The following is a 57671-nucleotide window of genomic DNA, read 5'->3' on the forward strand; positions in this document are numbered from 1 at the left end:
GCGGCTCTCCATCGAAGCGGGTGAGCTGAATACCCCACGTAATGACGGTGACGGGGCCACCCACCCAAAAGCCGACGAGGCGGAATATTCCAATGCCCGTCAACCCTGATAATGCCGCCCCAAGCGCGAGGACGCCGATGAAAAACATGGACCACTCCGCCATGGTGGTCCGCTCAAAACGAGGACTGCGGTAGCGGGCGTAACCAGCGGTCAAAACGACGAAAATGGCGCACGCAAATGCAGCAAATACTCCAGCGGCAATGAACATTTCTTCTTCAACCAACATGCGCGAGACGATGGAGGTACCCATAAGGCTGCCGGCCCAAGCCGGACCAGGCGGGGGAAGGTGGCGGAATTTATCAGTCACTACCTAGACTCTAGTTTCATCCAGAGCTTCTTACTTGGACTGAGCCGCTTTTTGCCCGGTGAAAACCCTCATGTGCGCGCTGGGGAGCGGCCACCGTCAAAGTGGGCGGCGGGTATGACGAAACTCTCGGGCACACTTACCTGTGCCAATGCAAGCAAAAAGAAAGCAGCCACCTAAGCATTGGTTAGGTGGCTGCCTCGTAACTGAAGCTAGCTAAGAACTAGCAGCGACGCCTTAGCAGTCGAAGTAGAGCTCGAACTCCTGCGGGGTGGGACGCAGGCGCGCTGGGTTGATCTCGTTTTCGTACTTGTAGTTGATGTAGGTCTCGAGGAGGTCCTCGGTAAAGACATCACCCTCGGTCAGGAAGTCCATGTCTTCCTTCAGCGCCTCCAGGGAAGCCTCCAGGGAGGTTGGTGCCTGCGGGATGGACTCGGCCTCTGCTGGCGGCAGCTCATAGAGGTCCTTATCCACTGGGGCGTGCGGCTCGATGCGGTTCTTCACGCCATCCACACCGGCCATCATCATGGCGGCAAAGGCCAGGTATGGGTTGCTGGATGGGTCCGGTGCGCGGAACTCGATGCGCTTAGCCTTCGGGTTGGAACCAGTAATCGGGATGCGGATCGCGGCCGAACGGTTGCGCTGGGAGTACACCAGGTTGATCGGCGCCTCGAAGCCAGGAACCAAGCGGTGGTAGGAATTCAGCGTTGGGTTGGTAAAGGCGAGCACGGCGCCGGCGTGGTGCAGGATACCGCCGATGAAGTAGCGGGCGATATCGGAAAGCCCTGCGTAGCCAGCCTCATCGTGGAAGAGTGGCTCGCCGTCCTTCCACAGGGACATGTGGGCGTGCATGCCGGAACCATTATCGCCAGCCAGCGGCTTAGGCATGAAGGTCGCGGCCTTGCCCCACTCCTGGGCGGTGCGCTTGACCACGTACTTGAAGGTCTGAATGTCATCGCCGGCGTGCAGCAAGGAGTTGAAGCGGTAGTTGATCTCGTTTTGAGCCGCGCCCACCTCGTGGTGGAAGCGCTCGATCTGGAAGCCGACCTCTTGCAGGTTGGCCACGATGTCATCGCGGACCTCGCTGTGCTTATCGTACGGCGGGGTGGGGAAGTAGCCACCCTTCACGCGGGTCTTGTATCCGGTATTGGGAGTGCCGTCCAGGTTGGTCTCGTTATCGCGGTTCCACCAGCCTTCATTGGAGTCCACCTCATAGAAACCGTGCTGCATATCGGTGCCATAGCGCACGGAATCGAAGAGGTAGAACTCGGCCTCGGCGCCGAAGTTACAGGTATCGGCGATGCCCGTGGACTGCAAGTATTCCTCGGCCTTGCGGGCAATATTGCGCGAGTCACGGGTAAAAGGCTCAAAGGTAAAGGGATCGTGGACGAAGAACTTGATATTCAGGGTCTTCGCCGAACGGAAGGGATCGATATGCGCGGTGGCCGGATCCGGCAGCAGCGTCATATCGGATTCTTCGATGGTGGTAAAACCACGAATCGAAGAACCATCAAAGGCCAAGCCATTTTCGGCATCTTCTTCAGTAAATTCGCTGGCAGGGATGGAAAAGTGGTGCTCGGTGCCGGGGACGTCCGTAAAGCGGACATCCACGAACTTTACGTCCTCATCCTGAATAAATTGGACGATGTCCTGCACTGTCTCGAAAGACAAGATTGCCTCCTGTTTGTTGGCCGATGAATTATCTGCCTATAGCCTACTAGTTTTATCCACCCGGCATGGCCATTGGCCTCGTTTCACTTCTGGGTGAGGGGCAACTAAATTGGTGAGCATGGCAGACAAGCGCACGTGGCTCGATGGGCCCAATATTCCGGGCGAATATGACGATGCAGGAACCCCCGGCCGGTGGCCAGGTGAAAACTTGGGCTTGCCGGAATCTGGGCCTGGGTCCATGGCGTCGGTAGGCCGCCGCGCAGGCGCCGTAGCCATTGACTGGATCATTTGCATGCTGCTGGCCAATCTCATCCACATGTTCACCACGCAGCTCGGAGGCGTATCCTTTTTAGGCTACGCGCTCTGGGCGTTAATGGGCATCGTGTGCGGCTGGCTATTCGCACGCACCCCGGGCATGCTCATCCTCGGCATGGGCGTGGCCCGCCTAGATGTGCCTGGCGCGCAGGTGGGCCTGTGGCGCGCGGCAGTGCGCACGTTGCTTACCGGCGTCATCTTTCCCGCCGCCATGGTGGACGCGGACGGCCGCGGCATGCACGACCGCGCAACTGGCACCATCGTTATTAACTCTTAGCGGCGCGCGGGGATAAGTCCCGCGCACCGTAAAATTACGAAAACCACGACAGTCCCTGCAACCTTTCCCAATCGGGTGGTTGCAGGGACTGTTTCTGCTTAAGAGCAAGGCGAGAGCCGAAAGCCTAGCCGGGGTGAGTGGCTAAAGCAGTATTTAGCCCTTGCCTTTGCGCTGTTGCGCGCGGCGCATGCGGCGGTTCATACCGGACATGTTCTGCGCCTGTTGCGGCATTGGGCCCTTAGGCATGCCGGGCATTGTTCCCGGCATGGAGTCCATGGCCTCAATGCGGCGGATATTTTCGTAGGTAGCGTTCTTATTGTAGTTGCGCGGCAGCTTCATGAGGTGGTTGCGCAGCTTGGAAACCGGCACCTCGTCCTCGCCGGTGCCGACGTAGACCTCATAGACCGGCACGCCGCCGGCAATCTTGTCCACGCGTTTCTTTAGCTGGTTAAGGGAGGGGCGAAGGCGGTTCTTATTGCCCTCGCACACGAAGATGACGCCCGCATTACCGATGACCCTGTGGATAAGGTCCTGCTGGCGGGTAGCGGCGATGCCAGATTTTACGGACCATACGATGCCGACGGTATTGCGCAGCTGCTGCTCCAAGGCCCAACCGGCGGCGCCGGGTTGGTCTTCGACGCGCTTGTACATATCGCGTTCTAGGCGGCGGGTAAAAAGGAACATCGCCAAAAGCGCGCCCAAGCCCAGGCCGATAATCAGCATGAACCATTGACCGTTAAAGAGCGTACCAATGAGGAAGAACAAAAGGCCGACGCCGAGGAAGGCGGCCAGCATGATAGGGATGAGCGCCTTATCCTGCTTGCGTTGCAAATTGAAGGCCTGCCACAACTGTGACCAGGTTTGCTTACGCTTTTGGCGCTTGGCCGCGCGTTCTTGCTTCTTGGCAGCTTTCATGGCTGCTTTGTCATCTTTCGCCATAGTTCCTACTTTAAGGGTCAGGTGACAAAAATGTTAAACGGCCCCCGCAGATGGCGAGGGCCGAGTAAGAATATTCCGGGATTTTAGCGCACGGTTGCCGCGACCGAATTAGCATTGGCCGGAGTCTTGGCCATGCGGGTGGTTACCGGGGTTTCTTCCGAAGGACCGTACTTATCCAGCAAGGTGGATGCCTCTTGAGCGGTAGCGCCCTGGGAGGTCTCCTTAAGGTGCTTGAGGTTCTCCGGCAGCTCCAGGCCGCGCTTTTCCATGGCCTGCACGTACAGGCGGCCGGCGCGGTAGGAAGAGCGAACCAGCGGGCCGGACATGACGCCGCCGAAGCCCAGTTCCTTAGCCAGCTTGGAGTGAGCCACGAATTCCTCCGGGCGCACCCAGCGCTCGATGGGGTGGAAGCGCGGGCCGGGGCGCAGGTACTGGGTGATGGTGATGATGTCGCAGCCAGCCTCGCGCAGGTCGCGCAATGCTTCCTCGACCTCGTCCTCGGTCTCGCCCATGCCCAAAATCAGGTTGGACTTGGTAATAAGGCCGTAGTCGTGGGCCTGGCGGATAACATCGAGGGAGCGCTCGTAGCGGAAGGCCGGGCGGATGCGCTTGAAGATGCGCGGCACGGTCTCCAGGTTGTGGGCGAAGACCTCGGGCTGCGCCTCGAAGACCTCTTCGAGCAGGTCCGGCTTGCCAGAGAAATCTGGGGTGAGGTTCTCTACGCCGGTGTGCGGGTTGAGCTCGTGGATCTTGCGCACGATCTCCGCATACAGCCATGCGCCCTCATCCGGGAGGTCATCGCGGGTCACACCGGTAATGGTGGTGTAGTTGAGGTCCATTTCCTGGATGTTTTCGGCCACGCGGCGCGGCTCGTCGCGGTCGAGCGGCTCCGGCTTGCCGGTAGCGATATCGCAGAAGTCGCAACGGCGCGTGCACTTATCGCCGCCGATGAGGAAGGTTGCCTCGCGGGATTCCCAGCATTCGTGGATATTCGGACACCCGGCTTCTTGGCAGACGGTGTGCAGGGAAGCGCCGGCCACGCGGGATTTCATGTCCTCGTAGCCCGGTCCGGTGCGAACCTGGTTGCGGATCCACCGCGGCTTTTGTTCGATGGGCGACTCCGCATTTTTCTTCTCAATGCGGAGCATCTTGCGTCCTTCAGGCTTTACAGTCACAAATACTCACTTTATCGATCAAAGATGGTGATGGCTAATAGCTCTTCTTGGTATAAGGCGCGCGGGCGCACAACTATTCCACGCTAGCCCCAAACTAGGGCCATGGGGGCTTAAGCCTGCGCTTGCCGACGCCGCTTTCGCGCCTTCTCATTCGCAAGCTTTGTGGGATCGGGTGCGGAACCGAAACTGTGATCGGCAACGATGAGGCGGCCCGAGAGGGCATCATCAAGCGCCTGCAAGAGTGGCTGTGCGGCCTCTTCCATCGTGACCTCGCGGCCGAGTTCCAGCGAGAGCGTGGTGATATCTGCATCATCGATGCCACAGGCCACGATGTGATCGTAATACTCCAGCGTATTGCTGCAGTTGAGTGCCAAGCCGTGCATGGTAACCCCGCGGGTGATGCGGATTCCCAGCGCGGCGATCTTGCGATCGCGCTGCGAGGCTGAAGGATCTTTTGCCTGGGTGGTAGAAGGCACCCACACCCCGGAGCGGCCGTCGATGCGACCTGCGGTCGTCACGCCCAACTCCCGTACGGCCTGGATGGTGGCCTCCTCGAGGCGGCGGACATAATCGACGACATCGACAGGCTCTGCCAGCTTGATGATGGGGTAGAGCACCAACTGCCCTTCGCCGTGCCAGGTAATGCGCCCACCGCGGTCCACGGTGATGACCGGCAGATCGTTATCCGGCATGTCCTCAGGCTGCGTGCGCTTGCCCGCGGTGTAGATATTGGGGTGTTCGACTACTAAGACCACATCGTCCTGCGTGCCCTGCGCGCGCGCAGCCGCCACTTCCGCCTGATAATCCCACGCCTCTTGGTAATCCATGCGGCCCAAATGGCGTATTTCAAGGGGGTTGTCCGAGGCGCGAATGGAGCGTTCAGCGGGAAAGAAAGGATCGCGTGGTGCAGTCATAATCTCTAGTGTCGTCTTCTTTGGTAGGGAAAAGCAAAGCGAGGAAAAGTAAAGCGGGAGAATGCCATAGCATCCTCCCGCCAATTTTATGCTCGAGGGGGTCTCGAATTAGACGCCTTTAGTCGAGGCCGTTCGCGGAGGCGTATTCCTCTGCCTCCATGAGCTCGCCTGCTTCATCCACCTCGACTTCGATGAGCCAGCCTTCGCCGAAGGGGTCGTTGTTGATGACGGCGTAGTCATCGTGTACGGCATCGTTGACGGCCTTCACGGTGCCGGTGACCGGGGAAAACAGGTCGGATACGGACTTGGTGGATTCGACCTCGCCACAAGAATCACCGGCGGTGACGGTATCGCCTACCTCTGGCAGTTCTGCAAAGACGACCTCGCCCAGGCGGTCTGCGGCAACGGAGGTGATGCCGATGCGAACGGTCTTGCCTTCTACGGCGTCCTTGGCGGCGTTAATCCATTCGTGGTCTTCGGAGTAGGAAAAGTCTTGGGGCAGGTTAGACATGGTATGTAGTCCTTTCGGGCTGAGATTTTAGGGTGTGTGGGTGGCTTACTTGTCGCGCTTGTAGAACGGCAACGCGGTTACCTCAAAAGGATAACGTTTGCCGCGGATTTCTACCTCCACCGCGGTGCCCGGTTCGAGCTCCGCGCTGGTATCAAGCAGCGCAATGGCCACTGGGTGGCCAAGCGTGGGGGAGGGCTGACCCGAGGTGACGGTGCCGACCTTGGTGTCATTGAGGTAGACCTCGGCGCCGGCACGCGCCGCGCGGCGCTGATCCGAGGTGAGCCCGGAGATAACGACCTGTGGGCCTTCCTCGGCACGCTTGCGGATGACGTCTGCGCCCACGAAGTCAGCTTCTTTCTTGGCAAAGGCGCGCGACATGCCCGCCTCTACCGGGGTGATATCGCGGGAGAGCTCGTTGCCGTAGAGCGGCATGCCAGCCTCCAAGCGCAGGGAATCGCGCGCGGCTAGGCCGCACGGCTTGATGTCATATTCCGCGCCCGCCTTGAGCAATTCTTCCCACAACTGCGGGGCATCGGAGTTGTAGACGATGAGCTCGAAGCCATCCTCGCCGGTATAACCGGTGCGTGCGATGATGGCGAAGGTGCGTGCCACCTTGCCCATCGTGGCGGCGTAGTAGCCCAGTTCGTAGACGGCTTCTTGCTTATTGTCCTCTACCAGCGGGACGAGGATTTCGGCGGCCTTGGGGCCCTGCACGGCGATCATGGCAACGTCGCGGGACTCGTTCTTGAGCTCTACGTCGAAGCCCTCGGAGCGCTTATTGAGCTCATCCCAGACGGTATCGGCATTGCCGGCGTTGGGCACGACGAGGAACTTGTCATCCTCGAAGCGATAGGAAATCAGGTCATCGATGATGCCGCCGTCTTCAGCGGTGATCATGGAGTACTTGGCCTTGCCCACCTTCAGCGAATCTAGGTTAGAGATGAAGGAGTAGGACAAGAACTTGCCGGCGTCGGGTCCATTGACCCAGATTTCACCCATGTGGGAGAGATCAAACAGGCCTGCGCTGTTGCGAACGGCGCGGTGTTCTTCCAGCTCGCTGTTGTACTTCAGCGGCATATTCCACGGCCCAAAGGCCGTGAAGGTAGCGCCGAGTTCCTCGTGCTTGGCATTGAGCGGGGAGGTTAGAAGTTCGGTCATTGTTACTCCTCGGAATCGTCGATCTCGAATGCTTCTGGCGGCGGGCAGCTGCACACCAGGTTGCGGTCGCCGTAGGCCTCATCGAGGCGGCGAACCGGTGGGAAATACTTGTAGCTATGCAATAGGGATTTGACCGGCCACGCGGCCTTGTCGCGGCCGAAGGAGTACTCCCAGTTATCGGTAGCCACCGACTCAGCCGTAAACGGTGCGTGGTGGATAACGGAGTCCTCGTAGGCCACCTCACCGTCGATGATCTCCTGGATTTCGGCGCGGATGGTGCGCATGGCTTCGATGAAGCGATCCAGCTCGCCCTTGTCCTCAGACTCGGTGGGCTCAATCATCAAGGTGCCGGCCACAGGGAAGGCCAGGGTGGGGGCGTGGAAGCCGAAGTCAATGAGGCGCTTGGCCACATCGGCGGCGGTGACCCCGGAGGCATCGGTAAGCTCGCGCAAATCGATGATGCACTCGTGTGCCACCAAGCCCTCGTTGCCGGTGTAGAGGACGGGGAAGTATTCGTTGAGCGAGGCCGCCAGGTAGTTAGCGCCCAATACTGCGTGGCCGGATGCGGCGGCGAGGCCCTCGGCACCGGTCATGGCCAGGTAAGCCCAGGAAATGGGCAGGACGCCGGCGGAGCCGTACTTGCTGCCGGTAATGGGAACGCCCTGGCCAACAGGGGTTTCCGCGGTGGCATCAAGCTCAGGGGATGCGGCATCGCTGGGTAGGAAAGGGATGAGGTGTTCTGCCACAGCCACCGGGCCAACGCCCGGGCCGCCGCCACCGTGCGGAATGGTGAAGGTCTTGTGCAGGTTGAGGTGGGAGACGTCGCCGCCGAAATCGCCTGGGCGTGCCCAGCCGGTCAGCGCGTTCATGTTGGCGCCATCGATGTAGACTTGGCCGCCGACCGCGTGCACCTTATCGCACACATCGCGCACCTCGGGGTCGAAGACGCCGTGGGTGGAGGGGTAGGTAACCATGATGCCGGCGATGTGGTTGCCGTGCTTTTCGATCTTTTCTTCCAAGTCCGCGACGTCAATGGAGCCGTCCTCGGCGGTCTTGACCACGGCGACGCGCAGGTTAGCCAGGGTGGCAGAAGCGGCGTTGGTGCCGTGCGCGGAGGCCGGGATGAGCACGACATCGCGCTCATTATCGCCATTGGCCACGTGGTAGCGGCGAATGGCCAGTAGACCCGCCAACTCGCCCTGGGAGCCGGCATTCGGCTGGATGGAGACCTTGGCATAGCCGGTAAGCTCGGCGAGCCAGCCTTCGATCTCTTCCACCAACGCGCGCCAGCCCGCCGTGGTTTCTTCTGGGGCATACGGGTGGATGCCCGCGAATTCTGGCCAGGAGATGGGCTCCATGGCCGCGGTGGGGTTGAGCTTCATGGTGCACGAGCCCAGCGGAATCATGGAGCGGTCCAGCGCCAAGTCCTTGTCCGCGAGCTTGCGCAGGTAGCGCAGCATCTGGGTCTCAGAATGGATGGAGTGGAAAATCTCGTGCTCTAGCGGTTCCTCGGCACGCTGCAGGTTCTCCGGCAGGTCAAAGTTTGCTTCAGCCGGGGTGGCGCCGAAGGCCTCTGCCAAGTGTGCGACATCGCGCTGCGTAGCGGATTCACCGAAGGATACGGATACCTTGTCGGTTCCGATTGCGCGCACCAAGTAGCCCGCATCCTGCAGATCGGCCTTGATCTTCTGGGCGTCAACACCGCAGACGGTGACGGTATCGAAGAAGTGCTGCGATGTAATCTCCAAACCAGCATCCACGATGGACTGGGCGAAGGAGGAGGACAAGCTGTGCACGCGCTCGGCGATGTCCTTGAGTCCCTTCGGCCCATGGTAGACGGCATACATCGAGGCCACATTGGCCAAAAGTGCCTGGGCAGTACAAATATTGGAGGTCGCGCGCTCGCGGCGGATGTGCTGCTCGCGGGTTTGTAGCGCCAAGCGGTAGGCCGGGCGGCCATCTGCATCCTTGGAGACACCGACGATGCGGCCCGGCATCTGGCGCTTGAGCTTATCCGTTACCGCCATGTAGGCAGCGTGCGGGCCACCGAAGAAGAGGGGTACACCAAAGCGCTGGGACGAGCCCAAAACGATATCGGCGCCCAAGTTTCCGGGGCCTTCTAGGAGCAGCAGGGACAGCGGGTCAGTGACTACGGAGGCCAGCGCGCCGCGGGTGTGCAGCTCTTCAATCACAGCAGAAGGATCGAAAATCTCGCCTTCGGTGCCGGTGTAAGCGATGACGGCACCGATGAGGTCTTCGCCCACCAAGCCCTCGCGCAGGTCGACGATCTCTACCTCGAGGTCAATCGCGCGGGCGCGTTCAGCGGCAACGGTGAGCACCTGTGGGTGGAGGCGGGAGTCCAGCACGACGCGGCGGCCCTTCTTCACCGCGCGAGACATCAAACCGACCGCCTCTGCGGTAGCGGAAGCCTCATCCAACAAGGAAGCGTTCGCGATGGGCAGACCTGTCAGAGACTCGATCATGGTCTGAAAGTTGAGCAAGGCTTCCAAGCGGCCCTGGGAAATTTCAGGCTGGTAGGGGGTGTACGCGGTATACCAGCCGGCATCCTCAAGTAGGCCGCGGCGGATGACGGCGGGGGTCAGGGTGTCCGAATAGCCCTGGCCATAGAAGGGCTTCAGCACAGTGTTTTGATTGGCGAACTCCCGCAAAGCGGCCTGTGCCCCGTCTTCAGAAAGTGCTTCTGGCAGGTGGGGAAGTTCCGTAGCGCGGATCTTGGGCGGGATGGCGGCATCGACAAGCGCCTGCACGCTGTCGTAGCCCACCGTGCCGAGCATGGCGGCCTGCTCGGAAGAATCCGGCCCTAGGTGGCGGGAGATGAAATCCATCTGTGAGGTCTCCTTCATCGGGTGCAATGGTCTTAACCGCCCCTAAGTATATGTTTAATAACCGGTAAAAACAGCGCCCTTGAGAAACTTTTATGCAGTAACTCTCCGATGAAAATATGTTGTAGCCTGCTTACCTCCCAATTAGTGAAATATGTCTTGTAGTGCCGGGATAAAATTCGTCTGATATCTGTGGCGGAGGTTCACGCGCTACACCCCCGCGCGGTACCCCAGGCATGACAAAACCTCCCGCCCCTTCGAGTAGAAGGAACGGGAGGTATGCCAGTTAGCTAACTGCTTTTAGATATCGAGGTCAGCCTCGAAGTCTGCAGTCTCCAGGCGGTCCTTGATGGTGGTGATGAAGCGGCCTGCATCCGCACCATCGATGACCTGGTGGTCATAGGTGAAGGGCAGGAAGCACATTTGGCGGATGGCGATGGCATCCTGGCCATTCTCGTTGACCACCACAGCGCGCTTCTGGATAGCCGCGGTACCCAGGATTCCGGCCTGTGGCGGAACCAGGATCGGGGTATCGAGCAGGGCGCCCTCGGAACCGATATTGGTCACGGTGAAGGTGGCACCGGTCAGGTCATTTGGCTTCAGCTTGTTATTGCGGGCCTTATCAGCCAGCTCTGCAATTTGCTGCGCGATTTCCGGCAAGGACAGGTTCTGTGCCTTGTGGATGACCGGGGTGAGCAGACCCTTCGGGGTGTCTACGGCGATGGCGACGTTGACATCCTCGTGGTAGGTCATCTCCTTGGTTTCTGGGTCATAGGAGGCGTTCACGTTCGGGTGGGAGACCAAAGCCTCCGTGGTGGCCTTCACGATGAACGGCAGGAAGGACAGGTTGGCGCCATACTTATCAATGAACGCCTGCTTGCTCTTCTTGCGCATGTCCCAAATAGGAGTCATATCGACTTCCTGTACGTGGGTAAGCTGTGCGGAAATCTGCAGCGCTTCCACCATCTTGGTAGCGGTGATTTCGCGGATGCGGTTGACCTTCTTGGTGGTACCGATAAGCTCCTGCTTTTCCGGATCCACGGACTTGGTGGACCAGCGTGCGCGTGGGGAGTCAGCAGTCTTCTTATCTTCGCCTGCCGATGCCTTCGCATCGCCCTCACCAGCAGCTGCAAGGACGTCCTGCTTGCGGATGCGTCCGCCCACACCGGTGCCTTCAATGGAGCTGAGGTCTACGCCGTGCTTATCAGCCAGCTTGCGCACCAACGGGGTCACGTATGGAACGTTATCGCCGTTGTTGACCTTGGTGGAGGTGTTCAGGGAAGAATCCTGCTTCGGCTCTTCCTTCTTCTCCTCCTTGGCAGGCTGGGCCTTGTCTTCCTTCTTCTCGTCAGACTTAGGCTCTTCCTTCTTTTCCTCGGACTTGTCGTCGTCGGAGTCGGAGTCGTCAGAGTCGTCGGAGGATGGTGCGGCGTTTTCGTCGCCGACGCGGGCGATGGCTTCGCCGACCTCGATGGTGTCGTCTTCTTCGGCGAGGATTTCTACCAGGGTGCCGGCGACGGGGGAAGGAATTTCGGTGTCGACCTTGTCGGTGGAGACCTCGAGCAGTGGTTCGTCTACCTCGACGGTGTCGCCGACGGACTTGAGCCACTGGGTAATGGTGCCTTCGGTGACGGATTCGCCGAGTTCAGGCATCTCCACATCGGTGGCTTCGCCGGAGGACTTGGCAGAGGAGTCAGACTTGGACTCTTCCTTGTCTTCGGACTTGGTTTCTTCCTTGTCTTCGGACTTGGTTTCTTCCTTGTCTTCGGACTTGTCGTCGTCGGAGTCGGAGTCGTCGGAGGATGGTGCGGCGTTTTCGTCGCCGACGCGGGCGATGGCTTCGCCGACCTCGATGGTGTCGTCTTCTTCGGCGAGGATTTCTACCAGGGTGCCGGCGACGGGGGAAGGAATTTCGGTGTCGACCTTGTCGGTGGAGACCTCGAGCAGTGGTTCGTCTACCTCGACGGTGTCGCCGACGGACTTGAGCCACTGGGTAATGGTGCCTTCGGTGACGGATTCGCCGAGTTCAGGCATCTCCACATCGGTGGTCTCACCAGAAGCCTGGGAGCTAGAGCCAGACTTCTTCTCGTCCTTTTCTTCCTTCTCCTCGGACTTGGATTCTTCCTTGTCCTCAGACTTATCGTCATCGGAGTCATCAGAATCATCGGAAGAGGAGCCAGCCTCGTCTTCATCACCGATGAGCGCGATCACCTCGCCGACCTCGATGGTGTCGTCTTCTTCGGCCTTGATTTCTAGGATGGTGCCGGCCACGGGAGAAGGGATTTCGGTGTCGACCTTGTCGGTGGAGACCTCGAGCAAAGGCTCGTCCACCTCGACGGTGTCGCCGACGGACTTAAGCCACTGGGTAATGGTGCCTTCGGTTACGGACTCGCCCAGCTCGGGCATCTCAACGGAGTTCGCCATGAGTTTTAAGACTCCTCGAAAAGTTGGAAGTATTCTATCGCTACCGCACAATCTTACAGCGTGATGCCCGTCATCGTGCAGTAGTGGGGTTAGTAATACCCTCCATGCGGGTAAACTAGTGGGTTATGTTCAACCTCTTCCGCCGCAATAAGTCCCGATCGCCACTGCGACCGCCCCGCGGTCCGGGAGAAACTATTCGCCCAGAAGATGAACAAGAGCTCAAAATGTGGGCGGCCGATAAGGCATTTGTCGAGGCATTTATCGAGCCTGAGACCGTGGTCAATGAAATGTCCGTGGTCGTGGTGGATGAAAATGGTGAGTTTATTCGCCGGCGCATCGGCGGGCCGAAGGGGATTGACGCGGTAGGAAAACTATTGCAATGCGACGTTTTTGATGTCGAAGAAACCGGGTACCCCCAACGCATGCGCGAGCGCATGGAACGCCAACGTATCTTGCGTAAAAGGGAAGAACAGCGCCTTCGCCGCGCCCGCTTTGAACGCGGGGAGAACCCTGATTCGGGGCAAGACTTAAGTTAATTGGCCTAGATAATGGTGGCGCCGGCCTTTCCTAGCTTTGCCAGGGCGGCATCCCCGCGGTCCGGATCCACAGGGGAGCAGTACTCGCTTAAGACGCGGACGGAAAAACCTTCCTTTAAAGCATCCGCTGCGGTTGCTTGCACGCAGTGATCCGTGGCAATGCCGACGATGTCTACTGCGTCGATCGCGTGCTCGCGCAGCCAATCTGCGAGCAAAACGCCGTTCGCTGCGCCCTCGAAACCGGAGTATGCCGCGGTGTATTCGCCCTTGCGGAAATATGCTTGCGCAGGCCCGATGGCCTCGTGCATCTGGGCCCCATAGGAATCAGCAACGCAGTGCACCGGCCAAGAATCGACAAAATCCGGGTCCTCCGCAAAGTGGGAACCCGGATCGATGTGCCAGTCCTGCGTGGCAACGACGGTGTCATACTCGGTCTGCAAAGAAGCGATCTTCTCCGCAACCTCGTTGCCGCGATCGGTGCCGAGCGCGCCGCCTGGGCAAAAATCGTGTTGGACATCAACGATGATTAAAGCAGTGTTCATAACTCCGCTATTTTATGCCCAGTCGGCGGCGCGGGGTATTACTTTGATTCAGCAATCTCGCGCAGGGCAGCGATGACGGTGCGGGTAGGAACGCCCGTACCCATCTTTGGCGTGTAGCCATAGGCACCGGTGGTATTGAAGGAAGGCCCAGCGACATCGATATGTGCCCATTCGATGCCCTCGCCTACGAAGTGCTTCAGATAAGTACCGGCGTATTCCATGCCGCCTTCGCGCTTGGCGTTGATATTGCGGATATCTGCGCTGGCGGATTTCACGGATTCATCGTGCTCTTCCAATAGCGGCATGGCCCATGCGTTTTCGCCTACCTCGCGGCCGATGCTGGCCATGCGGTCGCGGAAGTCCTCCGAACCCATGACGCCGGCGGTGCGCCCGCCCAAGGCGACCATCTGGGCGCCGGTCAGCGTGGCGGTTTCGATGAGGAAGTCGGGCTTATCCTCGCTGGCGCGCGCGATGGCATCGGCAAGCACCAAGCGGCCCTCTGCATCGGTGTTGAGTACCTCAGAGGTAATGCCGCCGTAGTGGGTGATGACATCGCCCGGGCGGGTAGCATTATCGCCTGGCATGTTTTCCGCCAGCGGCAGGGTAGCGGTGATCTTCACTGGCAGGTTGAGCTTTGCCGCGGCGATGATGGAGGCGGCCATAGCAGCGGAACCGCCCATATCGGAAATCATGTCCCACATGCCAGAGCCTGGCTTCAAGGAAATGCCGCCGGTATCGAAGGTGATGCCCTTGCCCACGAGCGCCACGTGCTTCTTTGCCTTCTTTGGGCTCCAGCTCAGGCGCACCAAGCGCGGTGGGCGAGCGGAACCGCGACCAACCGCAGTGATGCCGCCAAAACCCTGCTTCTTCAATGCCTTTTCATCCAAGATTTCTACATCGAGGCCTACCTCTTCAGCTTGGGCGGAGAGGAAGTCTGCATAAGACTCTGGGTACAGCAGGTTCGACGGGGTATTGACCAGATCGCGGGCAATGAGCACGGATTCTGCGGTGATCTTCGCTGCCTCGAGCTCCTCGCGCGCGGACTTTTCTGCCACCACGGTAAAAGCGGCGGGCTGCTCGGAATCCTTGCCGGGCTTAGAGCGCAGCCCCTTGAACTTGTAGCCGCCCAAGATGAGGCCTTCTACAGTGGGCGCGATTCCAAAATCCCCCAGGGACGTGGCTACCTCTTCCAGCTTGGAAATCGAGCGTGCGGCGCTGCCGGCGGCGCGGCGCAAGGTTTCTGCATCGAGGTCCTCTGCATCGCCGAGGCCGACGGCAATGACGGAATCTGCCTCCGCCTTCTTGGGGGCGGGTATGCGGGTGACCTCGTTGGCCTTACCGGTTGCCCCCACGGCAATGAGAGACTCGTACGCTTCCCGCAGCTCGGCTGACTTGAGCAGCGAGGTTCCTGGAAGCTCAATGCCATCTTCGCCTTCGAATGCCGCGATAAGTAGGGCCTGCGTGTTCTTCGGAGCCTTCTTTTCTAGCGTAAGTTCCGGAAATTCCCCACGTGCGGGTACAGCGTGCTGAGACATAATATCCTCCTTTTTAATTGGTACTAATGAAACTTTCGCCCATAATACCGCGCTAAAGTGAACATATTCCTACCCGGCTATAGATAAAAGGAGTAGATTGTGGGCATGCTTGATTACACGATTACCCGTACGAATCAGCCAACGGCGGCAGCAGATTTAGATAAAATCCTGGCCAATCCAGGCTTCGGCCAGTACTTTACGGACCACATGGTTACCATTGATTGGTCCACGGACAAGGGCTGGCATGATGCACAGGTCCGTCCCTACGGTCCGCTTACGATGGACCCGGCGAGCAACGTCTTCCACTACGGCCAGGCCGTATTCGAGGGCATTAAGGCCTACCGCCAGCCCGATGACTCCATCGTGACCTTCCGCCCCGATCAAAACGCGCAACGCTTTATTAATTCGGCGCAGCGCTTGGCGATGCCCGAGCTACCGCAAGAAGAGTTCATCGAGGCGCTGCGCCAACTGGTGGACATCGATAAGAGCTGGGTTCCAGAGGCCGGCGGGGAAGCATCGCTCTACCTGCGCCCCTTTATGATTTCTACCGAGGTATCGCTGGGCGTTCACCCGGCTAATGCGTATCGTTTCATTCTCTTGGCCTCGCCCGCCGGTGCGTATTTTAGCGGCGGCATTAAGCCTGTTTCGGTGTGGTTATCTACCGATTATGTCCGCTCCGCGCCGGGCGGAACCGGTGCCGCGAAATTCGCCGGCAATTACGCTGGCTCCTTGTTGGCGCAGGCCCAGGCCGAAGAAAAGGGTTGTGACCAGGTGGTGTGGCTGGATGCCATCGAACGCCGGTATATCGAAGAGATGGGCGGGATGAACCTCATGTTCGTCTACGGCACCGGCGACGACGCCGAGATCGTCACCCCGGCGCTATCCGGTTCCCTGCTTCCCGGTATTACCCGCCAATCCCTGCTGCAGGTCGCTGAAGACATGGGGTACAAGGTTACCGAGCGGCGCATTACCGCCGAAGAATGGCAGCGAGATGTGGAATCAGGGAAGATGGCCGAGGCCTTTGCCTGCGGTACCGCCGCCGTCATCACGCCTGTGGGGCGCATCCTTGGTGAGGATACCGATTTCAGCGTTAACAATAACGAGGCCGGCGAGGTCTCCATGGCTTTGCGCGAGCGCCTGACCGGTATCCAGCGCGGTGCTGTGGAGGATGCCCACGGCTGGTTGCACAATTTGGTCTAGCACGCCACGGTGAAACGCTGCGCGAGGAGGACCTGCGCCGCGCAGTTAGGCCTCTGCCTGCGCGGCGTCCGCGGTAATTTCTACGCCCAACAATAAAAGGGGTAGGGCAGACAAGGCGCCGAGCGCCGGTACTGGCTCCATTTGCAGATCCAATAGGGGCTTCAGCCGCAGCTTCTTTAAGGCCAACCCGTGAGCTGGCTGCGGCGTGATATTGGTGGCAAGGATCCAGTCGTGGATCCGCGTGTCTGCGGCGGCGCATACGGTGGCGGTGGCGGTTAAGGGGGCATCGACAAGCAGGGGCGTGCGCCGCCTAGCCGCCTGGGACATAAAGCCCACCAGCGCGGCCAATACGGGGGAGCCGCAGGCCTTAATGAGCTCCCGCCCAGTCAGATCGCGCATCCGAAACATGGAATCGCGAATGGCCGCAACCTCGGCCTTCCAAGCCTCGACGCTCGGCTGCTTGCCGACGACCACCACCGGTTCCTCCTGCGCCAAGACACCCATGACGGCCGCGGCAACCTGCGTGCTGTCGATGCCGCCCGGAATAAGCAGATCCGCACCACCATCGATTTCCGCATCCGCCGCCTGCACGCCTAGGTCATAGGCCGAGGAGCAATCCGTCACCGTGACGGATTTAATGCTGGCCTCAACCCGCCGTGCGGCGGTCTCCGTGGCCTGTGGGATCTCCTCACCATCCTCGGTGAAGATGATGGCCCGCACCCGCTGTGGCTCGGAGGCGGGGGAGCGATCCTGGCAGGCGGCTAGCCACTGTGCGGCATCGCTTAGCCGGCCGTAGGGATAAAGCTGCGAGGAATCAGCCATCAGCGTGTTTCCTTAAACGTCGGCCCCGCGCTCTACGCGCGGGCGAGGAATGCGCCACTTGCGGGGCTGGCTGGCGCGGGAAAATGCGTAGAATCCCAGGCCAAAGCCGGTGGCGGTGGTTCCGGGGAACTTCTTGCGGACAGCATTATTAGCACGGCGGCCCAGCCAGATGCCGTCGATGGCGAAGATGAGGATAACCACCATCGCAATCGCATTGATGAGGCCGGCGATGCTTGGAGCCGCATAGGTCACAAAGACCACGACGATAAGGGCAAGCGCCATCGGCATTACCCATTCCGAAAGCGTACGGCGGGCATCGATCCAATCTCGCACGTAGGCGCGCTCTTCACCCTGGTCGCGGGCTGGGAGGAAGCGCGGATCGCCTTCAGCCATGCGCTCTTGGCTTTCGCGGTTGCGCTGGTTGCGCTCCTTGCGCTCTTGCTTTTTATATTCTTTCCACTCGTCCTTGCTCATGGACTTTTTGAGTTCCTTGCGGCGCTTATAGCGCTGCGCATCGGATACCCCATGTGGATCGCGCTTTACGCCGCGCGCGATTTCTTGTTCCTGGCGCTTTGGCGTGGGACGACCTTTCGGAGGGGTATACCCCTTGCGGTGGGTTTCTTCCTGAACTTCTTCCTGCGCGGGAGCGGGTTCAGGGGAGGTCTTGTCATCTTTTTGCCACGGAAGTTTCACGCTGATCAGACTACAAGGTTTCGGCCCCAAGAGGGGAATAGGCCCGCCCACGGCGTTGTTATTACTATGGGCTACCTTTTCCCTCCTCGTAGATGCGGGTAGGGTAGTGGCTACGCAACCAAGACACATTTGAGGAGAAGTGATGACCGCTCCAGTTTCCGAAACCGGCGTCATTCTGACCGAGGCCGCAGCCGCAAAGGCAAAGGGCCTGCTTGATCAGGAAGGCCGCGACGATCTCTCCCTGCGCATCGCAGTGCAGCCCGGCGGCTGCGCTGGCCTGCGCTACCAGCTCTACTTCGATGACCGCAGCCTTGATGGCGACAAGGTCGACGAGGTGGGTGGAATCAAGCTCGTCGTGGACAAGATGTCCGTGCCGTACCTTACCGGTGCCAAGATCGACTTCGCTGACACCATCGAGTCCCAGGGATTTACCATCGATAACCCGAATGCCACCGGCTCCTGCGCGTGTGGCGATTCCTTCAACTAAACAGAAGGATAAAGAAAGAGGGTGAGTGCTTCTCGGCGCTCACCCTCTTTTTATGTCTTTAAAGCTCGGTGTGGAACTTTACCCAGCCCAGGTTAAAGCTTGACCGGGTAGTCGCGCTGTTCAATCTGCGGGTCGATGCGCTTTTCCACAAAGATGCCGTGCCAGATCATAAAGGAAAGCACCGTCCACAGGCGGCGGGAGTGATCGGAGACGCCATCGCGGTGCTCCTTGAGCATCTCCAGAACTTCCTTCTTGTTGAAGATGTCCTCGGTCTGGGAATCGTTGATGGTGTCTTGCGCCCAGCCGTAGAGCTCGTCGCCGGCGAGCCAGTGGCGCATGGGAACCGGAAAGCCCAGCTTCTTGCGGTTGAGCACGTGCGCGGGGACGATCTGTTCCATGGCCTTGCGCAGCGCATACTTGGTGGTGCCGTGGGAGATTTTCAGGTTATGCGGGATGGATTCTGCGACCTTGAATACTTCCTTATCTAGGAATGGCACGCGCAGCTCCAAGGAGTTGGCCATGTTGATCTTATCAGCCTTGACTAGGATGTCACCGCGCATCCAGGTAAATAGGTCAAGGTGCTGCATGCGGGCTACTGGGTCAAAGTCTTCCGACTGCGCATAGATGGGCGCGGTGACCTCGCGGTGATCCCCCTCGCGCTTGGCCCATGGGATAACGCGCTGCATCTGCTCAAAGTTAAAGGAGCGTGCGTTGCCGTAGTAGCGCTCCTCCATGGTCATGGAGCCGCGGTTGAGCAAGGACTTGCCCTTCATGCCTTCCGGCAGCACGCGGGAAAGCTTGCCCAATCCCTGGCGCAGCGGAGAAGGGATTTTCTCGAATGGCGCGAGCGACAGTGGCTCCTTATAGATGGTGTAGCCGCCGAAAAGCTCATCGGCACCCTCACCGGACAGGACCACCTTGACGTGCTTGCGGGCCTCTTGGGCCACGAAGTACAGCGGCACGAGGGAAGGATCGGCGACCGGGTTATCCAGGTACCACATAATCTTTGGGATCGACTCGGCGTATTCTTCCGGCGAGACGATCTTCACGATGTGCTCTACGCCGATGGCTGCCGCCGATTCTGCGGCCACGTCCACCTCGGAATAGCCTTCGCGCTCGAAACCAGTGGTGAAGGTCAGCAGATCTGGGTTGTGTCGCTTGGCCAGGGTAGCGATGGCGGTGGAGTCGATGCCGCCAGAGAGGAAGGAACCAACGGTGACATCGGCACGCATGTGCTTGGCGACGGAATCCTCCAGCGCTTCTGCAATGCGGTCAAAAAGCTGCTGCTTTTCGCCTTCAGGCACCTGCTGGACCGGGAAACGTGGCTTGAAGTAGCGCTCGGATACGACGTCCTCGCCCGGCTTCAAGGTGACCGTACAGCCGGATTCCACGCGGCGGATATTGGCGTGCAACGATTCCGGTTCCGGTACGTATTGTAGGTCTACGTAGTGCTCAATGGCGCGTCGGTCAAGGCTGAGATCTAGACCAATGTCCTCAGCCATGTCTAGGATGCACTTCATCTCGGAGGCGAAGACCGTGCCAGCGTCCGTGGTGGCAAAGTAAAGCGGCTTGATGCCGAACTGGTCGCGCGCGGCAAACATTGTCTTGGTCTTGGTATCCCAAATGACGATGCCAAACATGCCACGGAGGTGCTCAACGACGTCCTTGCCCCAGTGGTGGTAGCCCACCGCAATGGGCTCGCCGTCGCCTTCCGTATAGAAGGTGTAGCCCAAAGCCTTAAGTTCTTCGCGGAGCTCAACGTAGTTGTAGATCTCGCCGTTAAACGTAAGGGCATATCGTTCAGGCTCGTCCTCCGGGCCCCAGCGCAGGGGCTGGTGGGAATGTTCCAAGTCGATAATGGACAGGCGGTTAAAGCCGAAGGCGGCGTCGCCATCATGCCAAGTGCCGGCTGCGTCCGGTCCGCGGTGGTGCATGCAAGGAAGTGACCGCTCCAGCGCGTCGACATATTTGTCCACGTTACCGGTGGCCGCGAGCATGCCAAGAAGTCCGCACATGTAAAGATAGCTCCTTTTAATTAAGCGACTAGTGCTCGTTGTCCTACTTTACGGTGCGCGGGGTGGAAACCAGAAAGCGCCACGGTTTGGAAGAAGCTGTAGAAAAGCTTAAATTAAGCTTCCCCGTAAGGGTGCGAACTTTCGGATGATGGCTGGAACAGCACCCTGTGAGTTAAGGCACATGGTGAAGGCGCAGACAGGGGGTGCGGTTGGAACATTGTGCAGGTGGGGCGGTAACCTACTGAATCGTGGATATAAATTGAGCGCCCTGGGTCTCCTTTAAAGCTTCAAAAAGGCTGGGAACCAAGCATTTATCCATTATTCTGATTGGGTAAGGGTGCTCTGTGAGTATTCGAGAAGTTTGTGTGGACAGAAAGGCAGAACACACGTGGGACAGCGTAATAAGCGCACCTTCGCCCGTAAGGCGGGCGTAGCTGGCGCACTTGCCCTAGGCGGTCTCGCCCTGGCTGGTTGTGACGTTCAGGCGCCAACTGCTGTAGAGAACCTCCTGGGATTCGGTTGGCCAAAGGGTGTGACCCCTGAGGCTGAGGCAATGTACAACTTCTGGATCTGGGTCTGGGTAGCAGCTTGGATTGTCGGCTTCGTTATGTGGGGCCTCTTCCTTACTGCAATCTTCCGCTGGAGCGCGAAGAAGGCCAAGCGAGATGGCAAGGGTGAATTCCCGCGCCAAACGCAGTACAACGTGCCATTGGAGATGGTGCTGACCATCGTTCCGATCTTGATCATTATGACCTTGTTCTTCTTCACGGTGCAGACCCAGCAGAAGGTCACCGCATTGGATAAGGATCCAAAGGTTACCGTTGACGTCACGGCATTCCAGTGGAACTGGAAGTTCGGCTACGCCGAGAACCACGTCAATGGTGAGAACTACAACGGTGCGGACGAAGCGCGTCAGGCTGAAGCGGAAAAGACCGCCCATGACCCTGAGGGTGTGGACAACCCCAACCCAATTCACGGTAAGTCCAAGGGCGACCTTTCCTACCTCAACTACAACAAGATTGAGACCGTAGGCTCCACCGAAGAGGTTCCGGTTCTGGTGCTTCCTTCCGATACCGCCATCGAGTTCCGTCTGGCTTCCGCTGACGTTTCTCACGCGTTCTGGGTACCGGAGTTCTTGTTCAAGCGCGACGTGTACGCACACCCTGAGGCCAACGCCCAGGAGCGCAGCTTCCAGATCGAATCGATTGATAAGCAAGGCGCCTTTGTTGGCCGCTGTGCTGAGATGTGCGGTACCTACCACTCCATGATGAACTTCGAGATTCGCGTTGTGTCCCCAGAGGACTTCAATGCTTACATGGACTTCCGTGAGAAGAACCCGAATGCCACCAACGCTGAGGCGTTGAAGGAAATTGGCCAGGATCCGTACGCAGTTACCACCCACCCGTTCTCCGGCGAGCGTGACACCGCCGATGGTGACAACTCCGTCAAGACCGCGGCATAAGAGATAAGGACATTACACAATGCGTGCAACATCGAAAGTCTTTTACTCAATCGCGACTTACCTTTTCGTCTCGCTGATTGTTTATATCTTTGGCGTCACCCTCGTGAAGGATGATGGTTACCTCTACGGCGCCGAGTGGGTTGGCATCGTGGGTATGTTCCTCTCCGTCGTGCTCTGCCTTATGCTGGGCGGCTACCTTCACTTCACCGATAACCGCAGCGACGTTCTACCGGAAGACTGGGAAGAAGCAGAGACCGAAGACTCCGCTGGTATCTTGGGCTTCTTCTCGCCGAGCTCCATCTGGCCACTGGCCATGGCTGGTTCCATCGGTTTCTTGGGCCTAGGCGTCATCTTCCTTTACTACTGGCTCATCGCCTTGGGCGCTGTCTGCTTGATTGCAGCTTGCGCCGGCCTGTCCCTGCAGTATGGCCTGCCTAAGGAAAAGCACTAGTACTTAGCTAGTCGCAACCACTGCCAAAACTTCTCAGCCCTCCTCACCACGCCGTGGTGAGGAGGGCTTTGGCGATCCGCGTCGTAAATCAAATAGAAAAGTTCCCGAGGTTCCACAATTTCTTTATGGGAGGGGGAGAGGGGCTGCGCCCAGGCTTTAAGTGGGCAGCAAAAGCGCATCGTAGCACGTAAACCGCAATTTCTGCGGGGGTCAACCGAAAGTTGCAAAAGAGCGATTTTCCCCGGAAACCGCCGTGTGATTTATCTCTCTAAGAAATTTGCTGAAACCGGTTGCGGAAGAGGGTCGAATCAACGTGAGCGAGGTAGTTGAAACGGTGGGCATCGTGGCCATAGATGAAGTTTAAGGGCGTCACCTGCGTTGATGTCCCGTCGTAAAAGAATGCAAAAAGTTCCCGCGTTATTAATCTTGATAGGCCTCAAGATATTCCTTATCGGTAGCTGGCAATTTAGTGAAAACCGAATAGAGGAAGCGGGGGGAATTGAAGTGACTTTAGCGTCCAGAACAGCCATAATTACCACTGTGACGAGCGTAGTTTCTAACCAAGGTATGACAGCACCACGTGTTGCCTCGCTGAACCGACCCAATATGGTCAGCGTGGGCACCATCGTGTTCCTGTCTCAGGAATTGATGTTCTTTGCCGGACTGTTCGCGATGTGGTTCACCTCGCGAGCGAACGGCCAGGAAGGCGATTGGGCAGAGCACACTGCCCATATCAACCTGCCAATGGGCTTTCTCATTACTGCAGTGTTGATTTCTTCCTCCGTGACCTCGCAGTTCGGCGTGTTTGCCGCAGAAAGGGGTGACGTTTACAAGCTTCGACTCTGGTACACCATCACGCTGGTATTGGGTGTTGTCTTCCTGGGCATCATGGCGTTTGAGTGGGCTGAGTTGATTCACGCAGGCGTGACGGTACAGTCCAGCGTCTTTGGTTCGGTGTTCTACATCATCACCGGCTTCCACGCTGCGCACGTAACCGCCGGTTTGATTTCCTTTGCAATCATCCTGGCGCGTATCGCTAAGTCTAAATTCACGCCGGCACAGGCTACCGCCGCGATGGCAGTGTCCTACTACTGGCACTTCGTTGACGTTGTGTGGATCGGTGTGTTCACCGTTATCTACTTGATTCAGTAGTGTCGGCGACCCTCTCCCCAAAACAGTCCTCCCGTGTTCGAGTTATCTAAAGGAAAATGATGGATAACAATTCGCAGTCCGCGGCAGTGGAGCAGACCACTGCCTCGGCTAAGAAGACCCGCCGTCGCCGCAAGGCGAAGCGCACCCTTGCAGGTGGCTTTGCTTTGGCCATCGGTTTGACCGGCGCTGGCGTCTTGGCCTCTGCCTTGACGCCTGACGCTCAGGTCGCTACGGCGGAAAAAGATGATCAAGCCCTCGTGCAAGAGGGTAAGGACATCTACGGCACCGCTTGTATCACTTGCCACGGTGCCAATCTGCAAGGCATCGAAGGCCGTGGCCCCTCTCTCGTAGGTATCGGCGCCGGCTCTGTGTACTTCCAGGTTCACTCCGGCCGTATGCCGATGATGTCCAACGACGCACAGGCAGAGCGCAAGGCTCCTCGTTACACCGAACAGCAGACCTTGGCGCTGGCCGCTTATGTTGCTGCTAACGGCGGCGGCGCAGACATTGTCTACAACGACGATGGAAGCATCGCCCAAGAATCCCTTCGCGGCGCCAACTACAACGGCCAGATTCAGGCCGAAGACGTTGCCAAGGGCTCTGAGCTTTTCCGCATGAACTGCGCATCCTGCCACAACTTCACCGGTCAGGGTGGCGCGCTGTCCTCCGGTAAGTACGCCCCGGAGCTGGCACCTGCTAACGAGCAGGAAATCTACCAGGCAATGTTGACTGGTCCGCAGAACATGCCAAAGTTCTCTGACCGTCAGCTGACTGCAGATGAAAAGAAGGACATCATCGCCTACTTGAAGTCTGCAGAAGAGACTCCGTCTCCTGCCGGTTGGGACCTTGGCGGTCTCGGCCCAGTGGCTGAAGGCCTGGCAATGTGGATTATTGGTATCAGCGCACTGTGCGCCGCTGCTATGTGGATTGGATCGCGCTCATGAGCAATGTGAAAAAGAATTACACTGACGCAGAGCTCGATAAGATGAGCAATGATGAACTTGCTGCACTTGGTACCGAGCTCGATGATGTCACCGTAGCGTTCCGCAAGGAGCGTTTCCCGGTTGAAGGTGACCCCGCGGAAAAGCGTGCGGGTCGCAATGTCGCCATTTGGCTGGCACTCTCCGTTATCGGCGGATTGGCTTTCTTGGGCGTCTACCTCTTCTGGCCTTGGCAGTACAAGCAGCTAGGGGAGGACGGCCTCGTCTGGCACACTCTCTACACCCCGCTGCTTGGTATTACCGCTGCATTGTCCATTTTCGGACTCGGCTTTGCCATCGTTCAGTACGTGAAGAAGATCCTGCCGGAAGAAATCTCCGTGCAGCGTCGCCACGATGGTCCTTCCGAAGAAGTTGACCGCCGTACTCTTACCGCTCTCTTGAACGATTCTTGGAAGACCTCCACTCTCGGCCGCCGCAAGACCATCCAAGGTCTGCTCGGTGGTGCAGGCGTTCTCTTCGGCTTGACTGTTATCGCCCCGCTTGCCGGCGCAATCCGCAATCCATGGAAGGTTCGCCACGAGGTGAACTACGCCGGTGACGGCACGCTGTGGACCTCCGGCTGGACGATGCACGAGAAAGGCGTAAAGCTTTACCTCGCTCGTGACACCGGCACCATCGCTGAGAAGCACTCCGGCGAGTCCGGCGAACACTACACCACCGAAGGCGTTACCCGCCTAGTGCGCGTTCGCCCCGAGGACTTGGCTGCCGGCGGTATGGAAACCGTCTTCCCGCTCGCGGAAGAAGACGTCAACGATGGTGACCAGTACGACGCTAAGCGCGACGTATACGAGCACCACATGCACTCCATCCACGGCAACCGCAACGCTGTGATGTTGATTCGTCTGCGCCACTCCGATGCGCAGAAGGCGATCGAGCGTGAGGGGCAGGAAAACTTCCACCACGGCGATTACTACGCCTACTCCAAGATTTGTACTCACATTGGTTGCCCAACGTCGTTGTACGAGGCACAGACCAACCGAATCCTGTGCCCCTGCCACCAGTCGCAGTTCGACGCATTGCACTACGGTAAGCCGGTCTTCGGCCCGGCCGCCCGTGCTCTGCCACAGCTGCCCATCACGGTGGACGATGAGGGCTACCTTGTTGCAGAAGGCAACTTCATTGAGCCTGTCGGTCCGGCATTCTGGGAGCGTAAGTCATAATGAGCAATAAACTCGCCCAAATGGGCAACAACATGGACGAGCGCTACAGCGCCGCCGGCGTGCTAAGGACGCAGCTGAACAAGGTCTTTCCGACCCACTGGTCCTTCATGCTCGGTGAGATGGCGCTGTACAGCTTCATCATTCTTCTACTAACCGGTACATACCTGGCGCTATTCTTTGACCCTTCCATTACGAAGGTCATCTACGACGGCACCTACGCACCGCTGAACGGCGTTGAGATGTCGCGCGCCTACGCAACGGCCCTTGATATTTCCTTCGAGGTACGTGGCGGACTCTTCGTTCGCCAGATGCACCACTGGGCTGCACTGCTGTTCATGATGTCGATGGTTGCGCACATGCTGCGTATCTTCTTCACCGGTGCTTTCCGTCGTCCGCGCGAAGCCAACTGGATTATTGGTTGCACCCTTATCCTGCTGGGCATGATCGAGGGCTTCCTCGGTTACTCCCTGCCGGATGACCTGCTTTCCGGTGTCGGTCTGCGCATTATGTCCGCCATCATCTTGGGGCTGCCGATTATCGGCACCTGGTTGCACTGGGCCATCTTCAACGGCGACTTCCCGTCCGACTTGATGCTGGACCGCTTCTACATCCTCCACGTTCTGGTCATCCCAGGCATCATCTTGGGCCTTATCGCAGCCCACTTGATCATGGTCTGGTTCCAGAAGCACACCCAGTTCCCTGGACCGGGTCGCGCAGAAAACAACGTTGTCGGTGTCCGCATTATGCCGGTCTTTGCAACTAAGGCAATTGGTATGGGCATGATGGTCGCTGGTGTGCTGGCTCTGATGTCCGGTTTGCTAACCATCAACGCTATCTGGTTGCTGGGTCCGTACAACCCCTCCCAGGTGTCTGCAGGTTCCCAGCCCGATATCTACATGCTCTGGACAGACGGTGTGGCTCGTGTCATGCCGGCTTGGGAGCTGTACTTGGGCAATTACACGATTCCTTCCGCTTTCTGGGTCGCGTTGTTGTGTGGCCTGATGGTCGTACTGCTAATCACCTACCCGTTCTTGGAGAAGAAGTTCACTGGTGACGATGCGCACCACAACCTTCTGCAGCGTCCGCGTGACGTTCCTACCCGTTCCGCAATTGGTGCTGCAGCAATCGTGTTCTTCTTGTTGGTCACCTTGTCCGGTGGTAACGACCACGTTGCGCACTTCTTCCAGATTTCGCTGAATGCGATGACTTGGGTGGGACGTATCGGCTTGATTATCTTGCCGCCGATTGCCTACTTCATGACCTACCGCATCTGTGTTGGTCTGCAGCGTTCTGACCGTGAGGTGCTCGAACACGGTATCGCTACTGGTGTTATCAAGCAGCTGCCTAATGGTGCCTTTATTGAAGTCCACCAGCCGCTTGGCCCGGTTGACGAGGACGGCCATGCAGTACCGCTTGAGTACGCAGGCGCTCAGGTGCCAAAGCAACTTAACCACCTTGGTTACGCGGACTCCGAGATTCAGGGCACCTTCAGCCCGGATGATCCGGAACTCATGCGTCGCGTTCACGAGATTCACGAGGAGAACCACGAAGAGGAAGCGGAGATGTTCCGCCGCCTCAATGAGGCTAATCGTCGTGATGACGAGGAAAACGGCCGCATCTAATCTTCCCTTGGGGTAGCTCGATACACGCTCACTAGATAAGCCCGCTGTCGCCAGAAATTAGGCGGCCAGCGGGCTTATTTGTTTTGAATCTATTGTTTGATGTGGGCGGTCCTGCTGTCTTAGTTCTTTACCGCAGGCCCTTCTTCAGGAGGCTGGTGCGTATGGATTGGAAGAGGTAACTTCGCGCACTGATTTCTAAGGAGGCTGCGAGAAGTTCGCCGGTTAAGCGATCTCAGTAATGAAAATATATAGTCTCAGCTCTTGCTGAAGGCCTGCAGACGTTTCCCCGCGAAAGCTTGCGTAAAAGCTGGCTACTTCGCGCCTAATGCGCATGGTTGATGATCTCGAGAGCAAACTAAAGAACTGCCTGGCGAGCCAACTGGATTCGTCAGGCAGTATTCAAAAGCATCGGTGCGATTGGCGTCTGAATCCGATGCTTTTGTTGGGGAGTAGTGCTGGCCTATATCCGATACAACGGGGGCCTTTTCTACTTTGTTAGCGAGTCGATGAGAGTAACCCCAACGATCAATGGGCTACATCAATCTCGTAGTCCAAATATTGCTTTATGAGAAGGCAACAAGCAACAACTGATTCTCCGGAGTACCGTTTAGAAGAGCTGGAAAGAACTGTCGCAAACTTTCCAGTCTCCATCTTCCTTCTTCAACTGAATTTCACTGGTATTGAAATAGTCTGCAAATTCTTCGTTATCTGAAGTCACATAGGCTTCATCGTCGGACGAGGACTCAGACTCTTCTAGATCTTTGACCGCATCGTCCTTCTTGTCCCTTAGCTCTTCGAGCTCGTCTTCACTTGGAACATCTGAGGGATTCATGCTTTGGACTGTTGCAACAACTTCATCTGGGGATACTGTGTTCCGCTGCCCTTTACAGAGATAATCTGTCTGGAATTCATTAGCTTGGTCTACCCAGTCGTGTGCCGATTCTTCGGCCTTTTTGCTGTCGCCAGATTGGTGTTGCTGAGCAGCTTCCAACAGGCTTGTGTGAACTTCCAATTGCTCGTCGGCGGCATTCTTTAGAGCCTTTTCTGACCCTCCAGAGGACCCGCAGCCAGTGATTGCAAGTGAAGTGGCCAGTAAGACGCCTCCTAGAGTAAGCGATTTACGCATTCTCTTCTCCATTCTTTTAAGTAAATTGTGTAGCAATCCATGACTCCCCAGTCACGGTAATGTAGTAGTTGCGAAGTTTCAGCTGAATTTCAGTTTGGGGACAGCTAATTTTCAGCTTAACAAACCTAAGCCCTGGGTACTTCCGCATTGTGGGATAGTTGATGCATCGTTTACGGCGACCAATGCGGTTGTAGAACCGGGCACTTGGGATCGCGTGTACCCATAACTGCCGTCGCGCAGGTGCCATTAGCGTAGCTAAGATGACTGACGCCATTGCTGCATACATGTACGGGGGCGACAGGGAATTTTGCTGGGGTTGACGCCAATTAGTTCGTTATAAGCGAAGATAAAGCTGCAAATTTTTGGGGATAGTAGGAGAACTCATGCGGCACGGTGGGGCGGGGAGACAAGTTTTTTATTGAGCTTAAGAAAACCGCTTTTCCGCAGAACCTCGCGGCATAGAGGGGGTGTTCCGATGTTGCACGTTGGAGGGCGGGGTATAGACGGGCAACAACTGGTCTTGAGTCGCGGGAGGGGGCTGGAGCATAGTTTATGCTCCGCATATTCCAGGCAAAGTCAGCCAGTCGCCGGCTGCGGTTAGGGAGATTGCCGAATGAAGAGGCACTGTTAAAGAATTGGGTTGGTGACACGGAAGGGACCACTCCTAAGGATATGTGAGGAAAGTCACGTTTAGAATTTTGCGCGCTTTTAACCTTGACTCCAAATGTCGCCTTGATGGCCTTAACGTGTGCGACTTTCGGCCATTTCTGCAGTGTATAGCCGCTAAAATTCAGTAATAGCTTTATTGAATGTTCGATATGAAGCCTTTGTCTCGGCTTGGTCAAAATAAGGTAACGAACGTGTAACGAAGCCGGATCCGGGATCGTGAATGGACATTGATTGTGATGATTTCGTAACCTATTCGAGACATTGAGTTACCGCCCGAAAAGGTGCTCAATACGAAATGAAAATTTAAAGCGTCGCATCTGGCTCCTCCTAGTGAGGGGCCGAGTGGAGGAAGGCCTAAAGGAACGGTCCTCCAATGAACACTAGGCCCCAGGGTCAGAGCTTTTCGATATGGAAAGTAGACGCGTAGGAAGATTTGGAGTTTTTCTCGTGGCAAAGCACCGTCGTCAGGGCACTGTAAATACCCGTCGTATCGCATCTACTGCAGCCATCGCTGCAACCGCAGCTGTCGCCGCCCCAGGCGTCGCTCAGGCTGCCGAGGTCGTTGTTCCTAATACCGACTACCGTTTCGAGGTTGCCGGTCTGGAAAACGTCCCGAACATTGACCAGGTCCCAAACATTGACAAGTACGTCCCCTCCTTGGGTCAGGTTTCCAACCAAGGTGGCGACAACTTCGTCGCTGCTGCAGAGCAGCAGGCTGCTCCGGCGCCGTCTACCGTTGGTCAGAAGGCTCTGGAAGCTGCACGCTCCGTCCTCGGCTCGCCGTACGTTTACGGCGCTGCTGGCCCTAACGCTTTCGACTGCTCCGGCTTGACCAGCTGGGCATACTCCCAGGCTGGCGTTCAGATTCCGCGTACCTCCCAGGCTCAGGCCGCTGGCGGCACCCCTGTTTCCTTGGACCAGCTCCAGCCTGGTGACATCATTTCCTACTACGGTGGCGCTTCCCACGTCGGTATCTACACCGGCAACGGCACCATCATCGACGCGCTGAACTCCGGCACCCCTGTGCAGGAGCGCGACTTGAACTACATGCCGATTAACAACGCTGTGCGTTTCTAATTGGCAGTGAGATGACATGCCCTTCCCTTTGCGTAAAAGGGAAGGGTTTTGTTGTGCAACGGCGGCTAAAACCCGCTATAGTAAATTCGATTTTTGAAAACTTTGAGTTGAAGGTCTTCTCGTGTCTAAACGTGTGCTCCCAGCTGCTGCATTAACCGCAGTCCTCGCCGTCACTTCTCTTTCTGGCCTCCCGCAGGTTATCGCGCAAGAGGCGGAACCGAACCAAGAATCTACCTCTGAAAACATAGACGATCTGGTGGATCGCGTCGGAGAGGTCGCTCGTAAGGTCTCGGCCAAGAATGAGGAAGTCAAAGAGCTAGAAGATAAGCTTGCGGCTAAGGAAGGAGAGGTCGCTCAGGCGGAGCAAGACGCTGCTGAGGCCCAAGAACGCGTACACGACGCGCAGGGAGATGTCTCTACGCAGCAAGGCCGCGTGGACGATTTGGCACAGTCTCGTTACCGGGGAGACTCCCGTTCTGCTGTCTCAGGTGCTCTGGCCGCAGAAGACCCAGCAGACGCCGTAGAGCGCATGGGGTACTTGGGCGCGCTTTCACGCAAGGCGCAACGTACCCTCGATGCCAAGGCGGATGCCGCCTCAACGGCTGAAGCGGTTCAGCAAGAAGCCGCTGACGCTGCGAAAAAGGTGCGCGAGGAAAAGAAGGACCTCGAAAAGCAGCGCGATGAGCTGGTAAAGCAAAAGGACGCGTTGGAGGAGCAGCAGGCCGACATCGAAGCTCAGGTGGATGCGCTGAGCGATGAGCAGCGGGAGGCCTGGGAAGGACAATTCGGTGGCACGGATAAGCCGGATTTCGACTTGGGAGAGATCGCCGATGGCGCTAGCTCTGCGGCTCTGTCCAAGTTGGGCTCGCCCTACGGCTGGGGTTCTGCCGGCCCGAACCAGTTCGACTGCTCTGGCCTGATGTATTGGGCATACCAGCAGATTGGAAAGACCATTCCGCGCACCTCGCAGGCACAAATTTCCGGTGGTACGTCCGTGCCGGTTGACCAGCTGCAGCCTGGCGATATCGTGGGCTACTACCCAGGAGTTACCCACGTTGGTATGTACATTGGCAACGGCCAGGTAGTACACGCCTCGACCTACGGCGTGCCGGTGCAGGTCGTACCGCTTAACTCGATGCCTATTTCGGGGACTGCACGATTCTAAGTGGCCCGCATACTGCTGGTAACGAATGACTTTCCTCCCAAAGTCGGAGGAATCCAGTCCTACCTGCGGGACTACCTAGAAGCGCTCGACCCAGACGATGTCGTAGTATTCGCTTCAACCCAAGAGCCGCCCGAGGACTATGACGCCTCGGTCGCCTATAAAGTCATTCGGTGGCCACACCGCGTGATGCTGCCCACCCCGGCAACCACACGCCGCATGCAGGAGATTATCCGGCAAGAATCCATTGACATTGTGTGGTTTGGTGCGGCAGCACCGCTGGCGCTCATGGGCAAGGCCGCGCGCCAAGCAGGGGCGCGCCGCGTGGTGGCAACGACGCATGGCCACGAGGTGGGCTGGTCTATGGTCCCGCTGGCCCGGCAGTGCCTGCGGTTGATAGGAAATAACGCCGACGTCATTACATATATCTCGAGTTACACTCTGCGGCGCCTGCGCGGGCCTTTTGGCCCACACCCAGAGTGGGCTCATTTGCCTTCTGGGGTCAGCCTTGGAACGCTTTCTCCCGTAACCCCTGCCCAGCGCGCAGCAGCGAAGGCGGAGTTCGGGGTGAGCGGGCCTACCATCGTCTGCATTTCCCGGTTAGTCCCGCGCAAGGGCCAAGACCAATTATTGCGGGCAATGCCGCAGGTCAGAGAAGAATTTCCCGATGCGCAGCTGATGTTGATTGGGCGCGGGCGTTATCACGATGCTTTACAAGAATTGGCGGAGATGTATTGCCCCGATGCGGTGATTCAGCCGGCCCCCAGCATTGAAACCGCGCTTCATGCTGCGGATATTTTTGCCATGCCAGCTCGCACCCGCGGCAGAGGCTTGGACGTGGAGGGCCTGGGAATTGTCTACTTAGAGGCACAAGCATGCGGGGTCCCGGTTGTTGCAGGTGATTCTGGGGGAGCACCGGAGACTGTTACGGAGGAGACGGGGATCGTCGTCAAGGGCGCGTCCGTTGATGAGCTCGTGGATGCTTTGAAAGCGCTCTTGCGCTCGCCAGAAATGCGTACTCGTATGGGGCAGGCGGGTCGCAGGCACGTCGAAAAGCACTGGAGCTGGGAGATCATGGGGCAACGGCTGAGAAAGCTTATGGCTTGATGTGACCCTGGCCCGGTTGTCGGTATATTCTGATATCCATGCTTGAAAACAACTCCGCCGATCTTACTATCGGCTTCGATGTCGGTGGCACCAATGTGCGCGGTGGAGTAATTACTCGAGACGGGGAAATCCTCGCGAGTCGCACTATGCCAACCTCGGGGGACCCGCGCCAACTTGATGATGACTTGGTGGCAATCGTCGAGGAGCTGCGCGCCGAATATCCCGTGGGCGCGGTGGGCCTTGCCGTTGCAGGATTTTTGGATCCAGAGTGTGAGACCGTCCGCTTCGCCCCGCACCTACCGTGGCGGAATGCGCCCGTCCGGAAAAATCTCGCGGAGCGCTTGGGGCTGCACGTCCGGCTGGAGCATGATGCCAATTCCGCAGCTTGGGGAGAATGGCGTTTTGGCGCGGGGCGTGGCGCGAAGGATTGGGTATTTTTTGCGGTCGGCACCGGCATCGGCGCTACCTTGATGACCCAAGACACCATCTATCGCGGCGCGTTTGGAACGGCTCCGGAATTTGGCCATATCGTTGTGGTGCCGAATGGCAGGCAGTGCTCGTGTGGCAAACGGGGCTGCTTGGAGCGCTATGCCTCTGGCACGGCCCTGCCGGATACCGCGCGCGAACTGCGGTCAGACTATGAGACCTCCTTGCCGCCGTATCCCACCGGTGAGCAGGTTGCACGCGCGGCGCGTGGGGGAGACCCACTCGGTATTGCGGTAATGGAGAACTTTGGGCAGTGGTTGGGTCAAGGCCTATCCATCGTGGCTGATGTGCTCGATCCAGAGCTCATTGTAATTGGCGGCGGGGTGTCCCAAGACGCAGATATGTACTTAGAGGAAGCCACCGCGGCCATGAGCCGGGATATCGTCGGTGCTGGGCATCGTCCCCTTGCTCGCGTTGCAACCGCGGAATTGGGCTCGGCAGCAGGTATGATTGGCGTAGCTGACCTGGCCCGCCGCGGCCACTAGAATGAGCGAAGGACGAGCTGGAGATGAAAAACAAATGGTACTGGGCGTTTAAGCACATCTTTTTCGGTCCCGCCCTGCGTGTATGGAACCGCCCTTGGTCAGAAGGGATGGAAAAAATCCCTGCTGAGGGACCCGCGATTTTGGTGTCTAACCATCAAGCGGTGATGGATTCCTTCTTCTTCCCCCTGCTGTGCCCGCGCCAAATTACTTTTTTGGCCAAGTCGGAGTATTTCACCACCCCCGGGCTCGTGGGCGGCATGCAGAAATGGTTCTTTAGCTCCGTCGGGCAAGTTCCCATCGAGCGGGATCATGAATCAGCCAGCCAGGCCATGCTCGAGACCGCGCGGAAAATTTTGGGGCGCGGTGATCTCTTTGGTATCTACCCAGAGGGCACGCGGTCCCCTGATGGACGTGTGTACAAGGGGCGTACCGGGATGGGGCGTATTGCCATGGAGACCAATCAGCCGGTGTATCCCATCGCCATGATCAATTCCCGCAAGGCTAACCCGATCGGCTCGTGGATTGTCCGTCCCGCCAAGGTGGGAGTGCGCGTGGGAGACCCCATTTACCCGCACGATTGGGCGCGCGAACACGGCATGGATCCGCAGCAGCACGAGACCATTCGCGCGTTCACGGACATGGTCATGGGGACATTAGCCGAGCTCTCCGGCAATCCCTATGTGGATGTCTATGCGGCTGATGTAAAGGAATCATTAAAGGCCGGCCACGGGTACCCCGCCGGTGCGGAGATTAAAGGGAGGTAATTGCAATTCCTCAGGCCCGCTTAGCGTGGCCGGATACCGCAAAAGGAATTTCTATCATCGGCGTGGTGCTCCTGCACATCACGCTGAAGGTGCCAGAGGCCGAACAAACGTGGCTAGCAACTCTCAATACCTTTCTCGACCCCCTGCGCCTTCCTCTGTTCTTTCTGGTCTCCGGCTACTTCTCTTATAAAGTCTTTCGTTATAGTTTCGCGGAGTTATTTACCCGCCGGCTCTGGTTTTTCCTCATCCCTTATTTGGTGTGGATGTCCGTGGAGCATATGACCAAACAGCTGGAATACCAGTGGGTTTTCGGTGACTCCTCCATGGGTATGACCGAGATGGTGCAAAATCTTTTGCTTGGTCATACGATGGCATGGTTTATCCACGCGCTCATTTTGTTCAATATATTTTTGTGGTGTGTGCGTGCCTTACCGGCGTGGGCAGGAATTGGACTGAGCTTTACTCCCGTGCTTTTTATTCCGTGGCAGGAACAATTTCAGTTTATTGGCAAAGCCATTATGTTCCTTCCCATCTTTGTAGGCGCCGCCTATCTTCGCGAGCCAATCACGCGTTTCGCCACTGCTGCAGAAGAGGTGTTCCACGGCTCGTGGAGCATGCGTAGTGTTGGAGCTTATGCCTCTGCCATCGGCGCTTATTGTGCAGGCCTGGCCCTGCGCCATGTGTGGGACGGCAACGATGCTGATGTTGCTTTTAACTGGCCCCTGCTGGGCGCGGACTTTTTGGGTTGGGGAGATATCAACCTATTAGTGCGCCTCGTGGAACAGACTCTGGAGGTGCCTGCGGGCATTATTGGGGCCGTGCTCATTAGCCATATTCCGTGGATTGCAGAAGGCGTGAAGTTCGTCGGACGGCACACGCTACCTATTTATCTGTCGCACCCTATTGGCTTGACCGTAGGCTATGGGTACTACATGGCGCATCACGATTATGTCGTGTCCTTGGCTGGAGCGTGGCCGCTGGAAAACACGTGGTTCTGGATCGGTATGTGCTTTATCTTTACGGCCATTTCTTCGCTGGCGCTGTGGGCACTGGGGAAGGTCCCTATCCTTGGCTGGACACTGGTTCCGCCGCGGATCGATCGGCGCCGCCCCGCCGTAGAGCCAATGGTAGCGAACAAACAACCAACAACACGGTAATAATGACGTAGTCATTGCCAACGATGTGCTGCCACCACGTCCAATCTAGTTCCTGGTCCTCGGTATGCGGAACTTGCCAGTGTCCGCGGGCAAATAGCGATAGCCAAGTGAGCGCGGCGAGGAACCAGCGGCGGCTCGCAACCAAGTAGACGCCTGCTAATACCAGCCAGGTGAAGTGGTGCGACCACGATACGGGGGAGCACAGTAGCGAAACGGATGCCGCCAGCAGCATGAGCACGACTTGATTGCCGTGGGAAAGGCGCTTCATGGCAAACCACACAATTGCGATGACGACGATCACGCCAATGAGCCACAGAGTTTCTGCGTTATCGGGGCTTAAGCGGGTAAACAGCCCGCGCAGGGACTGGTTGGCGCTATAGGCTAGGCCGCCGATGCGCTCGGAATCGCGCAAGGTGGAGGTCCAATACTCAATCGAGCTATGTGGATTGGCAACAAAGGCTATGAGGCCGGCGGCCACGAAGGAACCCAGGGTAGTAAAGAAGGCCTTCCATTCGCGGCGGACGAAGAATACGGCCAAAAAGACGGCGGGGGTTAGCTTGATGGCAATGGCGATGCCGGTCAGAACGCCGCGAGCCTTTTTCACCCAAAGCAAATCGATGACCACGAGTGCGGTTAGCAGGATGTTGATCTGGCCGAAGCTAAAAGTCTGTGTAATCGGCTCGGCCAGCATGGCGGCAAAAAGCGCCCAGGCCGTCCATTCCTGGCAGTTGAGGGAGCGCAATACCAGCGCAATGCAGACCCACAATGCGACTGCGGAGAGGATCGTGATCATCACGGCGGCAGTGGTAAGGGGGATCCACTGCAGCGGGGCGAAGAGCAGGGCCGCAAATGGTGGGTAGGTAAATGGCAGGGAAAAGTTGCGGTCGGTGCCTACGAAATAGTCGCGGTCATAAAGATCGCTGCCGAAGCCGGCACCACCTTCGCGGTAAACATCGAGGTCAATGTGGTAAAAGGCGCGAAAATCGCCGGAGAATAAGGCAGGAATATCGATAATCCACCACAGCGCCGCAAGCGCGGACAGGATTAAGGGGAGGGCGGTGGTCCACAGGGCTTTATTATCGGTTCTGCTCACCCGCAAAACTTTACAGTGGCGCGATCGCGGGGCCAATTTCCCGCGCCCATCGCTGCAGCGCTAGGCTTGGGAGACGTGCGTTACTTCTATGACACCGAATTTATCGAGGATGGCAAGACCATTGAATTGGTCTCCATCGGCATCGTCGGTGAAAACGGAAGTGAATATTATGCCGTATCGACGGATTTTGACCCGTCAAAGGCCAATTCATGGGTTAAGGAAAACGTGTTGGCCAAGCTGCCCAGCCCCCAGGATTCCGCATGGAAGCCGGCGCGCACCATTCGCACGGAAATCCTGGAGTTTCTCACGCGCAGTTCTACGCCTATTGAATTGTGGGCTTGGGTCGGTGCGTATGACCACGTGGTTTTGGCGCAGTTGTGGGGAGATATGGCGAGCTTGCCCAAGCGGCTGCCGCGCTATACCCGCGAGCTGAAGCAGCTATGGGAGTTCGCCGGCCGCCCCAGCTTGCCGGCCGTGCCTAGGGGCAATCACGATGCGCTTGTCGATGCCCGCCATAACCTCGCCAAATTCCGCGCCTGCACCGAGGTCTTGCCCTTGTCCAAGGGCAATAGAATCAATTTCTAGCATTTAACTACCAATCTACAGGCAGCAGATGGTTAAATGGAAGAGTGAGTTGGACAGTAGATATTCCGCAAAGTGTTCTGCCTGATCTTCCACCTTTGCCAGAGGGCATTGAGGAGGTCTTCCAGGACGTCATCAAGCGTGACGCAAAGCAACAGCCCAGTTGGGATCCCACCCAAGCCGATAACGTGCGCAAGATTCTCGAGTCGGTGCCGCCCATCGTGGTTGCCCCGGAGATTGAGAAGCTTAAGCGGCAGCTTGCCGATGTCGCACTAGGCAACGCCTTCCTCCTGCAAGGCGGCGATTGTGCCGAAACCTTTGAATCGAATACCGAACCGCATATTCGTGGCAACGTCAAGACCTTGCTGCAGATGGCCGTCGTTTTGACCTATGGCGCTTCCGTTCCAGTGGTGAAGTTAGGACGCATTGCTGGGCAGTATGCGAAGCCGCGTTCTTCTGATACGGACGCGAATGGCTTGTTGAATTACCGCGGGGACATTGTCAATGGCGTGGAACCCACCGATGAGGATCGCCGTCACGACCCGGCCCGCATGATCCGCGCCTACGCTAACTCTTCTGCGGCGATGAACTTGGTGCGCTCCCTGACCTCCTCTGGTACCGCTGATCTCTACCGCCTGCACGAATGGAACCGCGAGTTCGTCCGTAAATCGCGCGCCGGTGCCCGCTACCAAGACTTGGCCCGCGAGATCGAAAATGGCTTGAAGTTCATGAACGCCTGCGGCGTGCAGGACTCCACCTTGCACTCGGCGGAAATTTACTGTTCGCACGAGGCGCTGCTGAAGGATTACGAGCGTTCCATGCTGCGCTTAGGCCAGGACGATAATGGAGACACCAAGCTCTATGACCTGTCCGCGCACCAAGTGTGGATTGGTGAGCGCACTCGTGGCCTGGATGACTTCCACGTCAACTTTGCCGCCATGATCGGCAACCCCGTGGGCATCAAGCTCGGACCTGGTGCCACGCCTGAGCAGGCCGTGGAATATGCCGAAAAGCTGGATCCCAACCGCGAGCCCGGCCGCTTGACCATCATCTCCCGCATGGGGCACGACAAGGTCCGCAGTGTTTTGCCACCCATCATCAAGGCCGTCGAAGACTCCGGGCACACCGTGGTGTGGCAGTCCGACCCCATGCACGGCAATACCTTTACCTCGTCCAACGGGTACAAGACCCGCCACTTCGACAAGATCGTCGACGAGGTGCAGGGCTTCTTCGAGGTACACCGCGATTTGGGCACCCACCCGGGCGGCGTGCACCTCGAGTTCACCGGCGAAGATGTCACGGAATGCCTCGGCGGCGCCGAGGACATCACCGACCTGGATCTGCCGGGCCGCTACGAATCCGCCGTGGATCCGCGCCTGAACACGCAACAGTCCCTAGAGCTCTCCTTCCTCATCGCGGAGATGCTGCGGAACTAGTTCCCTCTAGACCCAGAGGGAAGGGGTTCCTTCGTAATAGGAGGAACCAAACCACCACCCGCTGATAGCGACCGCACCGGTTGCCACCACCACTGCGAGGAGAAAGACCAGCAGTGAGGCTGGATGGCGATTGGTTAGTGGCCGCTCAGCGGGTTCTTCTTCTGCCGCCTGCGCCGGGGGCTGCGCTGCTGCCGCGCCCACGCCCGCAGCCGGCGCTGGGGCGGGGACAGGCGCCGGGGCCGGCCCCGGGTAATCGTCCACGGGCGCCTTGGGTACGTCGAGGCGCGTTTCAAAGTCCGGCTGCTGCGGATCCGGCTCGGGAGGAATGACCTCGGTGGGCCCGCCGTCCAAGTGCTCGGTGGCGCCCTGCGGGATGGTCCGCGTGGGCTCAAATACATCCGTGGCGCCGATGCCGGAATAGTCAGTGGGCGTTTGCGCGGTGCGCGCAGCAGCGGCATTGCGGGGGACCGGGATGGTGACCGTGGGCAGATCCAATTCCCGGCAAATATCCTCGAGGGCATCTAAAAATTCCCCGGCATCGGCAAAGCGCTCGCGGGGATCGCGGGCAGTGGCGGTGGCCACGAGGGCATCAACAAGCTTGGGTACGTCCTCACCCCGTGTGGATGGGGCGGGAACATCCGCGTATAGGCGTGCGGTAGCGTGCGCGATCGGGGTATCCCCGGAGAAGGGCACGGTTCCAGTCAGGAGTTCAAAAAGTACAATTCCTGCGGAGTACACGTCGGTGGCGGGGGTTATGTCCTCACCGGTGACCTGTTCCGGCGCCAAATACGAGACGGTGCCGACGATCATATTCGAGGTCGCCTGCGCATTCCTCGCACGCACCAAGCCGAAATCGCCCAATTTCACCCGGTGATGAGAGGTAATGAGCACGTTATCCGGCTTAATATCGCGGTGGATAAGCCCCGTCGAGTGCACCTCGGTCAATCCTTGGAGCACGCTGCGCAGCGTCGATAATGCGGCGGGGACGGTAAGCGGGCCGCCTTCGGCAAGCAGCTCGCGCAAGGTGCCGCCATCGATAAGCTCCATGATGAGGTAGATGGGCTCGCCATCGGCGGAAAAATCATGAATGGCCACGAGGTTGGGGTGCTGCAATCGCGCCATCGCGCGGGCCTCGCGGGAAAAGCGCTTGATAAAAACTGGGTCATCGTCATAACGCTCATCCATGACCTTTGCGGCCACTTGGCGGCCCAAACGCATATCCACGCAGCGATAGACGGTAGACATACCGCCGCGGGCGATGGGGCGATCGATGCGGTAACGGTCTTCCAACACGTCACCAATTTCCAACCTAGTCATACCTCCCAGTATGGCCGATCCCCTAGGCAGCGTTAAAGTAGGTGGCGTGACTAATGCAGAAAATTCCCTGAATTCCTTATTGGCCGGCGAAGAGCTGCTCAGCATGCAGCAGGTGGCAGACAAGCTGGGTCTTCCCATTACGCGCGCTTATGACCTGCTCCAGGACCGCAAATTCATTGTTTGGGACTCACCCGAAGGCAAGCGCGTGCCGCTCGCATTTTTCAATGATAAGGGGAGCATCGCCAAGCATGTCACGGCCGTTATTACCGTGCTTTCCGATGGCGGCTATGACGACGAAGAAATCCTGCGCCACCTTTTTACCGCAGATGTCTCCTTGCCAGGCCGGCCTATCGATGCCCTGCACGGACACCTTGCGCGCGAAGTTATTCGGCGGGCACAGGCGTCTGCTTTTTAGCCCTGCGCCTAGGGCGTTGAGGGCCTTTGGGACCAACGCCATCGAACATCCACTGCGTTGCGGACCAAGACAATACGATGACGCCAATGACCCAGAACCAGTTATAGAGCTGGTGGTTGCCGTCGCCGGAAAAGCTCAAGCTAATAAATAGCGCTACGCCAGAAGTAAACTTCAGCAGCCACAGCGGCGGGCGGAAGGTGCCCATAAGCGTGAAGATGGAGGCGTAGTACCACGGCAGAGTCACCGAGTTGAAGACGAAGGCAACCTGGTAGGCCGCCGCGGTGCCCATAATCGCATCGCGGGCCGTATGCCGGCTTAGCCACCATACGATGACCAATCCGATGAGCATGCATACCATCGCGATCGTGCGCAGAACCCCCAAAATGGCGTTATAAGAGGCGTCAGGGTCAAAAATGTGGACCGCTGGGACGATGATGTCCGCGGCCAATGTCGGGCCCGCCAAGGGGTTAATCACCTTGGAGTTTCCGCTTACTTGGGAAAGCCAGCCCCAAGAGGTGCCAGAGGCCCAGGTAATAAGCGCCACTGAGGCGATGATTTCCACGGCCGCGATGACACCTGAGCAGAAGAAGACCACCGCCGTGCGCACCGCGGTAGAACCCTTGGGCGCGTAGCGGTGCAGCATGAGCCAAACGATGAAGGGGGCGGCAAAGATCGCGGTAGCCTTCATCGCCACCGCCGTGCCGACTAACAGCAGCGCGGCGTGGAAGCGCTGGTGCAGCGCGGCCAAAAGCCCCAAGGACACCAAGCCAACCATGAGGGATTCATTGTGCATGCCACCGATAAGATGCAAGATGATGAGCGGGTTGGCAACGCCGATCCACAGCGCGACCGCCGGATCCGCGCCGAGCTTTCGGGCGATGCGTGGTACCGTCCACGCAATGAGGACAAAGCCTGACAGGGAAAGCAGCTTATAGATGATGATCCCGGCGGTGACGTTATCGCCCACGACAGTGGTGATGATCTTGCCAATCCACAGGTGCAGCGGCCCGTACGGGGTGGTGGTATTGCGCCAATCTTGTGAGACTTCTAGCAGGAAAGGCCCCGGGTTGACGGCGGCGCCCTCGGTATACGGGTCGAACCCATCGCGGACCATGGCGCCCTGCATGAGGTAGGAATACACGTCCCGCGAAGCCACGGGGCCTGCGAAAAGCAGCGGGGTCACCCATGCGATAAGGATGCGTTGTAACTCGCGCACTCCTCCCTCCGGGCTCGGGTTCTTAAGCTGCCGGCGAATAATCATGCGCCCGGCAAGCACCCAGGCGGCGGCGAGGAGGAAGATGCCCACCCAATACAGCACCAACCCGAGGTTGCGCCCGTGACCATACGACAAAAAGCCGATATTGAGCGCTTCGAGCACGCCGCCGCGATTGCGAGTCGAGCCGCCGGAAAAGGACGAGAAAAGGAGCACGCACGAGGCCACGAGGCCCAGCGGGAGCGCGCGGGGGACTGGCAGGGAATAGGTTTTGGCCACAATAATCCCTACTTTTGGCGCGTCGTTGCCTGAATTGCTAGGTGCTCTAGCGTTTCCGTGATCTGCGGGTCCACGTTCGCCGCACGCAAATGAGCCAACCCGGATTCCGTCAACGCGGTAATGCGGCGCTCAATCTCATCGGGGGCGCCGGAATCCGCAATGATTTGGGATAGGCGCAGCAAGTCCTGCGGATCCGAAGTGCGGCCAATGAATTTCCGCAGGGTAGCGGCGGCGCTGGGATCGCGTTCATCGGCGCGCTGGAGCGCTAGGGCGAGAAGCTCCGTGCGCTTGCCTTCCCGCAGATCGTCGCCGGCGGGCTTGCCAGTGATCGCAGGATCCCCAAAGACCCCAAGTTGGTCATCGCGCAGCTGATAGGCAATGCCGATATCGTGCCCATAACCGCGGAAAGCCGAGATTAACTCTTCGCTCGCACCCGCGATGGCAGCGCCCAAATGCAGGGGCCGCTCGATGGTATAAGCTGCGGTTTTATAGCGATTGACGGAATTGCTCAGCGTTACCGATTCGGAACCGGCTGCCTCGAGGGAAATATCGAGCAATTGGCCACCCAAAACCTCGGTGCGCATTCCCCGCCAGGGCTTGCGCGCACGCTGCAAAGCCTCCGAGCTAAGCCCAGAATCCTGAAACATATCCTCGGCATAGACCAGCGCAAAATCACCCACCAAGATGGCGACGGACGTGCCAAAGAACTCCGGATCCCCTAAGAAATCGGATTCACGGTGGAGGCGCTCTGCTTCCCGATGCACCGTCGGTTTCCCGCGCCGGGTATTCGACGCGTCAATGATGTCATCGTGAATAAGTGCGCAAGCTTGGATGAACTCCAGCGAGGACGCCGCGCGCAGCATGGCCTCAGGGGATTCCGAACCGCGGCCTGCGGCGAGGTAACCCGCCCACGCATACATGGGGCGCACCCTTTTTCCGCCGTCGAGGACGAACGATTCCAAGACGCTCATGGCGGAACTGACCGGGGCGCCAATCTCTGCCACGTGATCCCGGCGCTGGTCCAAGAAGATGGCTAATTTTTCGCGCACCGCGCCGGGGATATCCGCAAGCTCAGGAATATTCGTCATAGTCACATCTCCACACGATACCGCCTAGCGCCAAGAAGAAATAACGCAGGTTTATAGTGGCAGGCTCACTCCCAAAATGGCGAAAGGCCGGGGATCTGCGGGGTAGCGATGGTGGCGCACGACATCAAAGAAACCCACGGAGCGGTAGAGGCGAAAAGCCCCGTTGGCTTCCTGTGGCGCTTCCGGCGTTGACAATAAGCCGTAGTGGGCAGGGATATTCCATAGCAAACCTTTTAGTAGCTGCCTACCTAAACCGTGTCCTTGAAAAGACGGCAACACGTGTACTTCAGCCACCTCAAAGTAGCTGCGCAGCATGCGCCATTCGGACTCCGTTGGGCCGCCATTGCGGCGCAGGGCGCGGCGCAGTTCGGAATCCCACCAGCTATCCGGGGACCCCAAAAATCCATATGCCACACCCACGACGCCGTTGTCATGCGTGGCGATAAGCGCTGTAAACCCTGGGCGCATGGAATCCGTCCGCCAATGGTCAACACTGCGCGAAAACGTGACCGGGTCATAGCCCATTGCCTCGATGTAGATCTCCACGAGCTGAGGAGACAACATTGAGAACTCTTGCGGGGTTAAGCGGCGGATTTCGAAACTCACAGTATCTATCACACCAGATACGTGCGGCTACCGGCGGACGAGGGTGGGGTGGGGTTATTCAGTCGAACAAGGAAAAAGTTCGAACAATGTTCGATATACGTGGGGTTATGGCTGGTGAAACTCTTGATTAATTCGAACAGGTGAACTATAATAGAAGCTAGATGTCCGGTTGGCTACTTAAAGTAAACGGCAATCGAACACGGTTAGTTATTTGCGCAGTACAGGAGAAAAACAATGGCACAGATTATTTCCGCAACGCAGTCCCGCTCTATCGGTCGCTTCGCTGGCAAGCAGGGCGCGAAGCGGGCTCACTTTCTTTTTCAGGCCCGCGAGCTATTAGATCAGGCGAGAAGCTACGCGGCGGATGGCCGCTTTGATCAGGCGCTGGAGGTGGCCTATCAGTCTGCATTGCGTACGGCTGGCGCACGGGTAGCGGTATCGGTGGTCTCTCGCCGCCGGCGCCTGCCAACGAGTGCGTGGGACCGTTTGGCTCTAGTTGGGGCCGAAGAAAAGCAGTGGGCGGAGGCTTTTAAGTCCTATTCTCGCACTCGCGCCCGGGTGGCATCTGGCTTGGATGCAACTCCGGACGAGGAGTATGTCTACGGATTAATGCAGCAGGCAGCGCAATTTTTAGATGAGAGCGAAACAGAGACGATCCTGGGTTCTTTTGCGGCATAACTGCGGCATAATCACTGTTGAGGGGAATAACTACCTTTTGGGGAACATACTGGTTACTCTGGACGTTAGTATTGGTAGAAGATATATCGGCCGAAGCCCAGTCCCTAGTTGGAGGAATAGTGTCTCTTTCTGAACAGGAGCAACGCACGCTCCGTGAAATAGAGGAATCGTTATTAGCGGACGATCCTAAATTTGGCGCTTCTGTGTCTGAATCTACCTCGATCGGCGGTTCCGGCGGCGCAGTTACCCTGCGTGGAATTGCGCTCATCGTGGTTGGTCTGTGCATGCTCGTCGGCGGCGTGGCTTTGGCGCAGCAAAGTTTGTGGTTTATTGCGCTGTCCATTGCAGGATTCCTTGTTATGTTCGCCGCTGGCGTATGGATGCTTCGTGGTGACCAACCCGCTAGCGCGGGAAAGAAAAAGTCTTCCAATGGACGGTCAAAGAAGGCAGCGTCGTCTCGCAGCAATGGAGTAGGCAGCAAGCTGGAAGAAAACTTCCGTCGGCGCTTTGAGGAGAGTTAACCGCGGACTCTTCATTTCCCCAGTCACCAGGAAGGGTGGCTGGGGATTTTTTATGGCTCACCAAAATTTCCCACTTTGTCCCACCTTTTCACCAAAACTGCGGTGCGGTGGGGGATTGTGGGTACTGGAGGGTGAATACCTGTGCAATAAGCAGGTAATGCGCTGTAAGTGGTCTATGGGGTGAAGTAACTTTGATGGTGTAGGTGGGATTAAAGGGGTGGATCTCCGGGGCTGTCAAGGCGGTCCGCGGGAATTCTGCCCACCGTAAAAACACCCCTTTAACTGCATATACTTTTTGAGTTGTTAAGAATATGGCGTTTTAAGTGGGGCATGTGGGGGAAAGTGGGGTAGAGTGGGGCGCAGCGGAGGAATGGGGTTGAAAAACTCACTTCTGCCGTGAGGGAATCCGGAGTTGTCGAGTGAGGAAGGTGGACGCCGGGATGTTTCTCGGAACCTACACTCCGAAACTTGATGACAAAGGGCGCTTAACGCTTCCTGCAAAATTTCGCGATGAACTCGCAGGTGGCCTGATGGTCACCAAGGGGCAAGACCATTCTTTGGCCGTGTACCCACGCGAGGAGTTCGCCGAACGCGCACGGAAGGCTGCGGCGGTTTCTCGAACCAATCCGGAAGCACGCGCTTTCATTCGTAACTTGGCGGCAAGCGCGGACGAACAGCGGCCCGACGGGCATGGTCGTATCACCTTGTCCGCAGGCCACCGTGAGTACGCGGGTTTGTCCAAAGAGTGCGTGGTGGTTGGCTCGGTAGATTTCCTCGAAATTTGGGATGCAGCCGCGTGGGCTGAGTATCAATCGCAAACTGAAGATGCTTATTCGGCAGCAGATGCCGATGACGTACTTGCGGGCTTGCTGTAAAAGCCCGCATCTCGAGTGCGTGTAAGGACTCTGTCCGAGGCGGATGATTCTGGTGTACTTCCCCGATATCAGAAACCTGCCTCGGACAGGGCCCTATATGCACTCGTCGTGCTTTCCACGATAGGAAGTCCTGCACAGCGGAAATAAGAAAGGGGGACGCGGGGAGACATGGCTACAACTGACCTTAATTACGATGTGGCGGATAACCACGGCCATGTGCCGGTCATGCGCGAGCGCATGGCAGAGCTCCTGCGCCCCGGGGTAGAGGCTGCGGGTTCGCAGGCTGTGCTTGTCGATGCCACCTTGGGTGCCGGCGGCCACAGCGAGTACTTCCTCCAGACCTTTCCGCAGGCGCGCGTTATCGGTGTGGACCGCGATGAGCAGGCGTTGCGCAATGCTTCGGCCAGGCTAGAGCCTTACGGCCCGCGTTTTTGTGCGGTCAATGCTCGCTTCGATGAGCTCGGCACCGCCATCGCCCAGGGCGAGGGCGAAATCTTTGATGCTGCCCGCGCCCACGGAATCGCGGGGGCCCTCTTTGATTTGGGCGTTTCTTCCATGCAGCTGGATCAGGCAGAGCGCGGCTTTGCCTATAAGACGGATGCGCCGCTGGATATGCGGATGGATCCCAGCCACGGGCTTACCGCCGCTGACGTACTCAATACGTATTCGCACGGAGACTTAGCACGGATTCTCAAGACCTATGGCGACGAGCGCTTCGCGGGCAAGATTGCCTCCGCAGTACTCAAGGAGCGCGAGAAGGAACCATTTAGCACCTCAGGCCGCTTGGTTGAGCTTCTTTACTCGACCATTCCGGCGGCAACGCGCCGCACGGGCGGGCATCCGGCAAAGCGCACGTTCCAAGCGCTGCGGGTAGAGGTAAACCGCGAGCTGGAGGCCATTGAAAATGTGCTCCCCGTGATTACCAGTGCGCTTTCTATTGGGGCGCGCGCGGTCTTTATGAGCTACCAGTCCTTAGAAGACCGCCTTGTGAAGGCAGCATTCAAGGATCTTTCTACGTCCACCACGCCAGCCGGCTTGCCGATGGACCTGCCGGGCACCGCACCGGAATTCGCCACGGTTACCCGTGGGGCCGAAAAGGCATCGCAGGCGGAAGTAGAAGAAAATTCCCGCGCCGCGTCGGTGCGCGTGCGCGCCCTAGAACGGCTCGAAGGCACGCCAGAATTTTTACCCCCGGGAGGCAAGAAATGAGCACCATCCCACGCCGAAACCAGCACTTAACGGATAGCCGCGACAGAGAGGCCACTCGCAGCATGGGCGCCAGCCGAGACTTCACCACCGGAATCGACACGGGAGCGCCGACCGCAGTGCGCGAGCGCACCTCCACTAGGGCCGCCGGCAAAACGGCGCGCCGCACGGCCCCTAGCCGTACCCGGGTTCCACACCGTGGAGCAAACCGGCTTGGTTCGAAGCAGGTCGTCAGTTTCCGCGGACGGCGGCTGCAACAGCAGACGAAGCAGAATAATGCTTTTGCCCGCGTTGCCGTCTTGGCCGTTACCTTGCTCATTGGCGGGGTCGTGCTGGCCATGTGGCTTTCTGGTTTGTCCACCTCACAGACGTTTAAAATCCAGCAGCTGACGGTGCAGGAATCGCAGTTGGATAACCAGATTGAATCGCTGAACCGTGATGCAGAAAACTTGAGCTCCTCTGCGGATATTGCCCGCCGCGCGGATGAATTGGGCATGGCCGTGCCCAAGCAACCCGGCGTGACTGAGGTAGGCGGGGATGGCGAGATCGTCGCCAAGCGCGAAGGCACTCCGGATACGGAAAAGCTTATCGATGTCAACGGTGAACCCATCCGCCCGGGCCAAGCCTCAAGTGACCCGAAGGATACGGAGGGAATGTCTGATTCCCTCAACGCCGTGCCGCGCGGGCAGCAGCAAAATGCCCGCGGCAACGACACGGACGAGGAGCGGGATGAGCACCGCGGCAGCGATGACGACGATAACAACGATAACGCTAGCGATACTCGCCCCAACCTTCCCGCCCGCGCGCCGTACACCAGCCAGGACGATTAAACGGACAGAATAAGTGGTGAAATTCTCTGTGCTCGCGCGTGGTAGCGCGGGCACTGCCCATCTTGTAGGGCACAATCGATACACGCAACAACCTGTGGCGGCGAAGGGAAGGTGACTGAGCACCGTGACTGCACCGAATAATGGTGGCAACCGTGGATACCGTCCGCGGCCGCGCCGCGCTGCTAGCTCTGTTGTGCCCCAAAAAGCGATCATGCGCCAGCGCCTGCGCATCATTTTGACCTGCGTTGTCGTCGCCACCGTCGCTTTGGGCGGCCGCCTTGCGTGGGTGCAATTGGTCTGGGGCCCAGACCTTGCGGCGAAGGCTGTTACCCAGCGCGAACGCGTCTACATCGATCCGGCCCGCAGGGGAGAGGTCCTAGACCGGGATGGCCAGCGATTGGCCTATACAATGAAGTCTCGTTCCTTGACTGTCTCTCCCACGCGCCTGCGCGATGAGCTCAAAGAGCAGGCGAAAATGGAAGCCACGTCCGAGGGAAAACTCGAGGACATGGATGACAGCAAAAAAGATGAGTACCTCACCAACCAAATGGAGGACAAGCTCAAGGAGATGGCTGAGGGCATCCCGAAGATGATTGAGGATTCGGGTGCCTCTGCCTCCAAGGTGGATGCGGGCGATATTAAAAACAAGCTCAAGGCCGATACGCAGTACGAGGTCCTAGTCCGCAATGTGGACCCGGATGTCGCCGTAGAGATTTCCAATAAGTACCACGGCGTCGCGGCTGACCGGCAAGATATCCGCCAGTACCCGAATGGGGCGATTGCAGAAAATGTCGTGGGCAAGGTCTCGATGGATGGCCACGGCCAATTTGGCTTTGAGGCCGCCCGCGATACCGAGCTGACCGGTATCGATGGGCAGTCAACGGAGGATGTCTCCGCCGATGGGCAGGTCATCCCCGGCACGCTGCGCGACGTCGTGGATGCCGTTGATGGCCGCGATGTCACCCTCACCCTGGATTTGGATCTGCAGACTTACGTCCAGCAAAAGCTGGAAAAGGCCAAGGCCAATTCGCAGGCGGAAGGTGCCGAGGCAGTAGTGCTTGATGCCGCGACGGGCCAGGTGCTCGCCATGGCCAATACCGATACGGTGGATCCGAATAAGAATATCGAAGACCAGCTCAAAGAGGGCAAGGACTTCGAGAACCGCAGCATTTCCCACCCCTATGAGCCCGGTTCCGTTGCTAAGATAGTGACGGCGGCAGCGGCGTTGCAGGAGGGCATCACCACTCCGGATGAAGTGCACCAAGTGCCGGGCTCCATCGATATGGCTGGCGTGACCGTCAATGATGCCTGGAATCACGGCACCGAGCCGTATACCACCACCGGCATCTTTGGTAAGTCCTCCAACGTGGGTACCTTGATGATCGCGGATAAACTCGGACCGGAGAAATATGCGGAGTACCTGAAGAAGTTTGGCTTGGGCGCTAACACGGGCATTGAGCTGCCGAATGAATCCGCCGGCACAGTGCCAGATCAAGAGCAGTGGTCGGGCGGCACCTTTGCCAATCTGCCTATTGGCCAGGGCCAGGCGTGGACGACGTTGCAGATGGCGAGCGTGTACCAAGCATTGGCCAACGGCGGCGAGCGCATCGAACCGCGCATCATCGACGAGATCAAAGATCCCGATGGCGAGACGGAAAAGCTGCCCGAGCCGAAGAAGACCCAGGTAGTGTACAAGGAAACCGCTAAGACCGCGGTGGATATGTTCCGCGCCGTCTTCCAAGACGACGATGCCGGCGTGCAAAACGGCACGGCCGCGAATGCGCAATTGGATGGCTACCAGCTCTCCGGCAAGACCGGTACCGCGCAGAAGGTGGACCCGAATTCAGGGGCGTATTCTAATTCCGCGTACTGGATTACCTTCGCGGGCATTGCGCCTGCCGATGACCCACGTTTCGTCGTCGCAGTCATGCTCGATGAGCCCAAGTCCGGCGTGGAAGACAATGGCGGCGGCGGCCAGTCCGCAGCCCCCATCTTCCGGGATATTTCTTCCTGGCTGCTCAATCGCGACAATATTCCCACCTCGACACCAGCGCCGCGGATGACCCTGCGGGAACAATAGGAGCGTGAAATGTCTGTTTCCTTAGAAAAACTTGCGCAGCTTTCGCACGGACGCGTCATCGGTGATGGCACCGTTGAGGTCAGCGCGTGCGGCTTGGATTCCGCTAGCCTTCCCGAGGGCGCGTTATTTGCGGCCCTTCCCGGCACGCGCGTGCACGGTGCGCAGTTCGTCGGGGATACCAAGGCAGGCGCGGTGCTTACCGATGCCGCCGGGCTCGACCACCTCCGTCAGGCTAACGAGGCCCGCCCGATTATCGTCGTGGACGATATCCGCGCCGTCCTAGGTCCCATCGCGGCAGAAATTTATGGGCACCCCACCCGCGATCTCACGGTCTTCGGTATTACCGGCACCTCCGGCAAGACCACGACTAGTTACTTGCTGGAAGCTGGCCTCTTGCAGGCTGGCCACTCCGTCGGACTTATCGGCACCACCGGCACCCGCATCAATCGCACGCCGGTGCCCACCTCCTTGACCACGCCGGAAGCCCCACGTCTGCAAGAGCTTTTCGCCCGCATGAAAGACGAGGGGGTCACCCACGTGGTCATGGAGGTCTCCTCCCACGCTTTGGAGCTCGGCCGTGTGCGCGGCACCAACTTTGCCGTGGCTGGATTCAGCAACCTAAGCCAGGACCACCTGGATTTCCATCCCACGATGGAGGAATACTTTTCGGCCAAGTCCCGGCTGTTCCTAGGTGAGCAGGCCGCCCAGCGCGCGGTCATCTGCGTTGACGATGAATGGGGCGAGCGCCTGCACGGAATGGTAGGAGACGCCGGTGCCCCGGTGACGACGGTGGCAACGCGCCCAGGCCATGCTACGATCACCGCCCGGCAGACGGCCACCGAGGCCACCGGTGCACAGGAGGTTGACCTGAACCTGGACGGCACCGACTACTCCTTCCGGTTGCCGCTGCCCGGCGAGTTCAATATCGCCAATGCCGCACTAGCGTTGGGAATGGCCACCGCCGTGGGCGAAGACCCGCAGGTCTTTTTGACCGGCGTGGAAAACGTCGCCGTTCCTGGGCGCATGGAAAGGATCGACCGCGGGCAGGATTTTGTGGCCGTGGTGGATTATGCCCACAAGCCTGCGGCCATTGCTGCGGTTCTCGATACCCTGCGCCTGCAATTGGAGGGCACCTCCGGGCGCGTGGGCGTCGTCGTCGGCGCCGGCGGAGACCGCGATAGCACCAAGCGCCCGATTATGGGAGCGGCTGCGGCCAGCCGGGCGGATCTCACGGTGGTCACCGATGATAACCCGCGCACCGAAGACCCCGCCGCTATCCGCGCGGCGGTCATCCAGGGTGCACGGGACGCTGCACCGGGCGCCGATATCCGGGAGCAGGGCTCGCGCGCACGCGCCATTGATGAAGTGGTGGATTGGGCGCAGCCGGGCGATGCCATCATCGTCGTCGGCAAGGGCCACGAGGTAGGCCAACTCGTCGGCGAGCGCACGCTGCACTTTGATGACCGAGAGGAAATGGCGCGCGCCATTGAGGAAAAGCTGGCAGGAACAGCGCATCGCGATACTCTTAGGGATACGAAGGAGTAGTAATGATTCCACTTTCTATTGGAGATATCGCCGCGATAACCGGCGGTAGCCTGGATAGCGTCGATGATCCCGATGAACGCGTGACCGGTTTCGTGGAGTTTGACTCGCGCAAGGTCACCAGCGGCAGCTTGTTCGTAGCCCTGCCCGGCGCCCGCGTCGATGGCCATGATTTTGCAGAAAAAGCCATAGAACAAGGCGCCGTGGCCGTGCTGGCCGCTCGGCCGGTGGGGGTACCGGCGGTCATCGTCAAGCCGCAGGGCCGCGTGACCGGTGATTCCGCGAATGCGGATATTTATGCCAACGACGAGGATGGTTCCGCCGCTGCCGTGATTGGCGCATTATCCGATCTCGCGCGCGAGGTGACCTCCCGCCTCGCCGCGGAGCAGGGTTTGGATATCGTCGGCGTTACCGGCTCCGCGGGCAAGACCTCTACCAAGGATTTGCTGGCCACCATCTTCCGCGCCGAGGGCGAAACCGTCGCCCCGCCCGGCTCCTTCAATAACGAGGTGGGCCTTCCCTATACCGCCCTGCGCTGCGATGAGCATACGCGCTTCCTCGTGGCGGAGATGTCCGCACGCGGGATTGGCCATATTCGCCACTTGACCGAAATTACGGCCCCTACGGTGGGCGTGGTGCTCAACGTAGGCACCGCCCACCTGGGTGAGTTTGGCTCGCGCGAAAATATCGCTCAAGCTAAGGGCGAGCTCATTGAGGCCCTGCCCTCCGCAGCAGACGGCGGGGTAGCGGTGCTGAATGCGGACGATCCCTTCGTGGCTTCTATGGCGCCGCGCACGCAGGCCAAGGTGGTATTTTATTCCGCCAATCGCCCGCAAGCCGCGGATGCGCAGTACTACGCAACAGACATCGAGCTTGACGATGTCGCCCGCCCGTCCTTTACCTTCCACGCCCCCGACGTCGCGCCGATGGAGATCAAACTGCAGGTCTTTGGCAAGCACCAGGTCTCCAACGCCTTGGCCGCGGCCGCAGCGGCCATCGAATCGGGCGTGGAACCTGCGCTCGTCGCCCGAGCGCTGAGTGGCCACCAGACGAGCTCGGCGCACCGTATGGACGTGCGCACCCGCCACGATGGCGTCACCGTCATCGATGATTCCTATAATGCCAACCCGGATTCGATGCACGCGGCGATTGCCGCCTTGGCCTATACCTCCGCGGCCCGGCCCGATGCCCGCTCCATCGCGGTGCTCGGTGAGATGGGCGAGCTTGGCGGCGAGGCCGTCGAAGCCCACCGCATCCTAGGATCAGTGCTCTCGAAGTACCACGTGGATCATCTCGTCGCGGTAGGAGAAGGTGCCCATACCGTCGCCATGGTGGATGCCGCGCACGCGCACGGCATCCAGACTGAACTTTGCCCCGATATCGAGGCCGCGACCGCGGCCGTGGAAAATATCTTGCGGGTAGCCCCTGCTGGGGTGGAGGACTGGTCCGCGCGCGCGGCCAAGGACGTCGTCCTCGTGAAATCCTCGAATGCCCAGCGCCTGTGGCGCGTGGCAGAACAGCTCAATCGCCGTTAGTCCCTATCTCAAGGAGAAAGATCTCTAGCAATGACTCAGATCATTATCGCGGGCGTCGTTAGTTTCCTCGTCGCGATTTTTACCACCCCAGTTTTGGTTCGGTATTTTTCTGGCGTCGGAAAAGGCCAAGAAATCCGCGAAGACGGCCCGCAGCTCCACCTGCGCAAGCGGGGCACCCCGACGATGGGCGGACTGGCGATCCTGCTGGCCATCACCGTGGCCTACCTCATCGTGGGAATCTATGCCCGCGCGACAGGCAACGGTGGATTTAGCCCCTCTGGGCTATTGGTCTACTTCTTGACCATGGGACTCGGCGGACTGGGTTTTGCCGATGACTTCATCAAGCTGTTTAAAAAGCGCAACCTCGGACTTAATAAAACAGCCAAGCTGGTAGGCCAGCTGGCCATCGCGCTCATCTTCGGCATCCTCGCCCTACAATTCCCGGATGCCAATGGGCTGACCCCCGCCTCGACGAACCTTTCCTTCGTCCGCGATTTCGACACCTTCGATATCGCCGTCGGCGGCGCCGTTATTGGCACGATCATCTTCTTGGTCTTTTTGTACCTGCTCATCGCCGCGTGGTCGAATGCGGTCAACCTGACCGATGGTCTCGACGGTCTGGCGGCAGGTACCACGGCCATGGTGATGGGCGCCTATACGCTTATTAGCTTCTGGCAGTTCCGCAACTCGTGCTCGATTTCCCCGGCCGCCGGCTGCTACGAGGTCCGCGATCCCTTGGATCTTGCGGTTCTCGCCGCCGCGGGCCTGGGCGGCTGCCTCGGCTTCCTGTGGTGGAATGCCGCACCGGCGAAGATCTTCATGGGCGATACCGGTTCGCTCGCGCTCGGTGGCCTCGTCGCCGGCCTGTCTGTGACCACCCGCACCGAGCTGCTGATGATCGTCATCGGCGCCATCTTTGTTATCGAGACGGTCTCCGTAGTCATCCAGATCGTGGTCTTCCGCACGACGGGCAAGCGCTTTTTCCGCATGGCTCCCATTCACCACCACTTTGAAAACGGCGGCTGGGCCGAAACCGCGGTTGTCACCCGTTTCTGGCTGCTTAGCGCGATGGCCGCAATGGCGGGCATCTGCATCTTCTACGGCGATTGGCTCTCTGCAGTGAGCTTTGGAAACCTGCAATAAATCTTTGGCACTAGATATTTAAGGATTGAGGCACTCATCATGGCTGAGCTACCACCTTTTCTGCGCGGGCGCGTCCTTGTAGCAGGAGCCGGCGTTTCTGGCCGCGGGTGCGTGGCGATGCTCGCGCGCCTCGGCGTAGACACCACCGTCGCCGATTCCAACGCAGCGGCCCTATCGACCTTGGAGGAAGAGTTCGGCGTAGTGACGGTATCAACCGACGCTCCAGCACCGGGTGAGTATGACCTGGTGGTGACCTCGCCGGGGTGGCGGCCCGATTCCGCCCTCTTAGACTCCTTCCAGGCCGCCGGCGTGGAGGTCATTGGCGATGTCGAGTTGGCCTACCGCCTCGACCACGCCGAGGTTTTCGGCCCGAAGCGCACCTGGCTTGTCGTCACTGGCACGAATGGAAAGACCACCACCACGGGGATGCTGACCAAGATTATGCAGGCCGATACCGCCCGCAGCGGGCTGCGCGCCCAAGCCGTGGGCAATATTGGGGTCTCCCTTTTTGATGCCCTGACCGCCACCCCGCGGGTTGACGTGCTGTGCGCCGAGCTTTCGTCCTTCCAATTGCACTGGTCCAGCGAGCTACGCCCCGATGTTGGTGTCTTACTCAACGTGGCCGAAGACCACCTGGATTGGCACGGTTCCTTCGAGGCTTATGCCTGTGCCAAGGCCAAGGCCCTGCACGGCACCCGCGCCGTGGTGGGCAAGGACGATGCCGCGGCGGGCCGCTACGCCAAAGGAATCGACGGCGTATACGGCTTTACCGCCGGCGAACCGGCCGCAGGCGAGGTAGGGGTGAGCGCCGGGCGCTTGGTCTCCAGGCTGGACGGCGAGGACGCCATTGATCTCGCCTCCGCCGAGGGAATCGAGCCGGCCGGCCTTGCGGGAGTCCTCGACGCGGCGGCGGCCGCGAGCGTGGCGCGGTTGGCGGGCGCCAGCTCCGCCGCCATACAGGAAGGCCTGGCCGCCTATGCGGTGGCCGGCCACCGCGGCGCCGTGGTGCACGAGCACGACGGGATTTCTTATATCGATAATTCCAAGGCCACCAACCCACACGCGGCCGATGCCGCCCTAGAGGGATTCGACTCCGTTGTCTGGGTCGCCGGCGGGCAGCTCAAGGGCGCGGACGTGGATGAGCTCATCGCCACCCACGCCGCACGGTTGAAGGCGGCGGTACTGGTGGGCATCGATAAGAGCATCATCGCGGAAGCACTGGCGCGCCGCGCCCCGCAAACCCCGGTTGAGCTCATCGAGGACACCGACCCACAGGCGGCGATGAACGCGGCCGTGCGGACCGCCGCGCAACACGCCGAGGCCGGCGATACCGTCCTCTTGGCGCCGGCTGCGGCATCGTTGGATATGTACACCGGAATGGCCCAACGCGGCGACGTTTTTGCCGCAGCGGCGCGGAATATCGCCCGCGCTGATTAGACCTTTTTAAAAATTAGGAGACTTCATGACGGCCACCTCCCCGCAGCGCCCCCGCGCAAAGAGCATGCGCGAACGCATTAATGACGTGCGCGAACAAGCCCGCCAGCAAGCCGGGCTGGATTATCAGCTGCTGCGCCTGATTATCTTCTCGCTCATCGGCATTGGCGTGGTCATGGTCTTTTCCTCGTCCATGGCCACGTCGCTGACAGAAGATGGCGGCGTGTGGAACCAAGCGCTGCGGCAAACTGCCATGGTCATCATCGGCTTGGGCGCGTTCTGGCTCGGCCTGAAGGTGTCCCCGCAGACGCTGCGCAAATTCATCCCGTGGCTTTTGGCCCTTTCCATCTTGTTGCTGATCGCGGTGCTCATCCCGGGCGTTGGTACCGGCCGCGAGGAGGTGGGTTCCCAGTCGTGGATCTACGTCGGTCCGATTTCCCTGCAGCCGTCCGAGCTCGCGCGCATCACGGTGGGCATGTTCGGTGCCTCGGTCTTGGCGGATAAGGAACATCATTCCCTCAAGCTCTCGGACCCGTTCATGATGTACTCGCTCATCGCTGGTTTAATGTTCCTGCTCATCGTGGGGCAGGGCGACTTGGGCATGGCCTTGTCCTTTGCCCTGGTTGTGGTCTTCACGCTCTTTTTCGCCGGCGTGAACCGGCGCGTGCCCATCATCATCGGCATCCTGTGTGCGCTGGGCTTGGTCGCCGTCTTCCTCATCGGCGGCTTCCGCTCCCACCGTTTCCACACCTATTTCGATGCCCTCTTTGGCAATATTTCCGATACCCAGGGTACGGGCTTTCAGTCTTACCAGGGCTTTCTTTCGCTTGCCGATGGCGGCTTCTGGGGCGTCGGCCTCGGCCAATCCCGCGCCAAGTGGTTCTACCTGCCTGAAGCCAAGAACGACTTCATCTTCGCCATCGTGGGCGAAGAGCTCGGCCTGTGGGGCGGCGCGCTGGTGATCTTCCTCTTCGCCGCCTTGGGCTATGTGGGGCTGCGCACGGCGACCCGCGCGCAGAATCAGTATCAATCCCTGCTGGCTGCGACGCTGACTATCGGCGTGGTGACCCAGGCGTTTATCAATATCGCCTATGTCGTGGGCCTGCTGCCGGTGACCGGTATCCAGCTGCCGATGATTTCTGCGGGTGGCACGGCCGCGATTATCACGATTGGCTCAATGGGCATTTTGTGCAACGTCGCACGCCACGAGCCGATGCAGATCTCTGCGATGCAGAACTTTGGGCGGCCACTGTTTGATCGCCTCTTTTTCATCGGTGAGCCGCAGCCGCCCGCAGCCCGGAAACAGAAATCGCGGGGCCGACACGCCCAGCCGCAGGAGGCACGTCCGCGGGTGCGCGATGAGCGCTACGGCCGGCCGGTGACCGGAAGTGGGCGGAGGTATCCGCGCGCCGAGCACCGCCCGAGGCGGTAGGCGCTGGTAGCCTTTAGGCTATGAATTCCACGCCATTTTCCGTCGTCCTTGCAGGTGGCGGCACTGCAGGACATATTGAGCCCGCCCTTGCCGTCGGTGAAGCTTTGCGCGAGCGCTACGGCGCTCGGATTACTGCATTAGGTACAGAAAAGGGGCTGGAAAGCGATATTATTCCCGCCCGCGGCGTGGACCTGCGCCTGATTACCCCCGTGCCGATTCCCCGCAAGGTGAGCACCAACCTAGCCAAGCTGCCAGTCAAGCTTGCACGCTCTGTGCGCCAAGCGAGGAAAGTCTTAAAGGATGTGGAGGCCGATGTCGTCTTCGGCACCGGCGGATACGTCTCTGGGCCCGCCTATATAGCGGCGAAGACCTTAGGTATTCCGTTTTACGTCCTCGAGACCAATGCCTTGGCAGGCATGGCCAATAAGCTGGGCGTGAAGCTCGGCGGCATCGGCCTTAATGCCCACGCCAATTCCGGCATGGAGGGCGAGGTCATCGGCATCCCAGTGCGCCCCAGCCTGGCCGCGGCTGCCGGGGATAAGGACGGGAATACCGCTGCGGATGCCCGCACGAAGTGGGATTTAGCGCAGCTGCCCACCATCCTCATTACCGGCGGCTCCCAAGGAGCGGCCAGCATCAACGGCGCCGTAGCGGGCGCAGCGGAGGACCTCACTAAGGACTTCCAGCTCCTGCACGCCTATGGCAAGAAAAACGATTCGCCCAAGCCGTACCCCAACTACGCCGCTCTGCCGTATATCGACGACATGGCCGGCGCGCTGGCCGCAGCGGACCTGGTGGTGTGCCGCTCGGGCGCGATGACGGTGGCTGAGGTCTCTGCCGCGGGCCTTCCCGCCATCTACGTCCCGCTGCCGCACGGCAACGGCGAACAGGCTTTGAACTCGCGCGAAATGGTAGAGGCCGGCGCTGCGGTGCAGATTGCCGATGCCGAATTGGGCGCCGATCGCCTCATCGAAGAGGTCCGCGCCATCCTCGATGATCCAGAGCGCCTGAAATCCATGACGCAGGCCGCCGCCCAGTCTAAGGCGGGGGATGCGGCGAATATC

The 57671-nt window shown here is 58.9% G+C and carries 51 protein-coding genes (2 of these 51 cut by a window edge); 31 read left to right on the forward strand and 20 right to left on the reverse strand.

All coding sequences use genetic code 11. The features are described from left to right. Positions 1-367, reverse strand: partial view of a hypothetical protein gene (locus HMPREF1257_RS01415; RefSeq protein WP_023023168.1) — the start only. The gene continues 578 nt to the left of window position 1, outside the view; 367 of the gene's 945 nt are visible here — the first part of the coding sequence; it begins with the start codon at positions 365-367; the stop codon falls past the left edge of the window. A 234-nt stretch (positions 368-601) separates the two neighbouring features. Continuing rightward, positions 602-2035, reverse strand: a complete 1434-nt coding sequence (gene glnA, locus HMPREF1257_RS01420; RefSeq protein WP_023023166.1) for a type I glutamate--ammonia ligase — start codon at positions 2033-2035, stop codon at positions 602-604. A gap of 118 nt (positions 2036-2153) precedes the next feature. Here glnA and HMPREF1257_RS01425 point away from each other — a divergent pair, with 118 nt between their 5' ends. Next, positions 2154-2627, forward strand: a complete 474-nt coding sequence (locus HMPREF1257_RS01425; protein ID WP_023023164.1) for an RDD family protein — start codon at positions 2154-2156, stop codon at positions 2625-2627. A 153-nt stretch (positions 2628-2780) separates the two neighbouring features. Here HMPREF1257_RS01425 and HMPREF1257_RS01430 read toward each other — a convergent pair whose 3' ends face one another. The 7 genes from HMPREF1257_RS01430 to sucB form a co-directional block, all read right to left on the reverse strand. After that, positions 2781-3566, reverse strand: coding sequence for a DUF4191 domain-containing protein (locus tag HMPREF1257_RS01430; protein ID WP_023023162.1), 786 nt, complete (start codon positions 3564-3566; stop codon positions 2781-2783). A gap of 83 nt (positions 3567-3649) precedes the next feature. Beyond that, complete coding sequence (gene lipA, locus HMPREF1257_RS01435; protein WP_023023160.1) at positions 3650-4714, reverse strand: lipoyl synthase; 1065 nt, start codon at positions 4712-4714, stop codon at positions 3650-3652. Positions 4715-4851: 137 nt separating this feature from the next. Continuing rightward, complete coding sequence (gene lipB / locus HMPREF1257_RS01440) at positions 4852-5655, reverse strand: lipoyl(octanoyl) transferase LipB (RefSeq protein ID WP_023023157.1); 804 nt, start codon at positions 5653-5655, stop codon at positions 4852-4854. A 118-nt stretch (positions 5656-5773) separates the two neighbouring features. Then, the gene (gene gcvH / locus HMPREF1257_RS01445; RefSeq protein ID WP_023023155.1) at positions 5774-6166 is read right to left on the reverse strand and encodes a glycine cleavage system protein GcvH; all 393 of its coding nucleotides are present in this window, start codon (positions 6164-6166) and stop codon (positions 5774-5776) included. Between the two features lie 45 nt (positions 6167-6211). Further along, entirely contained in the window at positions 6212-7324 is a 1113-nt protein-coding gene (gene gcvT / locus HMPREF1257_RS01450) for a glycine cleavage system aminomethyltransferase GcvT (RefSeq protein ID WP_023023153.1), read from the reverse strand. A 2-nt stretch (positions 7325-7326) separates the two neighbouring features. Beyond that, complete coding sequence (gene gcvP / locus HMPREF1257_RS01455) at positions 7327-10170, reverse strand: aminomethyl-transferring glycine dehydrogenase (protein WP_023023151.1); 2844 nt, start codon at positions 10168-10170, stop codon at positions 7327-7329. Between the two features lie 297 nt (positions 10171-10467). Beyond that, complete coding sequence (gene sucB / locus HMPREF1257_RS01460) at positions 10468-12591, reverse strand: 2-oxoglutarate dehydrogenase, E2 component, dihydrolipoamide succinyltransferase (protein WP_023023149.1); 2124 nt, start codon at positions 12589-12591, stop codon at positions 10468-10470. Between the two features lie 125 nt (positions 12592-12716). Between sucB and HMPREF1257_RS01465 the strand changes: the two genes are divergently transcribed. Next, positions 12717-13127 (forward strand): hypothetical protein, encoded by a 411-nt coding sequence (locus tag HMPREF1257_RS01465; RefSeq protein ID WP_023027914.1) that lies wholly within the window; start codon positions 12717-12719, stop codon positions 13125-13127. A gap of 5 nt (positions 13128-13132) precedes the next feature. On the opposite strand, the gene HMPREF1257_RS01470 is transcribed toward HMPREF1257_RS01465, so the two are convergent. After that, positions 13133-13669: an isochorismatase family protein gene (locus HMPREF1257_RS01470; RefSeq protein WP_023023145.1), complete on the reverse strand. Its 537-nt coding sequence runs from the start codon at positions 13667-13669 to the stop codon at positions 13133-13135. Positions 13670-13707: 38 nt separating this feature from the next. Then, positions 13708-15204: a leucyl aminopeptidase gene (locus HMPREF1257_RS01475; RefSeq protein ID WP_023023143.1), complete on the reverse strand. Its 1497-nt coding sequence runs from the start codon at positions 15202-15204 to the stop codon at positions 13708-13710. A 105-nt stretch (positions 15205-15309) separates the two neighbouring features. Here HMPREF1257_RS01475 and HMPREF1257_RS01480 point away from each other — a divergent pair, with 105 nt between their 5' ends. Further along, positions 15310-16404: a branched-chain amino acid aminotransferase gene (locus HMPREF1257_RS01480; protein ID WP_034659188.1), complete on the forward strand. Its 1095-nt coding sequence runs from the start codon at positions 15310-15312 to the stop codon at positions 16402-16404. A 45-nt stretch (positions 16405-16449) separates the two neighbouring features. Here the strand turns inward: HMPREF1257_RS01480 and HMPREF1257_RS01485 are convergent, their stop codons facing one another. After that, positions 16450-17226, reverse strand: coding sequence for a nicotinate-nucleotide--dimethylbenzimidazole phosphoribosyltransferase (locus tag HMPREF1257_RS01485; protein WP_023027915.1), 777 nt, complete (start codon positions 17224-17226; stop codon positions 16450-16452). A 12-nt stretch (positions 17227-17238) separates the two neighbouring features. Continuing rightward, positions 17239-17919: a DUF3043 domain-containing protein gene (locus HMPREF1257_RS01490; RefSeq protein ID WP_034659101.1), complete on the reverse strand. Its 681-nt coding sequence runs from the start codon at positions 17917-17919 to the stop codon at positions 17239-17241. Between the two features lie 142 nt (positions 17920-18061). Between HMPREF1257_RS01490 and HMPREF1257_RS01495 the strand changes: the two genes are divergently transcribed. Beyond that, positions 18062-18406, forward strand: coding sequence for an iron-sulfur cluster assembly accessory protein (locus HMPREF1257_RS01495; RefSeq protein WP_005283948.1), 345 nt, complete (start codon positions 18062-18064; stop codon positions 18404-18406). Positions 18407-18498: 92 nt separating this feature from the next. Here HMPREF1257_RS01495 and asnB read toward each other — a convergent pair whose 3' ends face one another. Beyond that, positions 18499-20421, reverse strand: coding sequence for an asparagine synthase (glutamine-hydrolyzing) (asnB, locus tag HMPREF1257_RS01500; protein WP_023023135.1), 1923 nt, complete (start codon positions 20419-20421; stop codon positions 18499-18501). A 388-nt stretch (positions 20422-20809) separates the two neighbouring features. Between asnB and HMPREF1257_RS01505 the strand changes: the two genes are divergently transcribed. The 6 genes from HMPREF1257_RS01505 (at position 20810) to HMPREF1257_RS01530 (ending at position 27269) form a co-directional block, all read left to right on the forward strand. After that, complete coding sequence (locus HMPREF1257_RS01505) at positions 20810-21883, forward strand: cytochrome c oxidase subunit II (protein WP_023023134.1); 1074 nt, start codon at positions 20810-20812, stop codon at positions 21881-21883. Positions 21884-21902: 19 nt separating this feature from the next. Beyond that, entirely contained in the window at positions 21903-22334 is a 432-nt protein-coding gene (locus HMPREF1257_RS01510) for a cytochrome c oxidase subunit 4 (protein WP_023023132.1), read from the forward strand. Positions 22335-22874: 540 nt separating this feature from the next. Continuing rightward, complete coding sequence (locus HMPREF1257_RS01515) at positions 22875-23486, forward strand: heme-copper oxidase subunit III (protein WP_369707792.1); 612 nt, start codon at positions 22875-22877, stop codon at positions 23484-23486. Positions 23487-23542: 56 nt separating this feature from the next. After that, on the forward strand, positions 23543-24430 hold the full coding sequence (locus tag HMPREF1257_RS01520; RefSeq protein WP_034659103.1) for a c-type cytochrome: 888 nt from the start codon (positions 23543-23545) through the stop codon (positions 24428-24430). Continuing rightward, positions 24427-25647 carry a ubiquinol-cytochrome c reductase iron-sulfur subunit gene (locus HMPREF1257_RS01525; RefSeq protein ID WP_034659105.1) on the forward strand — a complete coding sequence of 407 codons (1221 nt, stop codon included), beginning with the start codon at positions 24427-24429 and terminating at the stop codon, positions 25645-25647. Before HMPREF1257_RS01520 ends, HMPREF1257_RS01525 begins: the two co-directional genes overlap by 4 nt. Further along, positions 25647-27269, forward strand: a complete 1623-nt coding sequence (locus HMPREF1257_RS01530) for a cytochrome bc complex cytochrome b subunit (protein ID WP_023023124.1) — start codon at positions 25647-25649, stop codon at positions 27267-27269. Before HMPREF1257_RS01525 ends, HMPREF1257_RS01530 begins: the two co-directional genes overlap by 1 nt. Positions 27270-27876: 607 nt before the next feature. Here the strand turns inward: HMPREF1257_RS01530 and HMPREF1257_RS01535 are convergent. Beyond that, on the reverse strand, positions 27877-28395 hold the full coding sequence (locus tag HMPREF1257_RS01535) for a hypothetical protein (protein ID WP_023023122.1): 519 nt from the start codon (positions 28393-28395) through the stop codon (positions 27877-27879). Between the two features lie 1116 nt (positions 28396-29511). On the opposite strand from HMPREF1257_RS01535, the gene HMPREF1257_RS01540 reads away from it, so the two are divergent. The 6 genes from HMPREF1257_RS01540 to HMPREF1257_RS01565 all read left to right on the forward strand — a co-directional run bounded on the left by HMPREF1257_RS01540 (position 29512) and on the right by HMPREF1257_RS01565 (position 35302). Further along, positions 29512-30141: a C40 family peptidase gene (locus tag HMPREF1257_RS01540; protein ID WP_023023120.1), complete on the forward strand. Its 630-nt coding sequence runs from the start codon at positions 29512-29514 to the stop codon at positions 30139-30141. 121 nt (positions 30142-30262) lie between these two features. After that, entirely contained in the window at positions 30263-31306 is a 1044-nt protein-coding gene (locus tag HMPREF1257_RS01545; RefSeq protein WP_023023118.1) for a C40 family peptidase, read from the forward strand. Then, entirely contained in the window at positions 31307-32410 is a 1104-nt protein-coding gene (locus HMPREF1257_RS01550) for a glycosyltransferase family 4 protein (protein ID WP_023023116.1), read from the forward strand. Between the two features lie 38 nt (positions 32411-32448). Further along, the gene (locus HMPREF1257_RS01555; protein WP_023023114.1) at positions 32449-33381 is read left to right on the forward strand and encodes an ROK family protein; all 933 of its coding nucleotides are present in this window, start codon (positions 32449-32451) and stop codon (positions 33379-33381) included. 23 nt (positions 33382-33404) lie between these two features. After that, entirely contained in the window at positions 33405-34145 is a 741-nt protein-coding gene (locus tag HMPREF1257_RS01560) for a 1-acyl-sn-glycerol-3-phosphate acyltransferase (protein WP_023023112.1), read from the forward strand. A 65-nt stretch (positions 34146-34210) separates the two neighbouring features. Next, a complete protein-coding gene (locus HMPREF1257_RS01565; protein ID WP_232208503.1) occupies positions 34211-35302 on the forward strand; it encodes an acyltransferase family protein in 1092 nt (363 codons plus the stop codon). On the opposite strand, the gene HMPREF1257_RS01570 is transcribed toward HMPREF1257_RS01565, so the two are convergent. Next, complete coding sequence (locus HMPREF1257_RS01570; protein ID WP_023023108.1) at positions 35208-36395, reverse strand: glycosyltransferase 87 family protein; 1188 nt, start codon at positions 36393-36395, stop codon at positions 35208-35210. The two genes, HMPREF1257_RS01565 and HMPREF1257_RS01570, sit on opposite strands and share 95 nt — an antisense overlap. Before the next feature lie 75 nt (positions 36396-36470). Between HMPREF1257_RS01570 and HMPREF1257_RS01575 the strand changes: the two genes are divergently transcribed. Together HMPREF1257_RS01575 and HMPREF1257_RS01580 are read left to right on the forward strand one after the other, a co-directional pair. Then, positions 36471-36980 (forward strand): polyadenylate-specific 3'-exoribonuclease AS, encoded by a 510-nt coding sequence (locus HMPREF1257_RS01575; RefSeq protein ID WP_023023106.1) that lies wholly within the window; start codon positions 36471-36473, stop codon positions 36978-36980. Positions 36981-37024: 44 nt separating this feature from the next. Beyond that, the gene (locus HMPREF1257_RS01580; protein WP_023023104.1) at positions 37025-38413 is read left to right on the forward strand and encodes a class II 3-deoxy-7-phosphoheptulonate synthase; all 1389 of its coding nucleotides are present in this window, start codon (positions 37025-37027) and stop codon (positions 38411-38413) included. Positions 38414-38419: 6 nt separating this feature from the next. On the opposite strand, the gene HMPREF1257_RS01585 is transcribed toward HMPREF1257_RS01580, so the two are convergent. After that, a complete protein-coding gene (locus HMPREF1257_RS01585; protein ID WP_023023102.1) occupies positions 38420-39730 on the reverse strand; it encodes a serine/threonine-protein kinase in 1311 nt (436 codons plus the stop codon). A gap of 10 nt (positions 39731-39740) precedes the next feature. Between HMPREF1257_RS01585 and HMPREF1257_RS01590 the strand changes: the two genes are divergently transcribed. Beyond that, the gene (locus HMPREF1257_RS01590) at positions 39741-40145 is read left to right on the forward strand and encodes an Rv2175c family DNA-binding protein (RefSeq protein ID WP_023023100.1); all 405 of its coding nucleotides are present in this window, start codon (positions 39741-39743) and stop codon (positions 40143-40145) included. Here the strand turns inward: HMPREF1257_RS01590 and HMPREF1257_RS01595 are convergent. From HMPREF1257_RS01595 to HMPREF1257_RS01605, 3 genes are read right to left on the reverse strand one after another with little or no spacing between them, the layout of a single operon-like run. Then, complete coding sequence (locus HMPREF1257_RS01595; protein ID WP_023023098.1) at positions 40114-41637, reverse strand: alpha-(1->6)-mannopyranosyltransferase A; 1524 nt, start codon at positions 41635-41637, stop codon at positions 40114-40116. The two genes, HMPREF1257_RS01590 and HMPREF1257_RS01595, sit on opposite strands and share 32 nt — an antisense overlap. Positions 41638-41645: 8 nt before the next feature. Then, positions 41646-42725, reverse strand: a complete 1080-nt coding sequence (locus HMPREF1257_RS01600) for a polyprenyl synthetase family protein (RefSeq protein ID WP_023023096.1) — start codon at positions 42723-42725, stop codon at positions 41646-41648. Between the two features lie 51 nt (positions 42726-42776). Then, on the reverse strand, positions 42777-43331 hold the full coding sequence (locus tag HMPREF1257_RS01605) for a GNAT family N-acetyltransferase (protein ID WP_034659110.1): 555 nt from the start codon (positions 43329-43331) through the stop codon (positions 42777-42779). Between the two features lie 234 nt (positions 43332-43565). Between HMPREF1257_RS01605 and HMPREF1257_RS01610 the strand changes: the two genes are divergently transcribed. The 12 genes from HMPREF1257_RS01610 to murG form a co-directional block, all read left to right on the forward strand. Continuing rightward, on the forward strand, positions 43566-44009 hold the full coding sequence (locus tag HMPREF1257_RS01610; protein WP_023023092.1) for an SAV_6107 family HEPN domain-containing protein: 444 nt from the start codon (positions 43566-43568) through the stop codon (positions 44007-44009). 119 nt (positions 44010-44128) lie between these two features. Beyond that, positions 44129-44530 carry a DUF3040 domain-containing protein gene (locus tag HMPREF1257_RS01615; RefSeq protein WP_023023090.1) on the forward strand — a complete coding sequence of 134 codons (402 nt, stop codon included), beginning with the start codon at positions 44129-44131 and terminating at the stop codon, positions 44528-44530. A gap of 440 nt (positions 44531-44970) precedes the next feature. Continuing rightward, positions 44971-45405, forward strand: coding sequence for a division/cell wall cluster transcriptional repressor MraZ (mraZ, locus tag HMPREF1257_RS01620; RefSeq protein ID WP_034654127.1), 435 nt, complete (start codon positions 44971-44973; stop codon positions 45403-45405). A 168-nt stretch (positions 45406-45573) separates the two neighbouring features. Further along, positions 45574-46614: a 16S rRNA (cytosine(1402)-N(4))-methyltransferase RsmH gene (gene rsmH, locus HMPREF1257_RS01625; RefSeq protein WP_023023085.1), complete on the forward strand. Its 1041-nt coding sequence runs from the start codon at positions 45574-45576 to the stop codon at positions 46612-46614. Next, entirely contained in the window at positions 46611-47441 is an 831-nt protein-coding gene (locus tag HMPREF1257_RS01630; RefSeq protein ID WP_023023083.1) for a hypothetical protein, read from the forward strand. Before rsmH ends, HMPREF1257_RS01630 begins: the two co-directional genes overlap by 4 nt. Positions 47442-47652: 211 nt before the next feature. Further along, positions 47653-49521, forward strand: a complete 1869-nt coding sequence (locus HMPREF1257_RS01635; protein ID WP_023023081.1) for a penicillin-binding protein 2 — start codon at positions 47653-47655, stop codon at positions 49519-49521. A gap of 9 nt (positions 49522-49530) precedes the next feature. Continuing rightward, positions 49531-51066 (forward strand): UDP-N-acetylmuramoyl-L-alanyl-D-glutamate--2,6-diaminopimelate ligase, encoded by a 1536-nt coding sequence (locus HMPREF1257_RS01640; RefSeq protein WP_023023079.1) that lies wholly within the window; start codon positions 49531-49533, stop codon positions 51064-51066. 2 nt (positions 51067-51068) lie between these two features. Next, a complete protein-coding gene (gene murF, locus HMPREF1257_RS01645; RefSeq protein WP_023023077.1) occupies positions 51069-52598 on the forward strand; it encodes a UDP-N-acetylmuramoyl-tripeptide--D-alanyl-D-alanine ligase in 1530 nt (509 codons plus the stop codon). Positions 52599-52628: 30 nt separating this feature from the next. Further along, on the forward strand, positions 52629-53741 hold the full coding sequence (gene mraY, locus HMPREF1257_RS01650) for a phospho-N-acetylmuramoyl-pentapeptide-transferase (RefSeq protein WP_023023075.1): 1113 nt from the start codon (positions 52629-52631) through the stop codon (positions 53739-53741). Between the two features lie 39 nt (positions 53742-53780). Then, positions 53781-55178, forward strand: coding sequence for a UDP-N-acetylmuramoyl-L-alanine--D-glutamate ligase (murD, locus tag HMPREF1257_RS01655; protein ID WP_023023074.1), 1398 nt, complete (start codon positions 53781-53783; stop codon positions 55176-55178). Positions 55179-55203: 25 nt separating this feature from the next. Continuing rightward, on the forward strand, positions 55204-56607 hold the full coding sequence (locus HMPREF1257_RS01660) for an FtsW/RodA/SpoVE family cell cycle protein (RefSeq protein WP_023023073.1): 1404 nt from the start codon (positions 55204-55206) through the stop codon (positions 56605-56607). 20 nt (positions 56608-56627) lie between these two features. Then, on the forward strand, positions 56628-57671 hold the 5' portion of the coding sequence (murG, locus tag HMPREF1257_RS01665) for an undecaprenyldiphospho-muramoylpentapeptide beta-N-acetylglucosaminyltransferase (RefSeq protein WP_023023071.1). It continues 66 nt past the right edge of the window; the window shows 1044 of its 1110 coding nt (coding positions 1-1044); it begins with the start codon at positions 56628-56630; its stop codon lies beyond the right edge, outside the window.

The organism is Corynebacterium sp. KPL1814 (assembly GCF_000478175.1).
Classification (GTDB): domain Bacteria; phylum Actinomycetota; class Actinomycetes; order Mycobacteriales; family Mycobacteriaceae; genus Corynebacterium.

What these genes read in the sequence shown, in the direction of transcription:
- HMPREF1257_RS01425 (WP_023023164.1), top strand. Translation starts at nt 2,154, where the DNA reads ATGGCAGACAAGCGCACGTGGCTCGATGGGCCCAATATTCCGGGCGAA.
- HMPREF1257_RS01430 (WP_023023162.1), bottom strand. Translation starts at nt 3,566, where the DNA reads ATGGCGAAAGATGACAAAGCAGCCATGAAAGCTGCCAAGAAGCAAGAA.
- lipA (WP_023023160.1), bottom strand. Translation starts at nt 4,714, where the DNA reads ATGCTCCGCATTGAGAAGAAAAATGCGGAGTCGCCCATCGAACAAAAG.
- lipB (WP_023023157.1), bottom strand. Translation starts at nt 5,655, where the DNA reads ATGACTGCACCACGCGATCCTTTCTTTCCCGCTGAACGCTCCATTCGC.
- gcvH (WP_023023155.1), bottom strand. Translation starts at nt 6,166, where the DNA reads ATGTCTAACCTGCCCCAAGACTTTTCCTACTCCGAAGACCACGAATGG.
- gcvT (WP_023023153.1), bottom strand. Translation starts at nt 7,324, where the DNA reads ATGACCGAACTTCTAACCTCCCCGCTCAATGCCAAGCACGAGGAACTC.
- gcvP (WP_023023151.1), bottom strand. Translation starts at nt 10,170, where the DNA reads ATGGATTTCATCTCCCGCCACCTAGGGCCGGATTCTTCCGAGCAGGCC.
- sucB (WP_023023149.1), bottom strand. Translation starts at nt 12,591, where the DNA reads ATGGCGAACTCCGTTGAGATGCCCGAGCTGGGCGAGTCCGTAACCGAA.
- HMPREF1257_RS01465 (WP_023027914.1), top strand. Translation starts at nt 12,717, where the DNA reads ATGTTCAACCTCTTCCGCCGCAATAAGTCCCGATCGCCACTGCGACCG.
- HMPREF1257_RS01470 (WP_023023145.1), bottom strand. Translation starts at nt 13,669, where the DNA reads ATGAACACTGCTTTAATCATCGTTGATGTCCAACACGATTTTTGCCCA.
- HMPREF1257_RS01475 (WP_023023143.1), bottom strand. Translation starts at nt 15,204, where the DNA reads ATGTCTCAGCACGCTGTACCCGCACGTGGGGAATTTCCGGAACTTACG.
- HMPREF1257_RS01480 (WP_034659188.1), top strand. Translation starts at nt 15,310, where the DNA reads ATGCTTGATTACACGATTACCCGTACGAATCAGCCAACGGCGGCAGCA.
- HMPREF1257_RS01485 (WP_023027915.1), bottom strand. Translation starts at nt 17,226, where the DNA reads ATGGCTGATTCCTCGCAGCTTTATCCCTACGGCCGGCTAAGCGATGCC.
- HMPREF1257_RS01495 (WP_005283948.1), top strand. Translation starts at nt 18,062, where the DNA reads ATGACCGCTCCAGTTTCCGAAACCGGCGTCATTCTGACCGAGGCCGCA.
- asnB (WP_023023135.1), bottom strand. Translation starts at nt 20,421, where the DNA reads ATGTGCGGACTTCTTGGCATGCTCGCGGCCACCGGTAACGTGGACAAA.
- HMPREF1257_RS01510 (WP_023023132.1), top strand. Translation starts at nt 21,903, where the DNA reads ATGCGTGCAACATCGAAAGTCTTTTACTCAATCGCGACTTACCTTTTC.
- HMPREF1257_RS01520 (WP_034659103.1), top strand. Translation starts at nt 23,543, where the DNA reads ATGATGGATAACAATTCGCAGTCCGCGGCAGTGGAGCAGACCACTGCC.
- HMPREF1257_RS01525 (WP_034659105.1), top strand. Translation starts at nt 24,427, where the DNA reads ATGAGCAATGTGAAAAAGAATTACACTGACGCAGAGCTCGATAAGATG.
- HMPREF1257_RS01530 (WP_023023124.1), top strand. Translation starts at nt 25,647, where the DNA reads ATGAGCAATAAACTCGCCCAAATGGGCAACAACATGGACGAGCGCTAC.
- HMPREF1257_RS01535 (WP_023023122.1), bottom strand. Translation starts at nt 28,395, where the DNA reads ATGCGTAAATCGCTTACTCTAGGAGGCGTCTTACTGGCCACTTCACTT.
- HMPREF1257_RS01555 (WP_023023114.1), top strand. Translation starts at nt 32,449, where the DNA reads ATGCTTGAAAACAACTCCGCCGATCTTACTATCGGCTTCGATGTCGGT.
- HMPREF1257_RS01560 (WP_023023112.1), top strand. Translation starts at nt 33,405, where the DNA reads ATGAAAAACAAATGGTACTGGGCGTTTAAGCACATCTTTTTCGGTCCC.
- HMPREF1257_RS01585 (WP_023023102.1), bottom strand. Translation starts at nt 39,730, where the DNA reads ATGACTAGGTTGGAAATTGGTGACGTGTTGGAAGACCGTTACCGCATC.
- HMPREF1257_RS01590 (WP_023023100.1), top strand. Translation starts at nt 39,741, where the DNA reads ATGGCCGATCCCCTAGGCAGCGTTAAAGTAGGTGGCGTGACTAATGCA.
- HMPREF1257_RS01600 (WP_023023096.1), bottom strand. Translation starts at nt 42,725, where the DNA reads ATGACGAATATTCCTGAGCTTGCGGATATCCCCGGCGCGGTGCGCGAA.
- HMPREF1257_RS01610 (WP_023023092.1), top strand. Translation starts at nt 43,566, where the DNA reads ATGGCACAGATTATTTCCGCAACGCAGTCCCGCTCTATCGGTCGCTTC.
- mraZ (WP_034654127.1), top strand. Translation starts at nt 44,971, where the DNA reads ATGTTTCTCGGAACCTACACTCCGAAACTTGATGACAAAGGGCGCTTA.
- rsmH (WP_023023085.1), top strand. Translation starts at nt 45,574, where the DNA reads ATGGCTACAACTGACCTTAATTACGATGTGGCGGATAACCACGGCCAT.
- HMPREF1257_RS01630 (WP_023023083.1), top strand. Translation starts at nt 46,611, where the DNA reads ATGAGCACCATCCCACGCCGAAACCAGCACTTAACGGATAGCCGCGAC.
- HMPREF1257_RS01635 (WP_023023081.1), top strand. Translation starts at nt 47,653, where the DNA reads ATGCGCCAGCGCCTGCGCATCATTTTGACCTGCGTTGTCGTCGCCACC.
- HMPREF1257_RS01640 (WP_023023079.1), top strand. Translation starts at nt 49,531, where the DNA reads ATGTCTGTTTCCTTAGAAAAACTTGCGCAGCTTTCGCACGGACGCGTC.
- murF (WP_023023077.1), top strand. Translation starts at nt 51,069, where the DNA reads ATGATTCCACTTTCTATTGGAGATATCGCCGCGATAACCGGCGGTAGC.
- mraY (WP_023023075.1), top strand. Translation starts at nt 52,629, where the DNA reads ATGACTCAGATCATTATCGCGGGCGTCGTTAGTTTCCTCGTCGCGATT.
- murD (WP_023023074.1), top strand. Translation starts at nt 53,781, where the DNA reads ATGGCTGAGCTACCACCTTTTCTGCGCGGGCGCGTCCTTGTAGCAGGA.
- HMPREF1257_RS01660 (WP_023023073.1), top strand. Translation starts at nt 55,204, where the DNA reads ATGACGGCCACCTCCCCGCAGCGCCCCCGCGCAAAGAGCATGCGCGAA.